We start from the raw sequence: 56,569 nt of genomic DNA, 5'->3' as shown, positions 1-56,569 counted from the left end.
CCTCCGGTGAGGCCGATCCGTAACATTCGACCAGTCTCGCATCCTCGATGTCGCGCCGAACGCAACCCCCTACGCGCACATTCCACCATCTGAAACACCATTTGCCCGATCCGTGACTGGGCCGAGACCATCTCGCAACATTTCCGGTCGATTCTCCGCGCCGGACCACAACTTTCCGACACGCCGAGGCAATTACTCGTGCAAAATACTGTGCCGAACACTTTCGTTCGACTAATCTTCGCCGTGGCGATCCAGGCCAATACCAGCAAGCAAAGGAACATCATTGGGCACCAAAATCAACCAGGTGGGTCGCCACCGCCTGGGCAGGGCGGGGGGCATGCACTGCATCAAGCATCCCGCCGTCGCGGCAGCGCTCGCCGAGCACCGCCGCTCGTGGTTCACCGCTTTGATCAGCCCCGCTCGGCACAGCTTCGCGGCCATGCGAAAACGCTCCGCCGCCGCGACCGCGTACTGGGTGCCTGCGGCCGCCAGCTGACTCTGCCGCCCATCTGGTCATAAACCTCCGGTGACCCAGCCCAATCGGGACTGGGTCACTTCGTGCTGCCGTCATCACCTACATTCCGGCATCGAGGTCATGGTCACCAGGTTCGCGCCCGCACAGACCGATCTCATCGAAATCGAGACCGCCGATATGCAACGTGCCGAGGCCATCGGCCTACCCATGGCGACTGCGGTGCTCGCCCTCGGCGCGGTGGTCGCGGCCACGCTGCCCATTACCGTCACGGCGGCGGGCATCGCAGTCGCCGTCGGCGCGCTCTTCGGCCTGACCACCTTTCTGCCCTTCGATCCGCTGGTGCTCTCGGTTGCCACCATGATCGCTACCGGCACCGCGATCGACTACGCGATGTTCATCGTGAGCCGATTCAACGGGGAGCTGCCCCGGCGCGGCGTGCGCGATCGGCAATCCGCCGAGGCCATTGCCGCGGCTATCGGCAGCGCGATAGATACGACCGGCCGCATCATTCTGGCCTCGGGATTCATCGTGATGATCTCGCTGTGCGCGCTGGCAGCGGTCGGGCTGCCGATGCTGAATGGTGTCGCGGTCGGGGTGGTGGTCGCGGTCATCGCCACATTGATCGCGGGCCTCACGCTATTGTCCGCACTGCTGGCGACGCTGGGTCCGGCGGTGAATCTCGGCGCACTGCCGCACCTGCTCAGGCCCGCGGCAGTCCGGTCCGCGACGGCATCGAGCGTATGGGCACGGTGGAGGCATACCGTTATGGGACGGCCCGCGCTGTTCGGCGCGATCGGGGTCGGCTTACTGGCCTCGGCGACCCCGATCACCGGCATACGCTACGGCGTCGATATGGGCCTCACCGCACCGACGGATCGACCGACCGGCCGGGCGACCGAACTCATCGAGGACAGTTTCGGTCCCGGGCTGCTCGCACCGATCGAGGTGGTGGCAGCAGGTCCGGACAGCGGGCCCGCTTGGTGACGAAACCCGTTCCGAAGCTACTCGATTCATCGCCGAACTGACCCGCGACCGCGCATTGCCACGGTGCTGCCGCAGCAGGCGGATGGCCGGGTACTGGCAATCGTGGTACACAAGGTCACCTTCGATTCGACGACCGCCACCGACTTGGTCTCCGATATCCGTTCTCGTGCAGCGGCTCTCGACAATGTAGAAGTTCGCATCGGCGGTCAGCGACGTTCGCTGATGTGCCGCACCGGATTACCGCCTGCTTTCCCTGGGTGATCACGCTTGTTTGACCGTATCGCTGACATTCCCGATTGTGGCATTCCGCCGTATTGTGCTCGCGCTCATGGCAATTCTGCTCAACCTGCTGACTACCGGGGCCGCACTGGGCCGGACGGTCGCGGTATTCCAACACGATGTAAGCGAATCCGCGCTCGGCTTCCGCAGCACCGGATTCCTGGAGATGTATCTACTGATACTGGTATTCGCCGTATTGTTCTGTCTATCAATGGATTACGAGGTATTCCTGATCCGGCGGATGAAGGAATGCTGGGACGAGACCGGTGACAATGCCGCCGCGGTTCGGATGGACTGCAACGCACCGCCCGGCCGATCACCGCGGCGGCCGCCAGCATGGTCGCGGTTTTCGCGAGCTTCCTGACCGCAGGCGGGTCGACGGTATCGCCGCCACCGGCCGTGCGCAGCACATCCAGCACCCTTGGATCGGCCTCGTCGTAGAGGACGAGCATCTCCTTGGTGCCGAACTAAGACCGAACTCGGCGATACCCCGGCCGCCACCGCGACCCGCTCCACCGTCACATTGCGATACCCGTGCCCGTAGAACACGATCCAGCGCGACGCGCTGGATGCGGCTCATCATCTCGATCTTCCTGCGTTCCCAGGCGGTCCCGGTGAACTCGACGGCCGACTCGGACATCAGGGCGAGAATACCCGCAGCCTAACCTCGCACGATTCCGCTCGGACGGCGACGCGAACCAGATTGCTGGGTCGGCATCTGGTTGGGCGGCACCGGATACGGGACACCCGAAGTCGTGCTCCCCAGTGCCATATTCGGACCGCACTGGGCGATCGCGGCATCCATCTTCGGCTTCGGATCGCTCAGCACCGGCTTCGCCGTATCCGGGGTCGAACCGAAATCGAAGGCCGAGGTCATATCGCCGGTGACGCTGCGCCGCCACCGCGTCAGATTCGGCACCTCGACGCCGAAGCGGGTCTCGAGCAGTCGGAGCTGGGAGGTGTGATCGAAGGTCTCCGATGCGACCAGCCCGCCGCGGCTGTACGGCGAAATCACCAGGCCGGGAACGCGATACCCCAAACCGATCGGACCCGCGATACCTTTCGAAGCCTTCACCCGATCCAACGGCACTGTGACGAATTCGCCCGGCGTGCCCGCGGGCGCGGTCGGCGGGGTGACGTGGTCGAAGAAGCCGCCGTTCTCGTCGTAGCTGATGATCAGCGCGGTTTTCTCCCACACCTTCGGATTGGAGGTGAGGATATCGAGCAGTTGCACGATGCCATACGCGCCGAAGGCCGCAGGCAGCGCGGGATGTTCACAGTTGATCAACGACGGAATCACCCAGGACACAGCGGGCAACGTGTCGTTGGCGACATCGGCTTGAAAGTCGTTGGGGTACACCGGCGCAAGGCCGCGCCGGGCCAATTCGGAATTCGGATCAGTAGATTGGGTGAAACAGCCGAGCATGCCGTCCAGGATCACCGAGGACAGCGGGCCCGCATCGCGGTTGTTGTAGATCTTCCAGCTGACGCCCGCTTCGGAGAGGTTCTCCGGGTAGGTGCGCCAGCTGTAGACGTGCTGCGGGATCAATGTGGGTGTCTCCAGCAGCGGTCCACCCGCCACGCCATCCGGGTCGATGGTGGCGCTGATCCAGTACAGCCGGTTCGGATCCGTCGGGCCCAGGACCGAACAGTGGTAGTTGTCGCAGATGGTGAACGCATCGGCGAGTTCATGGTGGATCGGAATGTCCTCGCGCAGGTAGTAACCCATGGCCGCGGGCGCGTTGGCCGGGCCGACACTGGCAATGGACATCGGCATCCACTGATCGTTGGCGCCACCGTTCCAGGCCCGATGCATACCGCCCCAGCTGTGATCCGGATCGTTGATGCATTCACCGTCGAGTGTCGCGCCACGGGTGGTGTCGAGACGGAACGGGTTCACGAAGCCGTCCGGGGTCGGACCGATACCGGGCGTCCAACCGTACTGCTGCCAGGACTTGGATGCCTCACCGAAACCACGCACGCCGGCCATGGTGCCGAAATAGTGGTCGAAGGAACGGTTCTCCTGCATGAGCAGCACGAAATGCTCGATATCGCCGAGGCCGCCGGTCCCGGCCGGATCGGCGGCGTAGGCGCGTTCGATGATCGGATCGGCCCAGGACGCGAGTGCGCCCACCGCTCCGGCCGCGGCGGCCTTCGCCAGGAACTGTCTACGGTTGAGACCGCTGAACGGACTCGCTGCGCACATGCGTGGTGTTCTCTCTCGTCCGGGCTGATTCGTCGGGCTCGATCTTGCCAACGCGCTACCGACTCGCCTGCACCCTATCGCTAAGGCGTGCAGACATTCCGGTGAAATTGGTCAAATGTCCGACTGATCGCTATCGGCGGTTCACCGGTGCCGCGCAGTCCTTCTCGTCGACCTCGGCCGTACGCTCGCCCACCGGCCGTGCCGCAGACCATGTTTCGAGCACACCGGTCAGCGAGCAATCTGGTCTTGCCCGGATTGCTCCCCATGTCCGGGCACACTACCGATTGCCGCAACACGAAGGCCCCGGTCCAATCGGACCGGGGCCTTCGCTACTGCTCTACGAATCAGGCGTTGCCGGAGAGCTTCTCACGCAGGGCCGCGAGCTGGGCGTCGCTGGCGAGCGAACCGCCGGAGGACTCGGCCTGGCCGGAGGACGCCTGCGAACCGCTCTCAGAGGAGTAGTTGCCCGACGCGCCGCCACCGTTCGCGGCCTCGGCCGCGGCGTCGGCCGCCATCTTCTCCATCTGCGCGGTGTGCATCTTGTGGCGACGCTCCGCCTCGGCGTAGCGGCCTTCCCACTCTTCGCGCTGCTTGTCGAAGCCCTCGAGCCACTCGTTGGTGTCGGGATCGAAGCCCTCGGGGAAGATGTAGTTGCCCTGGTCGTCGTAGCTGTCGGCCATGCCGTACTTCGACGGGTCGAACTCGGCGTGGTAGTCCTCGTTCGCCTGCTTCAGCGACAGCGAGATCCGGCGACGCTCCAGGTCGATGTCGATGACCTTGACCATCGCGTCGTCGCCGACCGCGACAACCTGGTCCGGGACCTCCACGTGGCGCTCGGCCAGCTCGGAGATGTGCACCAGGCCCTCGATGCCCTCTTCGACGCGCACAAACGCACCGAACGGAACCAGCTTGGTGACCTTGCCCGGCACGATCTGACCGATCGCGTGGGTGCGGGCGAACTGACGCCACGGGTCTTCCTGGGTCGCCTTGAGCGACAGCGAAACCCGCTCGCGGTCCAGATCGACGTCGAGGACCTCGACGGTGACCTCGTTGCCGACCTCGACAACCTCGGACGGGTGGTCGATGTGCTTCCAGGACAGCTCGGAGACGTGCACCAGACCATCGACGCCGCCGAGATCGACGAACGCGCCGAAGTTGACGATCGAGGAGACCACACCCTTGCGGACCTGGCCCTTCTGCAGCTGGTGCAGGAACTCGCTGCGGACCTCGGACTGGGTCTGCTCGAGCCAGGCGCGGCGGGACAGGACCACATTGTTGCGGTTCTTGTCCAGCTCGATGATCTTGGCCTCGATCTCCTTGCCGACGTACGGCTGCAGGTCGCGGACCCGGCGCATCTCGACCAGGGAGGCCGGGAGGAAGCCGCGCAGACCGATGTCGAGGATCAGACCGCCCTTGACGACCTCGATGACGGTGCCCTTGACGGCCTCGTCCTTCTCCTTGAGCTCCTCGATGGTGCCCCACGCCCGCTCGTACTGCGCCCGCTTCTTCGACAGGATCAGGCGGCCTTCCTTGTCCTCCTTGGTGAGAACAAGAGCCTCGACCTCATCACCCACGGAAACGACCTCGTTGGGGTCGACATCGTGCTTGATGGAGAGTTCGCGAGAGGGGATGACGCCTTCGGTCTTGTAACCGATGTCGAGCAGGACCTCGTCGCGATCGACCTTGACGATGGTTCCTTCGACGATATCGCCGTCGTTGAAGTACTTGATCGTGGCGTCGATGGCGGCGAGGAAGTCCTCGGCGGAGCCGATGTCGTTGACGGCTACCTGCGGCGAGGTGACGGTGGTGGGCATATGTCGGTTTGCTCCGGACGGATTGTGGTCGGTTGCGGACATTGGAACTTTCGGTACGCTGCGATCTCACCGCGATGACGCGACGTGACGGACATAATGAACGTACCGCACGCGAACGCTTGTGAAACTCAGCACGGGTGTTGGCGTTACTTCTGTACAGTTGCCCCCGCAGATTGTTACTGCAATGACACCGGTACGGCAGTACCCATAGACACTCGCGCGTTCAGCGTACGCGACCTTGGTCCGGCCGGGCAAACCGGTCCCGACGCCACGCCGAGATAGTCTGACGGCGTGTCGGAAGATCGCCATACGCAGGCAAACGCACTGCTCGGGACCACCGCGACCGCGCGGACCAGAATCGGTTCGGCCGCCAGCCAGCAGGCCAGTCGGCGCTGGTGGGACGCCGATGCCGACCAGTATCACGAAACCCACGCCGACTTTCTCGGCGTCGACTCCCCCGAGGGCGAGTTCATCTGGTGCCCAGAGGGCTTGCACGAGGGCGATATGCATTTCCTCGGCGAGCTCGCGGGTAAGCGGATCCTGGAGATCGGATGCGGATCCGCACCGTGTTCGCGCTGGTTGGCCGGACAGGGCGCGCAGCCGGTAGGACTCGATCTGTCCATGGGAATGCTCACGCGCGGACTCGCGGCAATGGCGGGCGGCGGGCCGAAGGTGCCGTTGGTGCAGGCGGGGGCGGAGGCACTGCCGTTCGCCGACGAATCCTTCGATCTGGCGTGTTCGTCCTTCGGCGCGGTCCCGTTCGTCGCAGACTCCGAACAGGTGATGCGCGAGGTTGCGCGGGTGTTGCGGCCGGGCGGTCGCTGGGTGTTCTCGGTGAACCATCCGATGCGCTGGATATTTCCGGACGACCCCGGACCCGCCGGCCTGACCGCCTCGATCCCCTACTTCGACCGCACGCCGTATGTAGAAGTCGACAGTGCGGGCACGCCGACCTACGTCGAACATCACCGCACCATCGGCGATCGGGTGCGTGAGATCGTCGCCGCCGGGCTGCTGCTCGACGACATCATCGAACCGGACTGGCCGGAGTGGCTGGAGCGGGAGTGGGGTCAGTGGAGCCCGCTGCGGGGTGAGTTGTTCCCCGGCACCGCCATCTTCGTCACCCACAAACCGGCCGACACCTAGTTCTCAGAACGCCGGCAGCGCCGCGAAGTTGGGATCGAGACGGGCGGCGGGGCAGGTATACGCCGCCCAGCGGCGGGCACGCGAGAGCGGATGGTCGGGGAAGCGCTCGTCCCAGCGCAGGTCATCGGCCGCGTTATAGGGCAGCGCGCCGTGCAGATCGGGTGCGTACGGATGGGGCGGGTACATATTGTCGAAGCCGATTTCCAGTGCGAGTACCGCCTCACGGATTCCGGTGGTGCCGGTCTCCGGGCAGAGGATCTGCAGCACCGCACTGCAAGTCGCCTTCGGCACGGTGAGCGAGGCGGCAATGACCACACCGGTCGGCTGATCCGGCAGCCGCATCTTCTGCAGCCGCAGCAGCGCGGGTTGCGAATCGATTCCGACGACGAAAGCCTCGATGAGACAACCGCTTTCGGCATGGATCTCGGCGAGCCTGCGCCGCAATGTTGTCAGGTCCGTCAGTGGCGCGGGCAGATCGGGCACCAGATCGAAGTAACTCAACTGCACGATGTCGCCAGTGGCAGGATCGCGCCACGCATTGCTGTCGAGCTGCTGTAATCCGCTGGTGTCGAACGAGATTGGCACCGGGTCACGCTACCTTGCCGCGCAGTCAGGACTGCTCGGCGAATCTCGCAGCCGCCGTTCGCCGCCGATGAACTCGCGGCGCTCTCGAGCCTGGCGGTGACCCCTGACCACCGGTTTGCGAACCGCATTCCGGCGCACGTTCGTAGCGCCCGGCGAACGTCTGCCGCGATCGGGCCCGCGGTGCTGATTCTGAGTTCGGACCCGCAGATGCAGTTGCAGACCGAGGCGGCCGCTGCGGCCGAATCCACACGATGAACCGATGCCGCCGACCGCTGGCACTGAATCAGGTACCGGCCGAACGGAATTCATCGAGTAGTGCGGCTCGTGCATCGCCGATGTGCGAGCCCAGGTCGCCGCCGATATGCAGCCAGATCTCGTAGCCCGCAAAGAAACAGGCCATGCTGACCTTGGCCCAGAGCAGCGGCCGCACATCGGTGCCCGCCGCTACACCCAAGCGGTGCGCAAGATGTTCGGCGACAAGGGATTCCACCGCATTGCGCTTGGCCAGCTCGCGGGCCTGCAAGGCCGGGTTGGCCGCGATCAGCGCATCGCGGGCGCGGGCGTCGGCGAGACGGTCGGCGAAGCGGTCGACCAGCGGGCCGATGACCGCGACCATGGTTTCCTCCGGGGATTCGTCGGACGGGCGCTCGGCCAGCAGACCGGCCAGTTCCGCCCGATGCTCGTCGTCCTCGGCAAACAGCAATTCATCCTTACTGGCGTAGTAGCGGTGCAGGGTGCGCGTCCCGACCTCGGCCTCGGCGGCGATATCCGCCACGGTCACGGCGTCGTATCCGCGCTCGACGAATAACCGCAGCGCGGCATCGGCGATCGCCCGCCTCGTCCGCTCCTTCTTTCGATCCCGCAACGACATCCGAGTATTGTCGCACAGCGCGCCATATGGCAGACTCTGCCATATGACAACAAGTGACAGAACTGTTGTGATCACCGGCGGCACCAGCGGCCTCGGCCGCGAATGCGCCAGGGCACTCGCCGCCGATCCCCGATGGACGGTCGTCGTGACCGGGCGTGACGCCGACCGGGCCCAGGCGCAGGCCGCCGCCATCGGCGCGCAGGCGGCAACGCTGGACCTCGCCGCACTGGCCTCCGTCGCCCATTTCGCCGACGAGTTCCGCAGGCGCGGACTACCTCCGCTGCGCGCACTGGTGTGCAACGCCGGACTGCAGTTCACCCGCCGCAGCTACACCGAGGACGGCGTAGAGGCCACCTTCGGCGTCAACCATCTCGGACACCTCGCACTGGTCCAAGCGCTGCTCGACGACCTGATCGCACCCGCGCGCATCGTCTTCGTCACCTCGGGCACACATAATCCGGATCAGTTCACCGGCATGCCCGATCCGCTGGATACCGATGTCCGCCAACTCGCCTACCCGCCCGAGTCGACAGAATCCGCACAGCGCGACGGCCGTCGCCGTTACAGCACATCGAAGTTGGCTAATCTGCAGACCACTTACGAATTGGCACGCCAGTTCCAGCCGCGCGGCATCACGGTGAATGCCTTCGATCCGGGACTGATGCCAGGCACCGGACTCGCCAGGGATGCCGGGGCGGCAGCCAAACTGTTGTGGCGCACAGTCGCTCGGGGTCTGGTGTTATTGCCCGGTGTGAATACACCGCGCCGATCGGGCGAGGATCTCGCGTGGCTTGTCACCGATCCATCGCTCGACAAGATGACCGGCCAGCACTTCGTTGGCCGTACCGCGAAACCTTCATCGAAGGCGTCCTACGACCGGGACGCGCAACACGCGCTGTACACCGACAGTCTCGAACTCCTCGGCGAACTCGCGCGCTGACACATCGTCGGAGACGAATGCCGGCGATGCCGAACACCCGTGGGCGTTCGGCATCGTTGCGGCAGAGCGTATTCCGGCTACTCCTCGGCCGGTTTCGCTTTCGGGCCGCGCCCTGCCTGTTTCAACGCAAGGCGCAGTGCGTACTCGATCTGGGCATTGATACTGCGCAGGTCGTCGGCGGCCCACTGGGCAATGGCCTCGTGTATCGCCGGGTCCAGGCGTAGCAGGATCTTCTTGCGCTCGGCCATGGGCGACTCAGGAGTAGAGCGAGCCGGTATTGACGACGGGTTGGGTGGCGCGGTCACCGCAGAGGACGACCAGCAGGTTGGAGACCATGGCGGCCTTGCGTTCCTCGTCGAGTTCGACGACGCCCTGTTCGGCGAGCCTGTCCAGCGCGAGCCGGACCATGCCGACCGCGCCCTCGACGATCCGGGTGCGCGCGGCGACCACCTGGGCCGCCTGCTGCCGCACGAGCATGGCCTGCGCGATCTCCGGCGCGTAGGCAAGGTGGGTGATCCTGGCCTCGATGACCTCGATGCCCGCCAGATCGGTGCGGTCACGCAGTTCGACGGTCAGTTCCTCGGCCACCTCGACCCCGTCGCGCAGGCTGGTGGCGTTCTGGTCGTGCGCGTCATAGGGGTGGGTCGTGGCCAGGTGCCGCACGGCCGCCTCGGACTGGGTCGCCACGTACTCTTCGTAGTCGTCGACCGAGAATGCGGCCTTGAAGCTGTCGACTACCCGGTAGACCACGACGGCGGCGATCTCCACCGGATTGCCGTCGGCATCGTTGACCTTGAGCTTCTGGGTCTCGAAGTTGCGCACCTTCAGCGAAATGCTGCGGCGGTCGGTGAGCGGCACCACGGAGTAGAAGCCGGGCTCGCTCAGTGAGCCGATGTAGCGGCCGAAGAACTGAACGACCTTGGCCTCATTGGGATTCACCACGGTAAGCCCGGTGGCCAACAGCAGGAGCGCGACCACCACCACGGTCGCGATGATCGCGCCGACCAGTGCGGGCACATTGTCGTTGTGCGCGGCCACGGCGTATCCGACGATGGCGCCGCCACCGATCAGGAGCGTAAGGACAAACCACGACACCAACACGAGAAAGCCGTTGACGTGGAACGCCGACCGAAGCTTCATGACATCCTCCGAGTATCAAAGTGATATCACTAAGATAGCACCAGACCCGCCCCGGGCAACAGATGCTCGGGGCGGTCGCGGCGGTCAGTTCGCGGGTGTGATGTTGCGGTTGAAGCGGAACATATTGTGCGGGTCGTACTTTGCCTTCAATGCGGCCAGCCGGGCGTAGGTTTCCGGTGCGTAGCCACCTCGGGTCTGCGCCTCGTCGGCGGCGGCACCCGCGCCGTAGAGGAAGTTCAAGCTGTGACCGACGGTCCACGGCGCGAGCGCCGCGCGGATCACCGCATGATCCTCGGGCGCGGCGTCACCCGCATCGGGTCCAGGCATGGTGATGATGCGAACGATGTAGTCGGCATCCCGGTTGTCCACGCTGATCCCCGCGGGGCCACGCCTACTCAGCGCACCGCCGAGGTGCCGGATATCGACTACCGCCTGGATCGGCGATTCGGGTCCGGTGGCCTCGAGCAAGACCGACAAGGTTTCTCCGGTGAGCTCATCGAGCAGTGCATTGGTAGCGGCGTAGGCATGCGGGTGGTCGGGATCGCTGTGGATGGTGTGCGATTCGGTGTACGGCATGACCCGCAGGTCATCCTTCAGACGATCCCCGACGGCCCGCAACGGCTCGACCAAACGCTCGCCCTCGTCTACGGATCCGTTGTAGGCGATCCGGATCGACGCGACATAGCGCCCGCGCAGCGGTTCCGGAACCTGCGGAATGGGCGGGAAGGTCATGACGGTGACCGTCGAGGTCAGCTCGTCGGGCAGCGTTGCGGTCCAGTCCTTCCAAGCTTCCAGGGCCTGCTCGACCAGCGGGGTGTCGAAGACCAACTGACCGCCGTAGACGGTGGCGACCGGAACCAGCTCCAGTTCCAGCGCGGTCACCACGCCGAAATTGCCGCCGCTGCCGAGCACCGCGCCGAAGAGTTCGTCGCCGGGGGTCAGCGTGCGGACCCGACCGTCCGCCGTGACGATTTCGACGACGCGCACATGTTCGGCGGCGTAGCCGAATTGCCGTGCCAGCAGGCCCAATCCGCCGCCGAGGCTGTAGCCGACGACCCCGACCGACGGCGAGGATCCGTTCAATGGTGCCAGCCCGTACGGTGCGGCGGCTTCGACCAGCGCGCCCGCCCGCACTCCGGCGCCGACGCGGGCCGTACGCGTCGGCGGGTCGATCCGGATATCGGTCATCCGACGGGTGCTGATCAGCACACCGCCGTCGGCCGCGGCCGAAAGTCCGTGCCCGGTGGCCTGGACCGCGACCGGAAGTCCGTGGCGCGCGGCGTATTCCACCGCACTGCGCACATCCTCGACGTGTACCGCGCCGACGACCAGTGCGGGGCGGTGGCGGTACGCGGCCTGGAAACCGGCGACTTCTTCGTCGTATCCGGTGTCGCCGGGGCGGAAGACCGGGCCGGTGAAGGTGTCGATGATCTCTGCGGTGTTTCCCATGCCTTAAACGATGCCGCGTGCTGAGTCAGAAGTACAACAGATAGTTCTGCTTGTCCTTATAATCAGTAGTTATGGAACTGCGCCAACTCCGCTACTTCGTGACCGTGGTCGAGGAGGCCAACTTCACCCGCGCTGCGGCTCGGTTGCATTTGGCCCAACCCGGACTCAGCGCGCAGATCCGCCAGCTCGAACGTGAACTGGGACAACAACTTCTCGATCGCGGCGGGCGCTCGGTGACCTTGACCGAAGTGGGCGCGGCGGTGCTACCGCATGTCAGGACCGCGCTGGCGGCAACCGAGCAGATCACCGCGACAGTGGACGAATTCACTGGACTGCTGCGCGGACACGTCCGGCTCGGATGCATATCCGGCGCGGGCGACGAGGAATTCGATATCTCCTCGGTGCTGGCGGATTTTCACGACGACCACCCGCAGGTCGGCATCAGCCTGACCGAGGACACCTCCGAACGGATGCTCGCGGCGGTGCGCAGCGGTGAGCTGGATATCGCCCTGGTCGGGTTGACCGGCGCCGAGATCGGTGCCGAGATCGGTATCGATATTGTGCTCGATACGCCGGTGGTTGCGGCGGTCGCGCCGGACGGTAAGAAGGGTGCCGCGATCACGCTCGACCAGTTGCGCGAGCAACCGCTGATCTGTCTGCCGCGCGGCACCGGTATCCGCGGCGTCTTCGATCGAGCCTGTGCCGCAGCGGGATTCGAACCCGATATCGCATTCGAGGCCGCCGCTCCCCCGCTGTTGCTCCGGCTCGCCGCCCGCGGCCTCGGCATCGCGGTGGTGCCCGCGCTGACGGCCGAGGAGGCCGCCGCATTCGGCGTGCGGGTGCTGTCGATCACCGAACCGGAGCTGCGCGGACAACTCGCGTTGGCGTGGCGGCGCGATCGTCCGGGCAGTCCGGCGGCGAAAGTCCTACTCGGACAACTCCGTATCGGCCTGGGCCGACGCTGAATTCACAGCAGTCGCGACAGGAATGCCTTGGTGCGTTCCTGTTTCGGGTCGGCCAGCATCTCGCGTGGATTACCCGCCTCCACGACCACGCCGCCGTCCATGAACACCAGTTGGTCGGCAACCTCACGGGCGAAACCCATTTCGTGGGTGACAACCACCATCGTCATTCCGTCGGCGGCGAGTTCGCGCATGACCCCGAGCACCTCGCCGACCAATTCCGGATCCAGTGCCGAGGTCGGCTCGTCGAAGAGCATCAGCTTGGGATCCATGGCCAGTGCGCGGGCAATGGCGACGCGCTGTTGCTGACCGCCGGAGAGCTGGGCCGGATAGGCATTCGCCTTGTCCCCCATGCCGACTCGGTCAAGCAACTCGTGTGCACGCGCCGTCGCGTCCGTCTTGCGCAGGCCCTTCACCTGGATGGGCGCCTCGACAATGTTCTCCATCGCCGTACGATGCGGGAACAGGTTGAAATGCTGGAACACCATGCCGATATCGCGGCGCTGCTTGGCCGCATCACGCGGGTGCAATTCGTAGAGTTTGCCGCCCTTTTCGCGATAGCCGATGAGGTCGCCGTCGACATAGAGCCGACCGGCATTCACCTGCTCGAGGTGGTTGATACAGCGCAGAAAGGTCGATTTACCCGAACCCGACGGCCCGATCAGGCACAGCACATCGCCACGCCCGACCTCGAGCGAAATGCCCTTGAGCACCTGCAGCGCACCGAAGTTCTTGCACACCCGATCCGCGAAAATCATCGGCTGTGTGTCAGTCGGCTCCACTTTGTCTGTCGTCCCGCTCATGCCTGCGAAAGCGGCCGTGTCCATTGTTCGCTCGCTACGCTCGCTCATTTCGCCTTCACAATCGTCTGAGCGTCGGCCAGTTGCTGCAGTTGCTTGGCGGTCAGCTGTCGCGAGGCACCCCTCGAGTAGTAGCGCTCCAGGTAATACTGCCCGATCATCAGCACGCTGGTGACCGCGAGATACCAAGTGGCGGTGACCAATAGCAGTGGAATCGGCTGGAAGTTCACACCGTAGATATCGCGGGCCCGCCCGTACAGGTCGGTGCTCAACGGGATCGCGGTGACCAACGCAGTGGTCTTCAGCATGCCGATGAGCTCATTACCGGTCGGCGGAATGATCACCCGCATCGCCTGCGGCAGCACGGTTCTGCGCATGGTCTGCGACCACGACATGCCCAGCGCCGTCGAGGCCTCGCGCTGCCCCTCGCCGACAGAATTGATTCCGGCACGGACGATTTCGGCCATATACGCGGCCTCGTTCAACGCGAGGCCGATCACTGCGAAGGCGAACGCGGCCTGCAATCCCTGGACGTCGATCCGAACGAACTCCGGCCCGAACGGCACACCGAGCTGGATCGACTTGTACAGCGACGGAAACAGACCCCAGAAGACCAACTGCACGAAAACCGGTGTGCCACGGAAAATCCAGAGATACACCCACGCCACGGCGCGCAACACCGGATTCGGCGACAGGCGCATCACCGCGAGCAACGCGCCCAGCACGATGGCGATCGCCATCGCGAGCACGGTCAGCTCGAGGGTGATCATCGCGCCGGAGGCGATCCGGCTATCGAACAAGTACTTTCGATAGGTTCCCCATCCGTACGCGGGGTTGGTGGCCGCGCCGTAGATGAAGAGCCCGAGCAGGGCCAGGATGATCGCCGCAGCGATCCAGCGGCCCGGCCTGCGTAGGGGAACGGCCTTGATCGGCTCCGGTTCTGCCGCGTCGATCGGCCCGCCGGGCCCGGTGTTGTCGCCGGGCGCCGACGTGATTTCGGATGACGACATCGATCAGCTCTCGGCGCCGTTGATGACCGACTTGGTGATCGCGCCTTCCTGCACACCCCAGTTCTTGGTGATCTCCAGGTACTTGCCGTTATCCATCAGGTGCTGGACGGCGGCCTGCAGCGCCTTGCCGAGCGCCGAACCCTTGGGAATGGCCCAACCGTAGGGCGCGGAATCGAAGACCTTGCCCGCCGCTTCGATCTTGCCGTCGCTCTTCTTGATCGCATACGCGGTAACCGGCGAATCCGCCGACATCGCGTCGACCTGGCCGAGCACCAGCGCGTTGGTCGCCGCGCTCTGCTCGTCGAACGGCTTCTTATCGATGGCGGGCTTGCCCTCCGCCTCGCACTTCTTGCTGCGCGCCGGAATTTCGTCGGTGTCCTGAACCGTGGTGGCCTGCACTGCGACCCGCTTACCGCAGGCGTTTTCCGGGTCGATCGGTTTACCCGTCTGTTGCGCCCACTGGCTGCCCGCGTTGAAGTAAGTGGTGAAGTCGACGCTCTGTTCGCGTTCCTTCGAGTCGGTGATGGAGGACATGCCGACGTCGTAGGTGCCCGCCTGGATCGCGGGAATGATCTTCTCGAATGAGGATTCGACGTACTCGGCCTTGAGGCCGAGGGTCGCGGCGACCGCGTCCATCAGGTCGACATCGAAACCGACGATCTTGCCGCTCGGATCCTTGTACTCATTGGGCTGATACGGGACATTGACTCCGACGACGAGCTTGCCCGACTGCTTGATCTTGTCCGGGAGTAGCGCGGCGGCCGTGTCGAACTTGTCGATCCCCTGTACCTTCACCACCGAGGGCGAGTTGTCCTCGGTGTTACTACAGCCCGACACCGCCAGCACACCACCGGCGAGTACGCACATCGCTTGCAGGGCGCGCCTGCCAAGAACCGATCGAACAGACACAGCAGCCCTCCACATTTCGGATCCGAGAAACCCGGGCGTCACCACCCGTTTGGCAATCTAAGCGATCGTGGCGTTTCGTGCTGGACAGTAACGGAAGATTATCCGTTCTGTGCGGAACACTCCGAGCACAGCAAACACTCAGGCACCGGCGGTGGACCCTACCGGACGGTCCGATGTTCGAATGAGTTGGGTTCCGGGTCGCCTCACCGATCCCAGTCAGCGCCGGTGCACCCTGGCGCAGACCTGCTCGGTGAATTCGCTGGTCGAGGCAAGACCACCCAGGTCGGCGGTGGCGATGCCCGCGGCGAAGGCGGCAGCGACGGCACCTTCGATGCGTTCACCCGCCTTCGACAGCGCGCGGTTGTTGTCGCGAATTCCCAGCCAGTGCAACAACATTGCCGCCGAGAGCTGTAGCGCCGCCGGATTTGCGCGATTGTGTCCGGCCAGGGTCGGTGCGGCGCCGTGTACCGCCTGTGCCATCGCCTTGGTCGCCGAGCAGTTGAGCGATGCGGCGATGCCGAGCGAGCCGCTGAGTTCGCCGGCGAGATCGGAGAGGATATCGCCGAAGAGGTTCTCGGTGACCAGCACGTCGTAGTCGCGGGCCGCACGGACCAGATGGGCGGCGGCCGCGTCGACGTGTTCGTCGTCGACCTCGACGCCCGGATAGGCGTGGGCGACGTCATAGCAGACGTCGCGGAACAGGCCCATGGTCATGGGCAGCACATTGGCCTTGTGCACGATGGTGACCCGCTTGCGACGCGCGGCCGCGAGCCGGAAGGCCTCATGCGCGATCCGCTCGCAGGCTTGGCGGGTGATCAGGCCGACCGCCATCGCCACATCCGGGGTGGGCCGGAACTCGCCCGACCCGGCGAACATATTGCGGTCGGCGTAGAAACCCTCGCTGTTCTCCCGGACGATCACCAGGTCGATGTCGGGAGCGTTCGCCTTGATTCCGGCGAAGGCACGCGCGGGGCGGATATTCGCGTAGAGACCGAAGCGTTTGCGGATGGCGCCGCCTGGTGCGATTCGAAGTTCGGGCGGGTAGGCGGCATTGTCGTGCGGACCCAGGATCCAGGCATCTAGTTCGTCTAGGGCCGCGAGGGTCTGCTCGGGCAGCGGATCGCCGAATTCTTCGATGGCGCGCTGCCCCATCGGCAATTGCACCCAGTCGACCGAGGCCGCGCCGGCCGCGGTCAGTGCTTCGTCGACCACCACGCGGGTGGCGCGGACCACCTCCGGGCCGATGCCGTCACCTTCGATGAGGCCGAGACGCATACGGTTCACCGGGCCATCCTCCCGCGACAACGTTCGTGCACCGACAACTGGGCCGCGTGTTCGCCGCCCATCGAGCCGCGCGGGCGGCTAACCTCTCGTGAACTATGGTGCAGTCGGTCGAATTGCTATTGGACGATGTGGCCGATGCGGAGATCCGGCGGCAGTGGCAGTTGCTCACCGATGCCGGCATCCCGAGTTCGGCCGGTAAGCATGCCGAAACCAATCGACCACATATCACCGTCGCGGTGGCCAGGCAGATCTGGCCGCGCATCGATCACGCACTGGATCAACTGAGTTTCCGGCCGATTCCGATAAGACTGGGCGGCCTGCTCGTCTTCGGTGCGCGCAATCCGATCCTGGTCCGGTCGGTGGTGCCGTCGGAACAGTTGCTCGCACTGCAACGTCGGATCTTCTCGGTCGTGTCGCCATGTCCCGGCATACCGTCGAATGCGCAACCCGACGAGTGGACGCCACATATCACGCTGGCCAGACGGGTGCCGCCACAGCATGTGGGCGAGGCGATCCATGCCGTAGCCAGGGACCGTGATTTTCCCGCGACCGTGGTGGGTATCCGGCGTTGGGACGGCGATCAACGGCGCGAATGGCCGGTCGCCCGAGGAAGATAGCGGCACCGCCGGAAGATATATAACGAGCCGGACGTTATAGCTGGCGACAATCGACACGAGAGGACGTCATGGCCACCCAGACGCTGAACCAACAGAATTTCGATGAGATCGTCACCGGAAACGACGTGGTACTCGTCGATTTCTGGGCCGACTGGTGCGGTCCGTGCAAGAGCTTCGCGCCAACCTTCGAGGCCTCCTCGGACAAGCATCCCGATGTCGTGCACGGCAAGGTCGACACCGAGGCCGAACAGGGCCTGGCCGCAGCCGCCAACATTCGCTCGATTCCGACCATTATGGCGTTCCGCGAGGGGGTGCTGGTCTTCGCGCAGCCCGGCGCACTGCCGCCCGCCGCGCTGGAGGATCTGGTCACCCAGGTGAAGGCGCTGGACATGGACGAGGTGCGCAAGCAGCTCGCCGAGCAGCAGGCAGATCAGTAAACTGCACCACCGGGCCGTTCACATTCCGCGGAATGTGAACGGCCCGTTGCGTTTTCGCCTCGCTCAGGCGCCCAGCTTGTTGACGCCCGCGATCATGGCGCGGACCGTCGATTCGGCCCCGTCGTCGGCCAGGGCCGCGCCCCAGCCGCGCCTGCCGTTGCATTCGCACTGCACGAACGTCGCGGTGCCGGCAGCGGTGCGGCGCTGGTGGAATTGCAGGATTTCGACCGGATAGCCCTCGTCGTAGAGGGCCGAGGTCATCGCGGCGACCGGGCTGCCGGTGGCGATCACCGTGCGCAGGTGGTCGGCGAATTCCAGGGTGGCCGTGAACTCCGCGCTCCGATTGCCAGCGGGCGACCAGTCACCGACCCGAATCGGGCCGATGTGCTCGCAATAGCGGTGGTGGAATTGCGCGGCTGTCAGATCGCCGCATTCGGCGCGCAGCGCCTTGGGGGCGGCGGCGATGAACATGTTGGGGTCAAGGGTCAGAATGGTCATTGTGCGGAGGTCTTCCCGAGGATTGTCTTCTCAATTGACAGAGGGGACCAGCAGTAAGTAATCAGTAGCCCGCAGCGAGGGGGCCGGTCCGAATCAGACCCCGCTACGGCGGGTTACTACGAGAAGTCGCCGGGTTGCCACCATCGCGGTAAGCGGAATTAGCACTGCGCTGTCGCGGTCTGCGACGTGGAGCGCGGCGCTGTGGCGGTCGGCGGGATTCGGCACGCGGACCAGAATAGGGCGATCCGGACGCAATGGCAACCACATTCCTCGCCCGTCGTGCCTACTCGCGAGTATCATCCTCGCAGCTCAGGGGGTGTAGTACCGAGGTGGATGGCAGGCCGCGGCACGCGGCGGTACTTTCGGTCACATGGGTGCCCTTGTCGCCATGACCATTCCCGGGTTGGCCATCCTGCTGATCGGACTCGCATTCGTCGAGGTGCTGTGGAATCGACTCACCGGTAGCCGGATACTGCCTTGGTTCAGACACCGCAAGCACACGCCGGTCGCGGCGACCGGATTCGAACAAGTGGCCGCGGCATTTCAAGGTTCGAAGCATCACGAATTCGAGCAGCGGCAGACGGCACTGATGCATAAGGAAGACAAGTCGGATGGGGCCCCGCCGCGCGATGAGATCGACCTGCGCACGGGGTCGGCGAAGCTGGTGCGGCGTCATTCGTACATGAACGATCCTGCGGTCTGACGTAGTACCCGCACAGTCGCCAAAGCTGTCCCCGGGGACGATTTCACTATCGATCTCGGCCCGAGCCGGATGTGCGCTGGTTGTCGGCACGACCCTGGCAATCGGTGTAACCAGTTGCGGCTCCGCTATTTTCGTCTCAGGTCCAGGATCTATCAGCAGGCTGCCATACAGTGCGAACCGCTGGCCAACGGACGCTGAAACGCATTGCGGCACACCGGAAATCCGGTGTGCCGCAATCACCGCTCAGTGCGCGGCGGAATCCCAGCTGCGGCCGGTGCCGACGGAGACGTCCAACGGGACCGACAGCGTGATCGCCGAGGACATCTGTTCGCGGGCGAGTGCGTCCAGGGCGTCGCGCTCCCCCTCGGCGACCTCGAAGACCAGTTCGTCGTGGATCTGCAGCAGCATGCGCGAGCGCAGGCCCGCCGCCTCGATCGCCTTGTGCACGTTGATCATCGCGACCTTGATGATGTCGGCGGCGGTGCCCTGGATGGGCGCGTTGAGGGCCATGCGTTCGGCGGCCTCGCGGCGCTGACGGTTGCTGGAGTCCAGATCGGGCAGGTAACGACGGCGGCCGAAGAGGGTTTCGGTGTAGCCGACCTTGCGTGCCTGTTCCACCACCTCGTAGAGGTAGTCGCGAATGCCGCCGAAGCGGTCGAAGTAGACCTCCATCTGCTCCTTGGCCTCCTGCGTGCTGATCTTCAGCTGCGTCGAAAGACCGTAGGAGCTCAGGCCGTACGCGAGACCGTAGGACATCGCCTTGATCCGACGCCGCATTTCGGGTGTCACCTCCGACAGCGGGATATCGAAGGCCTTGGACGCGACGAAGGTGTGCAGATCCTCGCCGGAGTTGAAGGCCTCGATCAGGCCCTCGTCACCGGAAAGGTGGGCCATGATGCGCATTTCGATCTGGCTGTAATCCGCGGTCATCAGCGATCGATAGCCGGGGCCGACGACGAAGGTATCGCGGATCTGGCGGCCGGTATCGGTGCGGATCGGGATGTTCTGCAGATTCGGCTCGGTCGATGACAGCCGGCCGGTGGCGGCGATGGTCTGGTTGAAGGTGGTGTGGATGCGACCATCGTCGGCGACGGATTTGAGCAGTCCGTCCACGGTGACCTTGAGCCGGGTTGCGTCGCGGTGTTCGAGCAGATGCCGCAGGAATGGATGCTCGGTCTTCTCGAACAGCGATTCCAACGCGTCGGCGTCGGTGGTGTAGCCGGTTTTGGTGCGCTTGGTCTTCGGCATATCGAGTTCGTCGAAGAGCACCACCTGCAGCTGCTTGGGTGAGCCGAGGTTGATCTGCTTGCCGATCACGCCATAGGCGGCATTGGCCGCATCGGTGACCTTATCGGCGAATTGGCGCTGCAGGGCCTCGAGCTGGTCGGTATCGACTCCAATGCCCGCATTCTCCAATTCGGCGAGCACGCCGAGCAGCGGCAGTTCCATATCGTCGAGCAGTGCGCTGGATTCGATCTGGCGCAGTTCGCCGTCGAGTGCCTCGGCCAGGTCCAGAACCGCTCTGGCGCGCAGCATTTCGCTATGCGCCAGCTCGGCGTCCACGGTGTCGGCATCGTCGAGCAGCGACAGCTGCGGGGTTTCGGCGGTTTCGGCACGCAGTTCGCGGTGCAGATAGCGCAGCGAGAGATCGTCGAGGTTGAAGCTGCGCTGGCCGGGGCGGACCAAGTAGGCGGCCAGGGCGGTATCGCTGGTCAGACCGGCGAGGGTCCAGCCGCGGCCGCGCAGCGCGTGCATTGCGGCCTTGGCCTCGTGCAGCGCCTTCGGCACGGCCGGATCAGCCAGCCAAGCGCCGAGTGCGACTTCGTCTTCCGGGGTCAGCACGGAGACATCGATGTAGCCGCTCTCGCCGTCCGCGGCGGCGATGGCGAGTGCGCGTGTATCGCCATTGCCCGGCGTGCCGGTGCCGACCACCGAAATACCATGGCGGACACCAACTTTCGCATGTTCGGCGAGCCACGCGGCGACCGCGCCGACCTCGAGCGCGCCGCCGCTGATCTCGAAGCCGGCTTCGGCCTCGGGCTCCGGCGGCGCGAGGGTTTCGAAGAGCCGGTCGCGCAGTACCCGGAACTCCAGGTCGTCGAAGAGCTGGTGGATCTTATTGCGATCCCATGGCTGCTGAGCCAACTGGTCGGGGGTGTAGGGCAGCGGGACGTCGCGAACCATCTCGGTGAGCTGGCGGTTGAGTACCACACTGCTGAGGTTGGCGCGCAGCGCGTCGCCGACCTTGCCCTTCACCTCGTCCACCTTGTCGACGAGGGTGCTCAGATCGCCGTATTCGCGAATCCACTTGGCGGCGGTCTTCTCCCCGACACCCGGAATGCCGGGCAGATTGTCGCTCGGGTCGCCGCGCAGGGCCGCATAGTCCGGGTACTGCGCCGGGGTGAGCTGGTATTTCGCCATCACCTCATCCGGGGTGAACCGGGTGAGATCCGAGACGCCTTTGCGCGGGTAGAGCAGCGTGACCTCATCGCTGACCAGCTGGATGGCATCACGGTCACCGGAGACGATCAGGACGCGAAAGCCCTCGGCGACGGCCTGGGTCGCGATGGTGGCGATCAGGTCGTCGGCCTCGAAACCCTCGATCGCCATCACCGGGATGCCCATGGCGCCGAGCACATCCTTGGTGAGTTCGACCTGGCCGCGGAACTCATCGGGCGTCGCATTGCGCCCCGCCTTGTACTCCGGGTATGCCTCGGTGCGGAAGGTCTTGCGATTGACGTCGAAGGCCGCGGCGATATGCGTCGGCTTCTCGTCGCGCAACAGGTTGATCAGCATCGCGGTGAATCCGTACACCGCATTCGTGGTCTGCCCGGTGACCGTCTTGAAGTTCTCCGCGGGCAGCGCGAAGAATGCGCGGTAGGCAACCGAATGTCCGTCCAACAGCAACAACGTCGGCCGCTCACCACCCATGTCACTGGCTGCTCCGGGCACGGCACTGGAACGCTGATCAGTAGTCGCTGGGGTCACGTGCAAGAGTCTAGGGAGCCCCACCGACAATCCACAGCCGCGGCACCCCCTTGTTATGCGAGTCCAGCGAGCCGTCCGATTTCCGCCGGAAGCGGTACGCCGCGGCGACCATGATTTCCCGGTGACCACAACCCGCGCAGCACTGCAGAACTTCTTCGCCGCCGAAGCCGCCTACATCACCGACGGCGCGAACTTCGATGCGATGGCCGCCTGCTTGGCCCCTGATGTCGTCATGTACCAGGCCGAGCACCTCCCTTACGGCGGCGAATGGCACGGCCCCGACGGCATCGAGAACTTCATGGCGGCGATGAGCCGGACCTGGGCCGCACTGGAGTTCCTCGAGCAGCGATTCGTAGTGGACGGCAACACAGTGGTCATCTACAACCGCGGCCGCATGCTGGCCCGTGCCACCGACCGCATGCTGGAGACCTCGGTGATGCAGCTGATGACCTTCCGCGACGGGCTGATCGTCGAGATCCGGCCGTTCTATCTGGACACCGCGGCCGTCGTCGAGGTGCTGACCGACGCGCACCGCTGATAGAAGCACGCACTCATTCCACGTGCGCCGGGGAGCTGTACCAGGTGTTGCACTCCCAGGTATCGCCCTTGTCGGAGCCCCATTTCCACCAGCCCCACACATTTTCCTCGGTGCCCTGCATCCGTGGATCGCGGGTGGCGTGGCCCTTCTGGACGGCGTGGGAGGCTTCGGTCCAGGTTTGTTCGTCGATATCGGCGCGGCCGAAGTTGGTGCCGAGGAACATGCCGGAGAAGCAGCGGGCCTGCAGTTCCATGCGGCGGCTTTGTTCGCGACCGGCGGTGGTGTCCTTGCCGACGGTCGAACGCTTTTCGTTGTAGGCCTGCATGACGCCGATCAGGTTCTGCACGTGGTGGCCGTATTCGGTACTGAGCACGGCCAGTTGGGCGCCGCGGCGCGATCCGCTGGACAGCGGTCGCATGGCGTCGTACGGCAGAACCAAGGTTTCGTCGAGCGCGCAATAGAACGTTGTCGGGCCGTTGCGCAGCCGCTGCACGCATTGGCTTGCCACCTCACGGGATTCGCTGGGGGCGAGTAGCAGCGGCGGATGGAACGGAAGTCCGGCGCCGCGCAGCGTCGGTTCCCAGGACGCGTCCAGGCAGGCGATCGCGGCCCGGTAGAAGGCCCGCGCCGACTCCGGATCATCGTGCCAGGTGGGCAGTTTGCAATCGACCCTGCCGAGTCCGACGTGCTGAGCGAAGAGCGGATGGTCGGCCAGTGCCTGCACCGCGCGGCTCGACGTCACCGGCATCCCGGCCGGCGATAGCCCGGCCAACGGCGCGAAGGCGACCGGGGGCGCCCCGTCGCCGATCGGATTCGCCGCGTCGGGCAGGGCACCGGTGAATCCCGGCGACATCGAATTACCGGAAGCCGCACGCGCAGTACGCATTTCACCCTGACCAGTGGAATATCCGGTCATCAGCAGACCCGTCGCGGTGAGCGCACCGACCACGCCGAGCACCAGCCAGATCAGCACGATGCGATTGCCGCGCAACGGACCGAGCCGAGAGCTGAACGTGCTGTTCATGACCTACCTAGAGAGCTCGATCACCGCACATTCATTGGACTCCCGCCCGGACTGGCCCGCAACTCGAGGAACCGCTCAGCGGGGTCACAGTGTGGACACGAGTTCGCGCAGCACGGGCAGGCTGACCGAGCCGGAGCCCAGCACCACATCATGGAATGCCTTGATGTCGAAATCGGCACCGAGTCGTTCGGCGGCCTGCCGACGCTGCCGACGAATCTCGAGCTGACCGACCTTATAGGCCACGGCCTGACCGGGAATCGCGATATAGCGATCGATCTCGACCTCGATCTCGGCCAGCCCGACCGGCGCGTTGGCCACCATGAAATCAATGGCCTGCTGGCGGCTCCAGCCCTTGGCGTGGATTCCGGTATCGACGACGAGTCGGCACGAGCGCCAGGAATCGGCGGCCAACATGCCTATGCGCGCCAGATCATCGTCGTATAAACCCATTTCGTCGGCGAGTCGTTCGGTATAGAGCGCCCAACCCTCGACGAAGGCGGTATTCGCGAACGACTGCCGTTGGAACCGCGGCAGCTGATCGAGCTCGTTGGCGATGGTGAGCTGCAGATGATGCCCTGGAATGGCCTCGTGATAGGCCACCGCCGCTGTCTCGTAGCGGCTGCGGCCGGTGGGTTCGTGCTGGTTGACGAAGTAAGTGCCCGGCCGGGAGCCGTCCGCGGCGGGCGGAAAGTAGTACGCCGCAGGCGCATCCGCGGCCAGGAAGTCCGGCACCGGGGAGATATCGCAGGATTCCTTGGGCAGGCGGCCGAACCAATTGCCCATCTCCGCGATCGCCGCGCCGAGCGCGCGTTGCGCATCGGCCATTATCTCCTCGCCACTGACATAACGCAGTTCGGGATCCTGGCGCAGACGGGTGAAGATTTCGGCCGTATCGGTGGTGCCGAACAGTCGGGTACCGATTGCGGTGTATTCCGCACGCAGCAGCACCAATTCGGAAAGGCCGAGTTCGTGGATCTCGTCCGCGCCGAGATCGGGCAGGGTGGTGTGCCGGCGCAACTGCCGCCGGTAAATGTCCTCGCCGTCGGCACCGAGCCAGCACAGGCCGCATTTATCGTCGGGACGGGCGGCGGGCAGCAGTTCGTCGGCCAGAACGTCTCGATAGCGTTGGAAGGCAGGGCGGATCACCTCACGCGCGACCTCGGTGAGTTCGGCACGCCAGGCGGCCGCACCATCCCAGTCCACCGGTCCGGCGAATGTGGTGAACGGATCGGTGGCGATATCGGAGGCCAGGTAGCCGTCGAGTTGGTTGAGCGAGCGTTCGATGGTGATGCGCGCGGGTGTGCGGCCCGCCGCCGAGCCGTTGCGGAACTGTTGGACCGCCTGGTCGAGCAGTGTGTCGAATTGGCGATGGCGCTGCACCAGGGCGCGCGCGTGTTCGGGCTCCGGCGCCTTGATCTGGGGCGCCATCATCAGCATTCCGGCGTGCACACCGTCCATCTGCTCCGACGCCAGTTCGGTCGGCCGCCACGCCAGATTGTCGATGGCCGAATCCAATTCGGTGCGCAGCAGACTGCGCGTGATCCGATCGGTTCCGTTCAGTTTTTCGGCATCGAGGCCGTCGACCTGATCGCGCAAATCACGCAAGGTCACCAGCAGCCGCTGCTCGGCTTCGGGCGAGAGATCCTCGACGCGGTCGTCGAAGCGGTGGTCGCCGAGCAGGGTGGCCGTGCTCGGCGCGGCCGCCAGCACGCTGTCCCAGTAGCGGTCGGCCAGATTCGTCAGTTCGTCATGCCCGTCCACAGCGCCATTCCTCCAGTGGTGGTCGTTGGGCGCGCCAGCGCCCAACACTGGCCAGCCTCTGATGGGCACGGCGAAGACCGAGCGCCAACTCAGCCTTCGCCGTGCACATCCCGCCATCATGCCTCGAGGCGGCCACGGACGGTCCGACTTCTAGCCCACGCCCAGGTAGGCCGACTTCACGGCGGGATCGGTGAGCAGATCCCCGCCGATACCGCTCTTGGTGACCTCACCGGTCTCCAGAATGTAGGCGCGGTCGCTGCGGGTCAGCGCCTGCTGGGCATTCTGCTCGACCAACAGCACGGTGGTGCCCTGCTGGTTGATCTCACTGATGATCCGGAAGATCTGCTGAATCACCATGGGCGCCAATCCCATCGACGGTTCGTCCAGCAGCAGCAGGCGCGGTCGAGCCATGAGCGAGCGGCCGATGGCCAGCATCTGCTGCTCACCGCCGGAGAGCGTGCCGCCGACCTGCTTGCGTCGCTCGGACAGCCGCGGGAACAACTCGAAGACCCACTCCAGCGTCTGGCCGTATTCCGCCTTCTGCTTGAAAGCCCTTCCGTAGCAACCCATATCGAGGTTTTCCTGGACCGTCATACCGGGGAAGACACCCCGACCCTCCGGCGCCTGGATCAACCCGTGCGTCACCCGCTCGTGCGCCTTCATCTGGGTGATGTCGCGGCCTTCGAACCTGATCTTGCCGCGGGTAAGCGGCAGCAGTCCGGACAGCGCACGCATGGTGGTGGTCTTACCCGCGCCATTGGCGCCGAGCAAGGTCACCAGCTCCCCCTCAGCGACCCGGAGCGAAACCCCGTGCAGCGCTTGGATTCTGCCGTAGTTGACGACCATATCGTCGACCTCGAGCAGCGGCGGCGCTTCGCTGAAGTCGCGCGGCCGCGGCTTGCGATGCTCGCCACCGGCCGGAGTCGGTTCCTCGACGAGCTGTTCCGGTTCGACCACTTCGGTTACGGCGGTGGTCTTCTCGGCCGCCGCGGCCTCGGCATCCGGCACTCCCAGATAGGCCGCGATCACATCCGGGTTGTCGCGGATATCCACGGGCAGCCCATCGGCGATCTTACGTCCGAACTCCAACACCACGATCCGGTCGGTGACACCCATGACCAGGCGCATATCGTGCTCGATGAGCAGCACGGTGAACCCGTCGTCGCGGATCTTGCGGATCAGATCCATCAGCGCCGATTTCTCGCTCGGATTGAACCCGGCGGCCGGTTCGTCCAGGCAGAGCAATTTCGGCTCGGTGGCCAGCGCGCGGGCGATCTCCAATCGGCGCTGATCACCATAGGAGAGATTGCGCGCCTTCTCCACCGCACGCGGTGCGATACCGACGAATTCGAGCAGGGCCATGCCGCGCTCGATCGCATCCCTCTCCTCGCTGCGGTGCCGCGGCGTGCGGAAAATGGCACCGGGCACCGAGGTCTTATGCCTGGCGTCGGTGCCGACCACCACATTTTCCAGCGCGGTCATCTCGCCGAAGAGCCGCACATTCTGGAAGGTGCGGGCGATACCGAGCCGGGTGATCTCATTGCGCTTGGTTTTCGTCAGCGGTTTGCCGTCGAAATACACCAGACCCGAGGCCGGTTTGTAGACACCGGTAATGGCGTTGAAGCAGGTTGTCTTGCCCGCGCCGTTGGGCCCGATCAGCCCGAGAATCTCGCCGCGACGGATCTCGAAGCTGACCTTGTCCAATGCGGTCAGACCGCCGAACTGCACGGTCAGTGCATCGGTGCGCAGCAGGGGCTCACCCACCGCGGTCTCGATATCACGATGCGGCGCAACCACATCCGCGACGACCTCGGCATCGGCGAGCACCGGGATCACGGCGGTGACATCGACCTCGCCCGCGCTCTCGACCTCGGGCTGCGCCGCATAACCGGCCGCCATATCCTCGTTGTCGAACAGCGCGTCACCCGCGCCCGGCCCGGTCATCGTCCCGCTCCGATCAATTCACGCTCACCCGGTTTGCGCACGGCCTGATACACCTGCCTACCGAAGGTCAGCAGCTTCTGCCGCACCGGGAACAGACCCTGTGGCCGCAGAATCATCATGACCACCAAGGTAATTCCGAAGTACATGTACTTGAGGTCACCAAGGGACTGCGCACCGCCGACGCGGAACAGCAGCACGCTGCCGAGCAGCAGTGCACCCATGACGCCGGTGACCACCATGCCGGTAATGCAGGCGCGCCGCGGCCACGCAGCCAGACTGTCGCCCCTGGATCTCCATACGAGGACCAGTCCGACGAAGACCAGCACGTCAATGGCCAACAGGAGGTATCCGGTCGACTCATTGCTCACCAATTTCACCGACTGCAGCCGCGCGGGCAGATAGGCGATGATGAACGCGCCGAAGATGACTCCGAGCTTATTGCCCTGACCGCCGATGACGACCGCGCACAGGAACAGCATCGAATTGATGATGTTGAAGCCGGTCGGATTGATGAACTGCACCTGGCCGGCATAGATCGCACCGGACATGCCGCCGACGGCAGCGCCGATCAGGAAGGCCCACAGCTTGAATTTGAACGTCGGCACGCCCATGATCTCGGCCGCGTCCTCGTCCTCGCGAATGGCCACCCAGGCGCGGCCCACCCGGCTGCGTTCCAGATTGCCGACGATCAGCAGCACGATGATCACCAGCACCATCGCGAACCAATACCACCAGGTGCCGTAACTGGCCCGGTCGAGCAGATTCGCACTATCGGCGTTGCCGCTGTTACCGCCGGAGAACACACCCTCCGGCTTACTGGCGGACTCACCGACGTGTGGGAAGGCGACACCGGAAAGACCGAGACTGCCATTGGTGATATCGGAGAGATTGTCGGCGAGCAGTCGCACGATCTCACCGAAGCCGAGGGTGACGATCGCCAGATAGTCACCGCGCAGCCGCAGAGTCGGGGTGCCGAGGATGAGGCCGGAAATGGCGGTCACCGCGACCGCGATCGGCAGACAGGCCATCCAGGCCCAGGTCGGATTCAGCCAGCCGCCGTCGGTCTGATTCCACGGACTGTTGGGGCTGGTGAGTAGGCCGACCGTATACGCGCCGATGGCGTAGAAGCCGACGTAGCCGAGATCGAGCAGACCGGCTTGTCCGACAACGACATTCAGGCCGATGGCGATCAGGGCGTACATCGCGACCTGCGCCATGACCAGACCGAAGTTGTAGCCGGGGGTATCCAGCAGCGGCGGCGGGAAAAGCGGAAGCAGTGCGAGCAGAATGAGGATCGGTACGCCGACGCCCCATTGCGCGGGGCGGCTCAGGCCGTCCCACCAGGTCCGAATCGTATCTCCGACACCGTGTCTCGGCGCGGCCGGTTTGGGTGTCTCGGGTACGGAGTCAGGGGTTTTGGTCGAGTCGGTCATGCGCGGGCCCTCCCGAGACTCTCACCGAGGATGCCGGTCGGGCGCACCATCAGCACCAACACCAGCACGACGAACGCGACGACATCGCGCCACTCCGAACCGAGCAGCGATTGGCCGTACTGTTCCACCACACCGAGCAGGATGCCGCCGAGCAATGCGCCGCGCAGATTGCCGATGCCGCCGAGCACCGCGGCGCTGAATGCCTTGATGCCGAGGATGAATCCACCGGAGTAGATGATGCCCTGCGGAATTTTGATCGCGTACAGCAGCGCGGCCGCACCGGCGAGCACACCACCGATGAAGAAGGTCAACATGATGACCCGCTCCCGCGAAACACCCATCAGCGTCGCGGTATCGGGATCCTGGGCGACGGCGCGGATGCCGCGCCCGAATTTGGTCCGATTGATCAGCACCTCGGTCACGATCGCCAGCGCGATCGCCGCGAGCACGATCAGCATTTTGATGTTGTCGACCTCGGCGCCGAAGAAGCTGAACTGCACGCTCGGCTCGACCAGTTTGATCGGCTGCTGCGCGTTGGTGCCGCCGAGTTTGGGATTGATCTTCGGCAGGATGAAATGCACGAATTCCTGGAGCACGAACGACATACCGATCGCCGTGATGAGGAAGCTCAGCGGTTTGGCCCCGCGTTTGCGCAATGGCCGATAGGCCACGCGCTCCAATCCGACCGCGGCGCCACCGGACACCAGCATGCCGATGATCATCGCCAATGCGAGATAGGTGACGGTCAGGATGATGCCCTGGGTGTACACATCGGGATTCGCCACGAATCCGAACAGCATGAGCCCGACCAATTGACCGAACATGCCGAGCATGAATATTTCCGAATGGGCGAAATTGATCAGCCGCAATACGCCGTAGACCAGGGTATAGCCCACGGCGACCAAGGCATAGATTGAGCCGTAGGTCACCCCGTCGACGGTCAGTCGCCAGAAGTTATCGATCACTCCGTGGTAATTGAAGTCGATCGAACCGCTGGCGAGTTGTACAGCGCCAGCCAGTGCCGTTGATTTCATTCGTCTTGTGCCCTCATTCATTCGCCCACCCGACACGGCGGCACTTACGGGGATTCCCACGAACCCCTGTAGGTGCCGCCGTTCGGATTGTCTAGGGCTACTTGACCTCGTAGATCCAGATCAGTGCGTTGGTCAGTTCACCGGTCGGGTTCCACTTGTACTGACGTGCAAGACCGTTGCCGTCGTAGGACCGCACGTATTCCAGCAGGTCCGGACGGGTGAGCTTGCCGCCATCGATGCCCTTGGCCAAGATCGTGGTCAGATCGTAGCCCTCGACCGAGTACACGCCCGGCTCGGCGCCGTTGAGCGCCTTGTAGTCCGCGGTGAACTTATCCGGTGCCGGACCACACGGGCAGGACAGTACCGCGCCCTTGGACGAGCTACCGGCCTGAGCGACGAACTGCGGATCGTTGGTGCCGTCGGCGGAGACGAAGACCGCCTTGACGCCACCGGACTTCAGCTGCTGGGCCAGCGGGGCGCCCTCGGAGTAGTAGCCGGAGTAGAAGACGGCGTCCGGCGCGGCGCTGGCGATCTTGGTGACGGTGGCGGAGAAGTCCTTGTCACCCTTCTTGATGCTGGCATTGCAGGACGCGTCGTTGGCCGAGCCGAGGCCCTCGATGATCGTCTTGGCCAGGCCGGTGCCGTAGTCGGTGTTGTCCTGGATGACGCAGACCTTCTTGTAGCCCGCGGTGTTGACCAGGTACTTGCCGACCGAGGGACCCTGCACGCCGTCATTGGCCAGGCCGCGGAAGAAGCTGGTCCAGCCGTTCTGGGTCAGCGTCTCATTGGTGGCCGAGGCGGTCGTCGAGACGAGGCCGGCGTCACTGAGGATCTTGCCGGTCGCCTTGGTCTCACCGGAGAACGCCGGACCGACCAGGCCGATGATCGACTTGTCGTTGACGATCTGTGGGATGACCTGGGTGGCCTTCTGCGGGTCGCCCTCGGTGTCGAACTGCTTGAGCTCGATCTTGCAGCCCGGGTTGGCCTTGTTGTGCTTGTCCAGCGCGAGCTTCACGCCGTCGACGATATTGATGCCAAGGGCGGCGTCCGGACCGGTGAGCGCGCCCGCCATGGCGATCGCGGTGCCCGCGGGGCAGGTGGCCTTGCCGTCGCCCGCAGGGTCGGCGGCCGAGGCGCTGTCCGACTTCGGTACCTGCTTGCCGTTGGCGTCGATCTGCATGACCGGCTGGATCTTCAGACCGCCCGCGCCGCTGGTGCCGGAGGTGCCCGAGCCACCGTCGGTCGATTTATCGCTACACCCCGTCAGCACGAGCGCGGCGGCGGCACCGATGGCCAATGCACCCCGCATCGAACGACTGCGCCATGTCGAACTAAGCACGTTTCACCTCTACGTCCTGTGCTCCCCCGGGCTCTCCTCCGAGGAGGCCGACCACGTCAGCCCGGTCAGAACATAGCGTTGGTACGTTAGCTGCGCATCACATTCAGATCATCCGACCGACATCGTTTCGAATTTTTCATCGCGATCGGGTTTCCGGAAAGTAAAATTTCCGGCCTTGAACGGCCGGGGCGCAGGATGGGCCTACTTCGGGGCCAGATTTTCCAGCACCACCTCGGCTACCGCCTTCATCGTAGTGCGGCGGTCCATCGCCGTACGTTGAATCCACTTGAATGCCTGCGGTTCCGACAACCCCTGGGTCTGCATGAGCACGCCCTTGGCCCGTTCGACCAGCTTGCGCGTCTCGAGCCGGTCGGCCAGGTTGGCGACCTCACTCTCCAGTGCGGTGATTTCGTGGAAGCGGCTGGCCGCCAATTCGATGGCGGGCACCAGATCCGACTTCGTGAACGGCTTGACCAGATAAGCCATCGCACCGGCATCACGCGCCCGCTCGACCAGATCTCGCTGACTGAATGCGGTCAAAATCACAACTGGCGCAACGCGTTTCGACGCGATCTCGGCCGCGGCATCGATACCGTCGCGGCGCGGCATCTTCACATCCATGATGACCAGATCCGGCCGATGCTCCACCGCCAGATCCACCGCCTGCTGGCCGTCGCCTGCCTCACCGACAACCTGATAGCCCTCTTCGGTCAGCATCTCCACCAGATCCATGCGGATGAGCGCTTCGTCTTCCGCGACGACGACCCGCTTCGCCCCGGCGTCCCGCTTCGTGCCGGCGCCCCCTGCTGTGTTGCTCATAGGTAGACCCCTCTGGTTCCGATGCCGTGTCCCGACACGCGTATGAGTGGCCGTGGTCCGGGCACCGGTCCATCGCCCCACACTGTCGCCGTCGAGTGATGTAAAGAGTACCTTTCAGTTCGGCATACAACCCATATACCCTGCGCAAACCGGGCGACAATCACTTCTCACCCAGCCCATTCGTGATTTTCGACAGTGACCCGCTATGCTTTCCCACCGGTGCGCCGATTTGGCGGAACTGGCAGACGCGACGGTCTCAAAAACCGTTGTCCGAAAGGACGTGTGGGTTCGAGTCCCACAATCGGCACCAGGTGCACTCGTGGTCGCTCATGCCGAGCATGAGCCGACCACGTTTCGCGATTACGCCGGGAGTGCAACCCCCGGACCCCGCCCGGCGGGGCTTCGCCCCCAGACCCCCCAGCGGTAGTTACGTTATCGACGAGCCTTCGTCTTGCCGGTGCGTCGAGCCTTGCGGCGATCGAACTAGGGCGCGGGCTGTCTCGTATTTGCGGAGTAGGGTTGCAAGTGGGCAGCCCGATACGGAGGTGCCTCGATGCGGGTTAACAGGACCACTGTCGATCTGTCCGGGTATCCGGATCTGGTCGTCATTTATCTCGGGATGCGGGTGCGCAAGCCTCGCGGGATCCTGCGATTGCTCGGTCTGGGCCCGAAACTGTATCGGTCGCACGAGGATCGGCCGGATGGGCTGTTGTCGCACGAGGACGTGATCTGGTCGCTGTTTCCGCCGCATTGGGGAGCACGGCAGTATTGGCGGGATCTGGATTCGCTGGAACGGTGGACACGTTCTGCGCCGCACCGGGATTGGTGGCAGAAGTTCCTGCGCGACTCCGGCGGGACCGGGTTCTGGCATGAGGCGTATTTCATGCGCGGCGGCATCGATGCCATGTACGACGATATGGGAGCGGCCTCCGGACTGCCGCGATTCGCGCCCGTCGTGGCCTCGCGCGGTCGGATGTTCACGACCCGGGGGCGGGTGCACGGCGAGGCCGCCAGGGAGGCACCCGTGGTCGCCGAATCCACTTACTACGGTGGAGAGTCCGAGTAAATCCGATCTCCAACCGTGGCAATACTGTGATGGTTGAAACCGCTCGCGCCGGGTACGTTCAGCAGGACGCCCAGACCTCGAATACCGACCGCCTAACTGTCACACGTATCGAGCGTCTCTCTGAATACCGGGGCGTACTTTGTGTACGGCACTTGACCAGCAGATGAATATGTGTTTCGCGGGCTGTGATTCGATGTCGAGGGCCTTCTGGTCGGTCCGTGCGCGGCCTACCGTATCCGCATGCACGTCCTGTTCGTCTGCAACGGCAATGTCTGCCGTTCGGTAATCGCCGAGCGGCTCACCCACGCCGTAGCGGTCGAATACAACCTGCCCCGGCTCACCGCGGAGAGCGCGGGAACCCGTGCGCTGATCGGCTTTCCGATCGAGCCGCTCGCCGCGCGGACCATCGAGGGCCTCGGCGCCGACGCCGACCATTTCCGGGCCCGCAAACTCGAGCCCGAGCTGATCGACCGCGCGGATCTGGTGCTGGCCATGACCGAGCAGATCCGGGATCAGGCGGCGCAGATGGCGTTCGGGGCCGGATCGCGCACCTTCACCCTGTTGGAAGCACATCGCATCGCCAAGGTCACCGGCGCCGCGACGATCGCCGACCTGCACCAGGCCCGCGACGATCTCGCCCTCGTCGGCCGGGAGAATATCGCCGACCCGGTCGGACTGTCGGAAGCCGCGTTCTGCGAAGTGGGCGACCGCATCGCCGAGGCATTGGTGCCCCTACTGCTGACCTTGGCGCCGCACGAGCAGCGACGGCCCGTCGACGACGAACGCCCCGGCCTCGTAATGGCCCCTGGGGCGCGTCCCGCGCCGCTGGCCGCCTTCCTTGCCGCCCAGCGGATCCGGTGACACGCAGGGCCCGGTGTCCAATTAGCGGGTAAAGGGATTACACTCGCGCGCGGAATAACTTCCGCCGTTGATGGTTCGACACACGACAGGAATCAGACATGCCGAAACGAATTTCGGATGTTTCGCTCCATGTTTATGTGACACCGGAAACCCTCGATCGCGTCGTAGATTCGGTACGCGAGGTGGTGGACGACCACCTCCAGGACCGCGACGTCTTCGCGTGGCGCTTCACATTGCCGGTCGAGTCCGACGCACCAGAGCACCTACTACTCGAAACCCAGTGGCGCGTAGAGCATCCCGGCCAGGAGCAGCAGGCAAGACGCACCTATGAGATCGCACTCAGCCTGGTCGGTGCGCCGCGCGATCTGACCGCACCGAGCCTGAGCGCGCTGGAGAAGCGCCTGATGTTGGAAACCGCAAGCTGCCCAATGGATCTGGAGATCCCGCGGACAATCCGGGTGCAGCGCCGCGACAGCTTCGACTTCGAAACCGAGCGCGAACGGTTCCGCCTCCCCGGATATTGAGGCCATACCAGCCCGGCGGCACGGACATCGCGTACAGGTCCTACGTCGTGTGCCGCAAGACTTTTGGACGTTCCGGACGAGTTACCAGTCACTATCCCAATCTGCCTGACGTGAGAGCAAACACGCGTTCCGCAATCCCCCGCTGGTCGGCGTGTCGAATCTGTTCTACTCGGATACTGTCGTCGGCGACATCGCCTTCATCGAAGCAGTCGCCTTGAAAGACGCAGCAGATGAACGGCTTTCGCCCGGCACGGTCATCGTGGCGCTCTCACACGGGAACGTCTGGAAAGCTGGTGGGAGAGCGCGCTGCAGTTCCTGGAGGAACATAGCCGCGACAAACCCTCCGGCTATTGCCGGTCGGCTACTGAGCCCCATCTGGTGTCCGGATGGGGACTCAGTTGTTTCGCCGACGCCGCACTCTGGCCGACTCGGTCTGCGCGGTGTGCTTCATGTCCGGATACTTTGCGGCAATCTGTCAGGCCGGTGTAGGCGACCTCGCTCGCCCGTACGGGCGAAGCCTAGAAGAGATTCGGCGTCGTCGGCAGCACATCGTCGAGAAACGCAGTCACCATCGGCGCCAATACCGCTGACTCGCCGAAGATACCGATATGCGACGTCGCCGGCAGAATCACCAAGCGCGCGGCCGGAACCCTCAGCAGCGCCCCTGACGCCGCCGCTTCCTCATCGCCGCCACCGCGTAGTACGAACATCGCCAGCGCATGCTCGGGCCTCAGTGCATCCGCATCACCGGCGACGACCATCGTCTTCGCGGAAATCGAACGCATCTGCGCGTCGCTGATGTTCTGGTCATTGATCCCCAAGAGCTTCATCTTTTCGACATAGGCGTCGAACGCCGCGCCGTCCGGGGTGTGCTCCCTGAACGCCTTCTCGACGGATGTTCCGGCAAAGGCTGCGGCGCTGAGGCCCCTGATGCCCTCCAGCACCGACGGGTACCAGCCGTCCTTGCGGTAGGTGGCCGACACCGAGACCAGCTTGTCGACGAGCCTCGGGTGACGGAGCGCGAGCTGCAGCGCGACCCCGCCGCCTTGCGAGTAGCCCAGCGTATCCGCGCGCTCGACCTGCAACGCGCGCAGCAGCGCGGCGGCGTCGTCGGCGAACTGCTCGTAGGACATCTCGCGCGGAGTGTCCGGGGTGCGGCCGTGCCCTTGCTGATCGAAGACGATGACGGTGCGCGTGCTCGCGAAGGCGGACACCCACGACTTCATCGAGTCGGTGGACATGAACCCGCCGGGAATGAGCAGCAGCGGAGACGTCTTCGAGGTGCCGAGCGCGCCATACACTTCGTAATAGATGCTCAGACCGTTGAGTGGCAGGTGACCGCTGCTCGAAGGCTGCGTTGCTATCACTTCGACTGGGTCCTGCGTGTCTTCGGTGCCGAATTCCGGTGGTGCTTGCAGGTCGTGGGCGCGGAACAAGACGGCGTGCTCGACGCCCATGGCCTTACCGCTCATCGCGGTGAACTGCGGGATGAAGTCCTTGGGGGCGGGGTGGTCCGGGAGCGCGGCCAGGTACGCGGCGTGCGCCTCGAGGGAGGCGACGCCGCGGCGCAGCGGCTCACCCGTGACCTCGACGCCGTGGGTCGCGGAGCCGGCGAGTCCGGGGACGATGTACCAGCGCACGGAGTGCGGTTCGAGGTCGTCGTCGATCTGCTCCGGGAAGACCCACCGGTTACCTGCGTCGCGCACTGCGTCGAGCGTCGCGAGCCCGGCCGCGCGGTGGTCCGCCTGGTCGAAGCCATAGGGCGTCTCGATTTCGTAACCGGCGCCGAGCACGACGTCGGGCTTGAACCGGCGGATCTCCCGGCAGATATCCCGGCGCAGGTCGAGGCCGTAGACGAGCACGCCGTCCGGATGTTCGAGGACAGTCAGGTGCTCGACGCCGACCGCGGCGCAGGCGGCCCGCTGCTCGGCGACGCGCAAGCGAGCCGTCTCCTCGGGATGGTTCGGCATGCCGGCCTCGCCGCGGGTGAGCAGCAGATAACCGACCTCGATGCCACGCGCGGTCCAGCGAGCGACAGCCGCGGACGCGCCGTACTCCATGTCGTCTGGATGCGCGACGACACAGAGCACACGCTGGAAGGACTCCTCGGGGAGGGCAGGCAATGTCATGTCGGCCATCGTCGCGCGTCGCGGGCCCGCCGTGCTGCGTTTCAGACGCGCGCGACGATGCTCGGTCGGCGGACGGCGAGCCAGGCGGCGTGCCCTGTGGTGCGGCTGCCCTCGTATATGCCTGCGCGCCAACGGCACTCGCCCGAACGCGTCACGAAATCAACGAACTCCACACCATAACCACGGACGTCGTCGAAACCGCCCCGCAGCACCCTCAACACCCAACGCTGCCAACTCTTGACAACGAGACCCCATCGCACGCTAGTTCGATGTGAGTACATGGAGTTACCAATGTGCTTACGAAATCAGTTGTCACTGTCCGCAAACACATGAGCACCCGAGCTCAGCGCCGCGCTGGAAAGTGGCGGATGATGCCTTCCTGGACGGTGGTGGCAAGCAATTCGCCACTGCGGGAGAAGAACCGGCCCGTGGCAAGGCCACGCGACCCGGCGGCCACCGGGGACTCGGTCGCGTAGAGCGCCCAATCGTCGAAGCGGAACGGGCGGTGGAACCAGATCGAATGGTTGATCGTCGCGGCCACGATGCGATCCAGGCCCCAGGACAGGCCGTGCGTGGTGATGATCGAATCGAGCACTGTGGTATCGGACGAATAGCCAAGCGTCGCAACGTGAATCAGCGGATCATCGGGCAGTCGGCCATCCGCGCGCATCCACACGCGGTTGTGGTTCAGCCGCTCCCCCGTGCCCTTCAGGATCCAGGCGGGGTCGTTGGTGTAGCGCATATCGATCGGATGCGGCGCCTTGACGAACATCTCCAGCTTGTCTTCCAAGCCCGCGAAGCTCTCCTCGACACGCGGCAGCGTCTCCGGATCCGGCACCACCGGCTGGGCGTGCGCGTGCTCGAGACCCTTGCCCCAATCCTGGAACGCGGCGAGCATGACGAACAGCTCCTGACCGTCCTGGGTCGCGGTGACCGTGCGGTTGGCCAGCGAGCGCCCGTCGCGGTGGCGGTCGACCTGATACTCGATCGGCTTCTTCACATCGCCACCACGCACGAAATGCGCGTTGACGGCGTGCAGCGGACGGTCACCGTCGACCGTTCGCCCCGCCGCCATGATCGCCTGCGAAACCAGCTGACCGCCGAACGTGCGGCTCCAAACCTTCTCCGGATGCTGGCCGACGAAGACATCCTCCTCGACCTGTTCCAGATCGAGCAATCCGAGCAGCACATCGAGGTCGGTACCTTCCGCTGCCGCGCTGAGGCCGACAGCGCCACCCAGCGAAGCGCTCACAACTGCGCCTCGCTGACGCTCGGCCCTGTTGCGACCGATGGCGTTGCTGTGTTCTCGGTTCGTTCGCTGCGCTCACTCACGGCTAATGGTCCTCCTCACCGATACGGTGCACATGGATCAGATTGGTGGAGCCGACAGTACCGGGCGGGGAGCCTGCCACGATTACCACCAGATCACCTTTTTGGTATCGCTTCATAGACAGCAGTGCTACATCCACCTGGTGAATCATCGCATCGGTGCTGTTCACTGTCGGGACGATGAAGGTTTCGGTGCCCCAGGTGAGCGACAGCTGGCTGCGCACTTCGGGAAGGGGGGTGAACGCCAGCAACGGCAGCGGGGTGTGCAGACGAGCCAGGCGGCGAACCGTATCGCCGGACTGGGTGAAGGCGACCAGCGCCTTGGCATTGAGCCGCTCGCCGATATCGCGGGCAGCGTAGGAGATGACACCGCGCTTGGTGCGCGGCACGTGGGTCAGCGGTGGCACCCGGGTGGATTCGGTCTCCACCGCGTGCACGATCCGCGCCATGGTGCGAACCGTCTCGATCGGGTACGCACCCACCGAGGTCTCACCCGACAGCATTACCGCGTCGGCGCCGTCGAGCACCGCATTGGCCACATCGGAGGCCTCGGCGCGGGTCGGGCGGGAGTTCTCGATCATCGACTCCAGCATCTGGGTCGCGACGATGACCGGCTTGGCATTCTCGCGCGCCATCTGGATGGCCCGCTTCTGCACGATCGGCACCTGCTCGAGCGGCAGTTCGACGCCGAGGTCACCGCGGGCGACCATGACCGCGTCGAAGGCCAGCACGATGGCCTCGAGATTGTCGATGGCCTCGGGCTTCTCCAACTTGCCGATCACCGGAACACGGCGGCCGACCCGGTCCATCACGTCGTGCACCAACTCGACATCCGAGGGAGAACGCACGAAGGACAGCGCGATGAAGTCGACGCCGAGCTTGAGCGCGAATTCGAGGTCATCGATGTCCTTCTCCGACAGCGCGGGCACGGAGACGTCCATACCTGGCAGCGAGACGCCCTTGTTATTGCTGACCGGTCCGCCCTCGGTCACTCGGCAGACGACGTCGTTGCCCTCGACCCGAATGACCGTGACGCCGACCTTGCCGTCGTCGATGAGCAGGCGGTCGCCCGATTTGGCGTCCTTGGCCAGCTCCTTGTAGGTAGTGGAGACGCGATCGTGGGTGCCTTCGATCTCGTCGACAGTTATGCGGACCTCTTCACCGTTGGCCCATACGGTCTTGCCCTCTGTGAAGCGGCCCAGCCGAATCTTCGGTCCCTGTAGGTCGGCGAGAATGCCGACCGCCCGGCCGAGATGGTCCGAGGCCTGCCGCACCTTCTTGTAGTTCTCGGCATGGTCGGAGTGTTCGCCATGGCTGAAATTCAGCCGCGCCACATCCATGCCGCTCTCGACGAGTTCCCGAATACGTTCCTCGGTAGCGGTCGCTGGGCCGAGAGTGCACACAATCTTCGTCCGTCGCATCACGAGTAGAGCCTAGTCCCGTGTAGTACCCCTGGCCTGCTGTGGCCTCGGTGAAAGCTAGGTGAAAAATATGTACGAAGGCTTAGCGGAAAGTACAAATGGGCCTCGTCAGCGTGCGACATGGCGGGACAGCCGAGTTTCCAGGCGGGTCTGGCCGAAGCCGAGGACCAGACAGATCACCCAGTAATACAACGCGGCGACGCCGTACAGGGCGAAAAAGTCGAAGGTCGGGGCGGCGGCCAGCTGCGCGGTGCGCAGTAGTTCGGTCACCAGGATGGTCGAGGCCAGCGAGGTGTCCTTGACCAGGGAGATGAGCGTGTTCGACAACGGCGGCACGGCAATGCGCGCGGCCTGCGGCAGGATGATCAGCCGCAACTCCTGGGCATACGACATGCCCAGCGCTTTCGCCGCCTCCCATTGCCCTTCCGCGACGCTCAGGATCGCGGCGCGCACGACCTCGGCGGCGTAACCGCCGACATTGAGGCTGAAGGCGATCACCGCCGCCGGGAACGGATCGATGACGATATCGAACTGCGGTAGCGCATAGAACACGATGAACAGCTGCACCAACAGCGGTGTGCCGCGAATGATCGAGATGTAGAACCGTGCGGGCGCCGAAAGCAACCACACCGGCGACATTCGCGCCAGCGCTACGAACAACGCGATGACCAGACCGATGACGAAACTGATGGCGGTGAGCGGGATGGTCTTGTCGATCGTGGCCTGCAGCATCGGCCACAGGTTGTGCCAGATCAGTTCCCTGGTCGCGGGATCCACGGGCGGCTATTTGCTGACGTCGGTGCCGAAGTACTTTTCCGAGATTTTGGCCAGCGTGCCATCGGCGCGCAGCTGATCGAGCGCGGTATTCACCTGGCCGATCAGCGCGTCGTCCTTGCGGGCGGCGAAGGCCTGATTGCTGACCTCACCGGCCTTGGCGGCGATCTTGACGCCGGTGTCGCCGTTCTTCTTGATGTAGTCGAGCGCGACCAGGCTGTCGTTGACGGTCGCGTCGACGCGGCCGGTCTTCAGCAACTGGACCGCCTGCACGAAGCCCTCCACCGCCTCGACCTTGGCACCCGCGCCCTGGGCGACCTTGGCCCAGTTACTGGTCGCCGACTGCGCGCTGGTCTTGCCGTTCAGGTTCGCGAGCGAAGTGATGTTGTTGCTGTCCGCGCGGGTGAGGATCACGCCCTCGGAGGTCGTGTAGGACTGCGAAAGCGCGTACTTGGCCTTGCGCTCGTCGGTGATCGACACCTGATTGGCGACCAGATCGAAGCGCTTGGACTCGAGACCGGCGAAGATCGCGTCCCACGGCGTCTGCACGAACTCGATCTTCTTGCCGATCTTGTCCCCGACCGCCTGGATGACCTCGACGTCGTAGCCGGTGAGCTTGCCGTCCGAGCCCTGATAGCTGAACGGCGAGTAGGTGCCTTCGGTGCCGACCTTCAGCACGTTCGGATCGCTGCTGCTGCCGCAGGCGGTGAGCCCGGTAGCGGTGACGATGGCGAGCATGGCGGCGGCGAACAGCTTGCGACGCACTGAAGTCCCTCTCTTCGGTGTCTGGACTATGAGCAACATCCACACACGACACAAAAACCCGGCTCAGGCTACGCCAGGAAAATGCCGACCGACAGTATTGCGATCATGGTGCGCCGAATCCTCGCACAGCGTGCCGGAAATGGCGACGGGCCCGGCCGCATCTTCATCCGATGCGACGGGGCCCGTCGGTCAACTGTTCGCGGCGGTCAGTCGCGCAATGGCCGCCCGAGGCTGTCGGGCACCTTGCCGGTCAGCATCATAATGCCGTCGATCAGCGGCCAGATACCGCCGAAACCACAGGTCAGCCAGGTGACTGCGATCTGCGCCACGGCGATGCCGGTGTGCCCGGTGTAGAAACGGCCGATACCGAATCCGCCGAGGAAGATCTGCAACAGACCGGCGGTCAGCTTCTGCTTATCCGAGAACGGCACGCCGAACGGGTCGCGACCGTAGGGCGCTTCCGGATCGTTCGGGTTGTAGCCGCCGCCCTGATACGGCGCAGGCGGGTAGCCGCCCGGCTGCTGACCGTAGGGATCGGGCTGACCGTACTGCGGCTGGCCGTACTGCGGCTGGCCATACTGGGGCTGACCGTACTGCGGCTGCTGCTGGTTGTACGGATCCGACGGATACTGCTGTCCCGGTGCATCGGGCTGCTTGTTCAGGTCCGGCCCCGTCCCGGGCGGACCGTACTGGGGGCCGCCGAAGCCTGGCTGGTTCTGGTAGGGGTCGGTCACTAAATGTCCTCCATCATTCGTGCATTTCGACGGGTACTCACCCGTCTCCCCGCGTATTTGCCGGGCGATTGGGCGCCCGAGGGTATCGTCGCGGACACGCGTTCGCGTGTCTACTCGGTGCACCGACGAGTTGCCCAAGTCGTTGTGGGATCAGCCGTCCTTTTTCGAAGTATCAACCTTGCCCCGCTCGACGTCCGAGTTTTCGGACTCCGTTGAGTTATCGTCGGCGGTATCCGGTCCGTTGCCGGAGTTCTCGGATTTTGTCAGATCCGGATTCTCGGCAGCATCGTCCTCGATCTTCCCCGACCGATTCTGGTCCGACACGTCGTCTTTGTCGGTTTCCGCGGGCGCAGCTGCCTGCTTCCCGGCACTGTGCTTCGGCGGCGCTGCTTGCGCGACCGCGGCCGCCTTCGACGCGGCCTCGGATTCGGCGCCCGCCGCACGCAGCGCCCCGATCTGCCACGGCCATGGCCGCGCGACCGTCGACGGCTGCAGTTGATCGGCGATCTCCCTGCCCTTGGTCGCGAACACGAAATAGGCGACGGCGGCGAGGAATACGAGTGCCGAGGTGAACGAGTTGATGCGGATGCCCACGATCTTGGTCGCCTCGTCGTCGCGCAGCAGTTCGACGAAGAAGCGGCCCAGGCAGTATCCGGCGACGTAGAGCGCGAACAGGCGGCCGTGCCCGATGCGATAGCGCTTATCGATCTGCACCAGCAGCACCACGATCAGCAGGTTCCAGATCATCTCGTACAGGAAGGTCGGCTGCACGACCTTGTCGACGACGCCGGTGGACACGCCGTTCATCATGTCGAGCTTGCCCTGATCGTCGAAGCGCAGGTAGATCTCGAGACCCCAGGGCAGCTCGGTTTTGCGGCCGTAGAGCTCCTGATTGAAGTAATTGCCGAGCCGTCCGATAGCCTGAGCCAGCAGAATCGGCGGTGCGATCGCATCGCCCAACGCGGGCAATGGGATTCGGTAGACCCGACAGCCGATCCAGGCGCCGACACCGCCGAGGAAGACCGCGCCCCAGATACCGAGGCCGCCCTGGTAGATCTTCAGCGCATCGATCGGATGGCCGTCGGCGCCGAAGTACTTCTGCCAGTCGGTGGCAACGTGATAGAGCCGCCCGCCGACCAGACCGAAGGGCACTGCGAACATCGCGACATCGAGAATCGCGCCCTTCTGCCCGCCGCGCTCCTGCCAGCGCCGCTCACCCCACCAGATGGCGACGACGATGCCGAGGATGATGCACAGGGCGTAGGCCCGTAGCGGGAATGGACCGATATGCCAAACGCCCTGGGACGGGCTGGGAATGTAGGCCAGCACATCAGCGGTGACGGCACCGTTGCTCAGGACGCTGTCTGCGAGGACTCGTAAGGTCACGGCCCCAACCGTAGCGGAGCACGGCCACATCGCGAGATTCGCGGTCGGCGTGCCCCGCTCGCGGGCGGTTAGGAGGCGACGGTCGCGGACCGAACACCCTCGGCCAGTTCGGCCGTGAGGGTGCGCACCGCGTCGAGTCCCTGCGCCGCGGCGGTCACCAGTGCCGAGCCGACGATGACTCCGTCTGCGTAGGAGGCGATTTCGGCCGCCTGCGCACCGTTGCGCACACCGAGGCCGACCCCGATCGGGATATCGGAGTGGGCGCGGATGCGCGCGCACAGCGCCGGAGCCGCGGAGGAAACCACGTCACGGGCGCCGGTGACACCCATGGTCGAGGCAGCGTAGACGAAGCCGCGACTGGCCTCCAGCGTCTTGACCAGACGCTCCTCGGTGGACGACGGTGCGACCAGGAAGATGCGGTCCAGATCGTGTGCGGCCGAGGCGACGAACCAGCTGTCGGCCTCTTCCGGGATGAGGTTGGGGGTGATGATGCCGGACCCGCCCGCGGCGGCCAGATCGCGCGAGAAACGGTCGACGCCATATTGCAGCACCGGATTCCAGTAACTCATCACGACGGCCTTACCGCCCGCCGCGGTGATCGCCTCGACCACCGAGAACACATCGCGCACCCGGACGCCGCCGCGCAGCGCCTGATCAGCGGCGGCCTGGATGGTCGGTCCGTCCATCACCGGATCGGAGTAGGCGACGCCGACTTCGACTATGTCGCAACCGGATTCAACCATGGTGCGGCACACCTCGATCGAACCGGCCAAATCCGGATAACCGGCGGGCAGATAGCCGATCAGCGCGGCCCGACCCTCCGCGCGACAGGCGGCGAACGTGTTCGCGAGACGGGACTGCTGACTCACGACAGCGCCTCGTTGGCGCTCGGCTCCATCATGACCGAGCGATACTCGACTGTGTCTTCGGTTCGCTCGCTGCGCTCACTCACTGGTGGTTCTCCTTGTCGGCGGCGTGGTCATCGAACAGCCCGAACCAGCGTGCCGCCGTGTCCATATCCTTATCGCCGCGCCCGGACAGGTTCACCAGGATGATCGCGCCCTTGCCCAGTTCCTTGCCGAGGTTCAGCGCACCAGCCACCGCGTGCGCGGATTCGATCGCCGGAATGATGCCCTCGGCGCGGCTGAGCAGCAGCAGCGCGTCCATCGCTTCGGTATCGGTGATCGGGTGGTATTCGGCGCGACCGATGTCCTTGAGGTAGGCGTGTTCGGGACCGACACCCGGATAGTCCAAACCGGCAGAGATCGAATGCGATTCGATGGTCTGGCCGTCCTCGTCCTGCAGCAGATACGAGTACGCGCCCTGGAACGCGCCGGGGGTGCCGCCGGTGAAAGTCGCGGCGTGCCTTCCGGTTTCGACGCCGTCACCGGCCGCCTCGTAGCCGATCAGCCGCACGCCCGGATCGTCGATGAAGGGATGGAAGATCCCGATGGCGTTGGAGCCGCCGCCCACGCAGGCGGTGACCGCATCGGGCAGTCGACCGGTGAGTGCCTGTACCTGGGCGCGAGCCTCCAGGCCGACGATGCGCTGGAGATCGCGCACCATCATCGGGAACGGGTGCGGGCCCGCGGCGGTGCCGAAGCAGTAGTAGGTGGCCTCGGCATTGGTGACCCAGTCGCGCAGCGCCTCGTTGATCGCATCCTTCAGGGTCTGCGAACCGGTGCGCACCGAGATCACCTCGGCGCCGAGCAGCCGCATGCGAGCCACATTCAGCGCTTGGCGGGCGGTGTCGACCGCACCCATATAGACGACGCATTCGAGGCCGAGCAGTGCGCACGCGGTCGCGGTGGCGACCCCATGCTGACCTGCGCCGGTCTCGGCGATCACCCGGGTCTTGCCCATGCGCTTGGCGAGCAACGCCTGGCCGAGCACGTTATTGATCTTGTGCGAACCGGTGTGGTTCAGATCCTCGCGCTTGAGGATGATGCGCGCACCACCGGCATGCTCGGCGAGGCGCTGGCATTCGAAGATCGGCGACGGGCGGCCGGTGTAGTCGCGCTGCAGCCGGTCCAGTTCGTCGAGAAAGGCGGGATCGAGGCGACACTTCTCGTATTCGGCGGTGACCTCCTCGATCACCGCCATCAGCGCCTCCGGCACATGCCTGCCGCCGTAAACGCCGAAGTGGCCGCCCAGATCCGGCTCGTGGTCGCTGCGGTCGTGCACACCGTCGGAGGCCTTGGGCAGTGCCGTCACGACGCCGCCTCGCCGGCGCTCGGCTCCATCGCGCCCGCACGGGCCGCTGTGTTCATGATTCGCTCGCTCACTGCGTCGTCACCGACCCCGCCGCGCGGGCTTCGGGCACGACGGGTGGGTGCCCGCGGTCACCAGTTCGGAGACGGCCGCGCGCGGGTCGCCACTGGTGACCAGCCCCTCGCCGACGAGCACGGCATCGGCACCCGCACCGGCGTAGGCCAGCAGGTCGGCGGTGCCGCGAATACCGGATTCGGCGATGCGGATGACCTCGGTGGGCAGGCCGGGCGCAATGCGTGCGAAGACATCGCGGTCGACGTCCAGGGTCTTGAGGTTGCGGGCGTTGACGCCGATCACGGAGGCGCCGGCCTCCAAAGCGCGGTCGGCCTCTTCCTCGGTGTGCACCTCGACCAGGGCTGTCATGCCCAGCGATTCGGTGCGGTCGATCAGCGAGCTCAGTACGTCCTGTTCGAGGGCGGCCACGATGAGCAGGATGACGTCGGCGCCGTGCGCGCGGGCCTCGTGGATCTGGTAGGGCCCGACGACGAAATCCTTGCGCAGGATCGGGATATTCACGGTGGCGCGGACCGCGTCCAGGTCATCGAGCGACCCGTGGAAGCGGCGGCTCTCGGTGAGCACGCTGATGACGCGCGCTCCGCCGTCCTCGTAGGCCTTGGCCAGACTCGCCGGGTCCGGGATATCCGCGAGCTCCCCCTTGGACGGGCTGGCCCGCTTGACCTCGGCAATGACGCCGATGCCGTCTTCGAGGAGCGCGGCGCGGGCGTCCAGCGGCGCGGGTGCCGCGGCTGCGGCCGCCTTGATCGCCTGGAAGTCCAAAAGGGCTTCCCGTGCGGCCACATCCGCGCGGACCCCGTCGAGAATCGAGTCGAGTACCGTCATCTGGCTCGAATCCTTTCTGGGGAGACGGACTTGCTGCCTGAGAATCCCCCCAGGCGCTGTCTCACCGATGCTGTCAAAGAATAAATGGCTGCTTGTGGCGCAACTGCGCCGGGGCTTGTAGTCACCTGCTCAGACACCTCGATGCCCTTGTTTCCCCTGATCATGATCGGCGGAATCGTCGGTGGCCGAAGTGGACCCACCCGCCTGTTCGGTCGGGTCCGTGCCCGCGTCCAACGCATCCCAGAGCACGCGCTCGGAAAGTTGTCCGGTATCGGCCGCCGCGTCGTCGGTGCGCTGACGCGTCACCTCTTCGGTGGCGGCAGCCCTGCGGAAGACCGGATTGTCGTACTTGGCCGACAGGCGGGCGGCGTCCTCGGGCATGCGAGCCAGCAGGACACCGGCCACGAAGGCCGCCAGCGCCCCCAGCAGCGAAAGTACGGCCGGGAACTGGGAAGTGACCACCTCGGTGACGGTCGCGCGGCCGGGCAGCTCCGCCAGGGTGGCGGCACGGGCGGCGGTCGCGCTGGATCTGGTCAGTAGGGCGAAGGCGGGAACGGCCGACACCGCGGCGACCAGACCGATCAGGACGCCGAACATGCGCCGCAGCCAACCGCGTGTCGCCAGTACTGCGGCGACGGCGGCCAGCAGTACCAGTGCCAGCGGCGTGAGCGCACCGAACCAGACACCGCCGTTGAGTTTGTCGGTGCGCGGTTCGGTCAGGCCGTCGGTGGACGAGACAGTTACCCATGTCATCCGGGAGGAGCCCCACAGCGCCGCGGCGGCGATGGCGAGCAGGACGATCGCGCCGACCGGATATTTGCGCTTCGAGGTCTGCGGGACGGCCGGATCGGTATCGGGAGGTTCCGAATCGGTCATTCCGCACTGCCGTCCGCAGGTGCGCTGTACGCCCGAACGGTTTTCGCGGCTGCCACCGCTCGCAGCACCGCCATGGCCTTGTTGCGGGATTCGACGTCCTCATAGTCCGGATCCGAATCCGCGACGATGCCCGCACCAGCCTGCACATAGGCGGTGCCGTCCTTCAGCAGTGCGGTGCGGATGGCGATCGCGGTATCGGCATCGCCCGCGAAGTCGAGATAGCCGACGACACCGCCGTAGACGCCACGACGGGTGGGCTCGAGTTCCTCGATGAGCTCCATCGCACGCACCTTCGGCGCGCCGGACAACGTGCCCGCTGGGAAACAGGCATTGACCGCGTCCAGTGCGATCTTGCCCGGCGCGAGGCGGCCCGAGACCGTCGAGACCAGATGCATGACGTGGCTGTAGCGCTCGATATGCCGGTACTCGGTGACCCGCACCGTGCCCGGCTGGCAGACCCGGCCCAGATCGTTGCGGCCGAGGTCGACGAGCATCAGATGCTCGGCGTTCTCCTTCTCGTCGGCCAGCAGGCCCTTCTCCAGCAGCAGATCGTCCTCCTCGGTGGCGCCGCGCCACCGGGTACCCGCGATCGGATGGGTCGTCGCCACACCCTCTTTCACGGTAACCAGCGATTCCGGACTGGAACCGACGATGGAGAACGCCGTGGCGCCGTCGCCGTCCGGGATGTGGATCAGGTACATGTACGGGCTCGGATTGGCGGCACGCAGCATCCGGTACAGGTCCAGAGGCGCACCGTCGTAATCCATTTCGAAGCGCTGCGAGAGCACCACCTGGAACGCCTCGCCCGCCTCGATCTCCTTGACCAGGCGACGCACGCCCGCGCCGAATTCTTCGGTGGTGCGGCGGCGGATGTACTCCGGCTCGGGCTGATCGAAGACCGAAACCGTGGACTCCGAGGGCGCGGCCAGCGCCGCGGTCATCCGGTCCAGCCGGGCCACCGCATCGTCATAGGCCTCGTCGACCCGTTCGGCGGTGCCGTTCCAGTTGACCGCATTGGCGATCAGGGTGATCGCGCCCTCGTGGTGGTCGAAGGCCGCGAGATCGGTGGCGAGCATCAGCACCATCTCGGGCAGCCGCAGATCGTCGACGGCGAGGGTGGGCAGTCGCTCGATGCGGCGAACCGCGTCGTAGCCGAGGTAGCCGACCATGCCGCCGGTCAGCGGGGGCAGACCGGGCAGCCGCTCGGTCTGCAGCAGTTGCAGGGTTTCACGCAGCGCCACCAGCGGATCGCCGCCGCAGGGCGCGTCCGCGGGGGTGTGCCCGAGCCAGGCCGCTTCGCCGTCCACGACCGTCAGCGCGGATGGGCTGCCGGCCCCGATGAACGACCAGCGCGACCAGGACCGCCCGTTCTCCGCGGACTCGAACAGGAAGGTACCGGCCCGATCCGCGGCCAACTTGCGGTAGGCCGACAGCGGAGTTTCGGAGTCCGCCAGCACCTTTCGGGTCACGGGGACCACCCGATGCTCCGCGGCCAGCTCGTGGAACTGTTCGCGGGTCGTGGTGGTGGGAGTGGACGCGCCAGGCATGTGTCCATCATCCCAGGTGGCACCGACAGCCTTGTCGGCGCGTCCCAACCTGCTGAACCGACTGTCCGGTTCTGAAGTGCCGCGAGGGAAATTGAAAAATCCACAAATCGCCGCACTCATCGGCGCTCAGCCGCGATGAGAACCCGTCATTCCGGTATCTGGCCTGACAGGGACCAAGCGCGGGGGCGGCAAACCGACCTCGCGCCCGGTACTGTCCCACTATGCAGACAGGTCAGCTCGCTCCCGAGTTCGAGCTTCCCGATCAATCCGGCACCCCGCGTTCGCTCGACGCGCTGCTCGCGAACGGTCCGCTGGTGCTGTTCTTCTACCCCGCCGCGAATACCCCGATCTGCACGGCGGAGGCGTGCCACTTCCGTGATCTGTCCGCCGAATTCGCGGCGCTGGGCGCATCGTGCGTCGGCATCAGCACCGATAGCGTCGACACCCAGGCCGGATTCGCATCCAAGCAGAACCTCGGTTACCCGCTGCTGTCGGATGTCGACGGCAAGGTCGCCTCGACCTTCGAGGTGAAGCGCGGACTGCTCGGCAAGCTCGCCCCGGTCAAGCGGCAGACCTTCGTGATCGACCGGGATCGCAAGGTCGCCAAGGTGATCACCGGCGAGTTCCGGGCCGATGCGCACGCGGACGAGGCGCTGAAGTTCCTGCGCGAGCGTGCTCTGCAGTAGCCCTGCTCTCGAACACGCGGTAACGGCCGCGAAAAACACCAGGTCCATCGCCGTCGATCTCCCGGTTGCCCGGCATACGCTGGGTTCATGACTTCGAGCGAGGTTCGGCCGGACGGGCAGAAATCCACGCTGGCCACGTGGCGCACCCGGATCATCGGCGCAGTGGCGGTCATCGTCGTACTGATCATCGCCTACTTCATTCTGGCGGCGTTCATTCCGCGCTGGTGGGCGCAGCGCATCGCAGAGCTGGTGAGCGGCAGTTTCAGCAAGGGCATCGGCTGGGGCCTGATTTACGGCCTACTCGGCACCGCCATCCCGGTGTTCTTGCTGCTGTTCGCCGCGCTGATCTGGAAGCGACGAGCCGGAAAGTTCATCGCGGGTGCCGCCGCGTTGCTCGCGCTGATCATCGCGATTCCGAATCTCATGACGCTGTCGATCGTGCTCGGCGAGAGTAGTGCCGCCCATGCCGGTCAACGGATTCTCGACGTCGACGCGCCCGCATTCCGTGGCGCTTCACTCGTCGGCGCCATCGTGGCGGTCGTGGTTTTCCTCGCCGTGGCGGGCCTGCTGGCCTGGCGGCGGTGGCAGCGCAGACATCCAGGCAAGCAGGCGGCGCCCGCTGCCACTCGGCAAACGCCGACAGTTGGCTAGGACACGGCACCGACACGCCCTGCGGCTCTGTGAGTGACCTCACGTCGCGGACCAAGTCCATGACGGTCGAGCGAAGTCGTGGCAAACTCAATCACGCGAGTGACCGTGAACATGCTTTTCATTAATCGCTAGGTTCGCTAACAATAAGACGTCACTTGGCTCGAAAGAAGGCACCCCAGTGACGAAGTGGCTCGACCCGGACGAACAACGAGCTTGGCGCGCGATCGTTGCGCTGATGACACGTCTACCAGGCGCTTTGGATACCCAACTGCAGCGCGAATCCGGGGTTACCCATTTCGAATACTGGGTGCTCACCCTGTTATCCGAGGAACCCGGCCATCGGCTGCAGATGAGTGAGCTTGCCCACAAAGCAAATGCATCGCTATCGCGCCTGTCCCATGTGGTGTCAAAGCTGGAACGAATGGGCTGGGCGCAACGGTCAGCAACCACGGGCCGCCGCGGCGTGCAGGCGGTGCTCACCGACGACGGCTACTCGAAGGTCGTCGAGGCGGCGCCCGGCTATCTGGATGCGGTGCGGCAGTTGGTTTTCGATGGTCTCGATGCCGCACAGACGGCGCAACTCGCCGACCTCAGCGAACTGCTCGTCAGGCAGCTCGGCGACTCGCTGAGCCAGTCCAACGGCAAATCGACGCAGGTCGAGGAGCGCGGCGAGCAGCCGAATCCATAGCGGTCGCGCGAGGTTGGGCTCAGCTCTCGGCGAGCAGCAGGTCCGAGTCGAAGCAGGTGTGCGTGCCGGTGTGGCAGGCCGCGCCCTCCTGGTCGACGACGAGCAAGATCGTGTCGCCGTCACAATCGAGGCGAACCTCGTGCACGTACTGGGTGTGGCCGGAGGTTTCGCCCTTGACCCAGTACTGCTGGCGCGAACGCGAATAGTAGGTCGCCTTGCGGGTTTCCAGCGTGCGGGCCAGCGCCTCGTCGTCCATCCAGGCAACCATCAGCACATCGCCGGTGCCGCGCTCCTGGGCGACCGCGGCGACGAGTCCGGCGTCATTGCGCTTGAGCCGGGCGGCGATGGCGGGGTCGAGAGTCATATCACCGTTATACAGGCAGCTCCGCACCGGAACACATCGTGTAGTGCCGAAACGTACCCGACGCGATTGTTCCTACTCCTCCGGCAGCGGAATCAGTTCGAGATGTTCGGCCACAGGCTTTTTGGTGCACGCGGCCCTGCCGGTGACCAAGTTCACCCCGCCCCGGTGGGCAACCAGCCATTTGCCACAGACGCAACGCAGATAGCGAACCGAACCATGTGTCGACACCAGTATCGGCGATGGCCAGGAGCATGCGGGACACGTGGCGGACATGGTCGCTAAGCCTGGGTAACTCTCCGGCAGATAGCAATCACCGCCACGGCGTGGCGGCAGACGAATTCGAAGAATGTCAAGCTGCGCGAGTGCGATTCAGCTCACCGAGGAGCTCCCAGGTCCGGCGCCGGTCGGCCTCGGAGGCCAGATCTGTTTGGGCCACAACAACATCGGTGGCGCCCGCTTCGAAGTAAGCGTTGATCTGATCGGCGAGGGTCTGCTCGTCACCGATCACGGCGAGTTCGGCGGCGTGCGATACACCGGACAGTTCGATCATTCGCCGATAGGACGGAATTTCGTTGTAGAAGGCCATCTGTTCGGCCGCCGTCGCACGAGTGCTGTCGACATCGGCGGTGACCACGCCCGCAACCATGGCGACAATGCGGGGTCGCGGACGTCCAGCTTGTTCGGCCGCCGCTGTGATGGGCGCGACGATGTGCTCGCCCAGTGCTTTCGGACCGACCAGAAATGGCATTGTGCCGTCGGCCAATTCGGCGGTGACACGCAGCGCCTGCGGCCCCATCGCCGCGACGAGGACCGGCACCGTCGGCTCGGCACCCGCGACGGCGGCGGGCATCCGCGTTACGGCACTGAGGGTTTCGCCACGGAATTCCACCGAACCGTTGTCCAGGACAGCGCGCAATGCGGTCAGGAATTCGCGAAGCCGCGTAATCGGCCGGTCGAAGTTCTCGCCGAACGCCGCCTCGGTAATCGAGCGGGCACCGAGCCCGAGGCCGAGGGTGAAGCGACCGTGGGTTGCGGCCTGAGCAGTCTGCGCCTGACTCGCGATCAGTAGTGGATGTCGCGCGGAAATCGGAACGACCGATGTGCCGACCGCCAACTCCGGCACATCGCGTCCGACAGTGCCCGCAACGCCGATGGTGTCATGAGAGAACAATTGACCGAACCACAGCGAACTCAACCCGGCCTCGGCTGCCCTCCCGCCCCAGCGCAACCGCACCGTCCACCGCATTGTCGGCGGCATCGAGGGCAAACGGAGACAACGCAATTCCGATACTCATCCCGATGCAACCGCAACGTCCCCCACCCCATTCCGTCGGGCTGTCGCATATCTGCCGAGAACCCTCGCAGGGTCTATTGCCGAATTGGCGCAGGTTCGGCCGGCGTGCAGTCACGATTCGCGCAGGTTCGGCCGCGGGCCTATGTGGCGGCTGAGACCCAATCATGCCTGCCGCTAGGTGATTTGGTCCGTCGCTGTGACTGCGGTCCGACGACACGACCGCACGTTCGGCGTACTCGGCAACAGCCTCTATACCTTGTGCGAGGCAATCACTGGTTATGCGTCAGGTGCGCGAGCTAGTCCCGCGTCCAGCCTCGGTGGGTCCGTCGAACGCAGCCGAATGGTGGTCGCCCACACCGTATCGACCGCCACATCACTACGCTCGGCGAGCAGCCGGAGCGGATGGCGCAGTGAGCTATCTGGACGAGGTACTAGCGAACGATGATTTGTTCGGCGCGCATGGCGGCTTTTACCTCGGCGATGGTGAGGTCGCCGAAGTGGAAGACGCTGGCGGCCAGGACCGCGTCCGCACCGGCCTGAACGGCGGGTGCGAAGTGTTCGATGGCACCGGCACCGCCGCTGGCGATCACCGGCACCGAAACCGCCTCGCGGACCGCCTCGATCATGGGCAGATCGAAGCCTGCCTTGGTGCCGTCGGCATCCATCGAGTTGAGCAGGATCTCGCCGACGCCGAGTTCGGCTCCGCGCACGGCCCATTCGATGGCGTCGATACCGGTGCCGCGCTTACCGCCGTGCGTGGTGACCTCCCAGCCGGACGGAGTGTCGGGCTGGCCGTCGGGAACGGTGCGGGCATCCACCGACAGCACGATGCACTGGGAACCGAAGCGCTCCGACATTTCCCGCAAGACCTCGGGGCGCGCGATGGCAGCGGTATTCACCGACACCTTGTCCGCACCCGCACGCAGCAGCCGGTCGACATCCTCGACCGTGCGCACGCCGCCGCCGACGGTCAGCGGGATGAAGATCTGTTCGGCCGTGCGGGTCACCACATCGATCATGGTGCCGCGGTCGCCGGTTGAGGCGGTGACGTCGAGGAAGGTCAGCTCATCGGCTCCCTGCAGGTCGTAGGCGGCGGCGAGTTCGACGGGATCGCCCGCATCACGCAGGTTTTCGAAGTTGACGCCCTTCACCACCCGGCCCGCGTCGACATCCAGACACGGAATAACGCGTACCGCCAACGTCATCGGCTCACCCTTCTACGAATCATGCTGTATTCACCCACCCCGCCAGCTCTGCCAGCTGCCATCCCGCCGTATTCGCCCACTCCGCCAGCTCTGCCGGCTGCCATCCCCTGGGTCCTTCGTACGCAGCCTCACGCATCGTCGGCGACCGTGCAAATCATTTCGAGCAGCTCCTCGTGTACCCCCGGCGCGGCGGCCAGCACCGAACCCGAGGTGATGGTCCACGGCTCCCCCGCCAGATCGGTGACAATCCCGCCCGCCGCGCGCACCAACGCGACGCCCGCGGCGTTGTCCCACGGATGGTGCCCGAAGACGATCGCGCCGCCGAGCACACCCGATGCGGTGAACGCGAGATCGATGCCGGTGGAGCCATGCATGCGCACCCGCGAGGACAGCCTGCTCAGCGGACCGAGCAGATCGAAACGGAACCGGCCGGGAATGCGTCCGGCGGAATCCACATTGAACGCGCCGAAGCCGATCATCGCCTCGCCGAGTTTCCCGTGCGGCAGGCGCGGCAGCGGCTGGCCGTTCAGCAACACCGGACCGTCAGCGACCGCCGCATAGCGCTGGCCGAGCAATGGCAGCCAGGTCAGCCCGAGCAGCGGCTCACCTTCGTGCACCAGCGCGAGCAGCATGCCCGAAAGGGGATGTCCCGATGAATAATTGAAGGTGCCGTCGATCGGATCGAGCACCCACGCGGTCCCCGACGTGAGCTGCGGACCCCCGAATTCCTCACCGTGCACCTCGATTCCGGTGCGCTGCTCGAGCTGTGCGGAAATCGTGCGCTCCAACTCGAGATCGAGTTCGGTCGCGAAGTCGTTGCGGCCCTTGGCCACCGCGCTCGGCGCGCCGACCCCCTCGACGAAACGCGGGCTTGCGGCATCGAGGATCGCACCGGCGACGTCGAGCAGGGCCGGTAGTTCGGTGTCGAGGCGGTTGGCGGTCATCGAATCGTCAGCGAACCGCGGCCAGCGCTTCGGGCAGCGTGAAGCGGCCCGCGTACAGCGCCTTGCCGACGATCGAACCCTCGACACCGTCGGGCACCAGCTCGGCGATGGCGATCAGATCCTCGATGGTGGAGACACCGCCGGAGGCGATGACCGGCGCGTCGGTGGCGGCGCAGACCTCGCGCAGCAGATCCAGGTTGGGGCCGGTGAGGGTGCCGTCCTTGGTCACGTCGGTGACCACGTAGCGGGAGCAACCGTCGCGCTCCAGGCGTTCGAGCACCTCCCACAGATCGCCGCCGTCGCTGACCCAGCCGCGACCGCGCAGCCGGTGTTCGCCATCGACGATCCGCACATCCAGGCCGACGGCGATGCGCTCACCGTGCTTGGCGATGGCGCGGGCGCACCACTGCGGGTCCTCCAATGCGGCGGTGCCGAGGTTCACCCGGGCACAGCCGGTACCCAGCGCGGCCTCGAGGGATTCGTCGTCGCGGATGCCGCCGGACAGCTCCACCTTGACATCGAGTTCGCCGACGACCTTGGCCAGCAGCTCACGATTCGAGCCACGGCCGAACGCCGCGTCCAGATCGACCAGATGCACCCACTCCGCACCGGCTTCCTGCCAGGCCAGCGCCGCATCGCGCGGGGAGCCGTAATTGGTTTCGCTGCCCGCCTCCCCCTGAACCAGGCGCACGGCCTCTCCATTGGCGACGTCGACAGCAGGTAGCAGCACAAGACTCACGGATGCAGTTTAGTTGCTCGCTCCGCGCGCCCTATCCCCGGCCTGCGGAAATAGCGGCGCGATCACCCTTGCACATGATCATCGAGGACCCGTGTGAGCAGCCGTACCAGTTCGCGGCGCTCGGCGGCGGAGAGGGCAGCGAGTAGTTCGTCCTGTGCGCCTTCGATTCGCTGGTCCAGTTCGTCCAGGTGACGGCTGCCCGCCTTGGTGATGGTGACGATATTGCGGCGGCGGTCGCTCGGATCCGGGGCGCGTTCGATCAAACCGCGTTCGGCGAGATCATTCAGCGCGGCGACGATATCGCTGCGATCGATGCGGGTGCGGCGGCCTAGATCGGCCTGGCTTGCGGGGCCGAATTCGCCCAGCGTGGTCAGCAGGGCGTAGTGGTAGCGGCGCGATCCAGTTGCTTCGAAGGCGCGCTCCGTCGCTCGGTTGGCGAGGATCGCCACCTGGTTGACCAGTCGGGTGGGCAGGGCGCGCAGCCTGCCCGGCGTGTCCTCGTGCGCGATCTCCATGAAAGCAATGTAGCAAGACTTGTTGGTTCCACCCACGATCAGATACTGTTGGACTTGCCAACGTTGGATCAACCAACGTTTAGTTCGAAAGGATTCAACCCATGGGCAAGACCCGCCGCTTCCTCCCCCTCACCGCACTGCCGCTGGCGCTGCTCGCCGCCTGCACCACCACCAAGGACGACACGCACCAGTTCCGCGTACTAGTGGACCGCAGCGAGATCACCGGGCTGGTCAACCAATTGGGCCGCGCCCTGGACGAAGGACGCTTCGACGACTTCCGCACGATCTACACCGCCGACGCCACCGCGAAGACACCCGGCGGTCGGGCCGAGGGTCGTGCCGCGCTAATCGCGCAGGCAAGCCGGAATCATTCCGATGACAAGCACATTCAGCACTTCATCACCAATATGATGATCGATCTGCACGGCGATACAGCCGAGGTGCGGGCGAATCTCATTGCCACTTTCGCTCCTGCTACGACGGCCGTGTCGGAGCCGCAGTACACCCTCGGCGAGGTCTATCGCTTCGATGCGGTCCGCACGGCGGAGGGCTGGCGGCTATCACGGGTGGAGACAACTCCGCTGTGGTCCACGGGTACCCGGCCCTGAGCCGGTAGCACGAACCGTACGTCAACCGTGGCAAGAACCCTTGTGCGAGAACAACTCAGCGTGGCGGCGGCCGTGTATATCCGCGGTCCGCCAGCGCCGACGCAATCCAAATCCATTCGCCTACTTGGAATTCGGTTGCCGCACTCATATTGAGCGAAATCATCAATGCGCCGATCCTTCTGGGCGCCGATCCTTCTGGGCGCCAATCCACCTGGCGGGGGGATCCTGATACGCAAAAAGGCCCCCAACGGTGTTGGGGGCCTTTCGCAAGGATGTTCCGGCGGTGTCCTACTCTCCCACACCCTGTCGAGTGCAGTACCATCGGCGCTGGTGGCCTTAGCTTCCGGGTTCGGAATGGGACCG

General features: G+C 65.1%; 55 protein-coding genes, 1 tRNA gene, 1 rRNA gene and 2 pseudogenes (1 of these 59 cut by a window edge). 18 read left to right on the top strand and 41 right to left on the bottom strand.

Annotated elements, in window-relative coordinates; all coding sequences use genetic code 11:
* On the bottom strand, positions 1–26 hold the start of the coding sequence (coaE, locus tag ACIBJI_RS26405) for a dephospho-CoA kinase (protein ID WP_364352475.1). It extends 1,186 nt beyond the left edge of the window; only the first 26 of its 1,212 coding nucleotides appear in the window; the start codon lies at positions 24–26; its stop codon lies off the left edge, out of view.
* A 257-nt stretch (positions 27–283) separates the two neighbouring features.
* On the opposite strand from coaE, the gene ACIBJI_RS26400 reads away from it, so the two are divergent.
* From ACIBJI_RS26400 to ACIBJI_RS26390, 3 genes are all read left to right on the top strand, one after another.
* Complete coding sequence (locus tag ACIBJI_RS26400; RefSeq protein WP_364352530.1) at positions 284–496, top strand: hypothetical protein; 213 nt, start codon at positions 284–286, stop codon at positions 494–496.
* 30 nt (positions 497–526) lie between these two features.
* Positions 527–1,459 (top strand): MMPL family transporter, encoded by a 933-nt coding sequence (locus tag ACIBJI_RS26395; protein WP_397086303.1) that lies wholly within the window; start codon positions 527–529, stop codon positions 1,457–1,459.
* Between the two features lie 298 nt (positions 1,460–1,757).
* Entirely contained in the window at positions 1,758–2,102 is a 345-nt protein-coding gene (locus tag ACIBJI_RS26390) for an MMPL family transporter (protein WP_397086301.1), read from the top strand.
* A gap of 297 nt (positions 2,103–2,399) precedes the next feature.
* On the opposite strand, the gene ACIBJI_RS26385 is transcribed toward ACIBJI_RS26390, so the two are convergent.
* Both ACIBJI_RS26385 and rpsA read right to left on the bottom strand, forming a co-directional pair.
* Positions 2,400–3,944, bottom strand: a complete 1,545-nt coding sequence (locus tag ACIBJI_RS26385; protein WP_396959778.1) for a phospholipase C — start codon at positions 3,942–3,944, stop codon at positions 2,400–2,402.
* 344 nt (positions 3,945–4,288) lie between these two features.
* The gene (rpsA, locus tag ACIBJI_RS26380; protein ID WP_327097191.1) at positions 4,289–5,758 is read right to left on the bottom strand and encodes a 30S ribosomal protein S1; all 1,470 of its coding nucleotides are present in this window, start codon (positions 5,756–5,758) and stop codon (positions 4,289–4,291) included.
* 291 nt (positions 5,759–6,049) lie between these two features.
* Here rpsA and ACIBJI_RS26375 point away from each other — a divergent pair, with 291 nt between their 5' ends.
* A complete protein-coding gene (locus tag ACIBJI_RS26375; protein ID WP_396959780.1) occupies positions 6,050–6,904 on the top strand; it encodes a methyltransferase domain-containing protein in 855 nt (284 codons plus the stop codon).
* 3 nt (positions 6,905–6,907) lie between these two features.
* Here ACIBJI_RS26375 and ACIBJI_RS26370 read toward each other — a convergent pair whose 3' ends face one another.
* A complete protein-coding gene (locus ACIBJI_RS26370) occupies positions 6,908–7,489 on the bottom strand; it encodes a hypothetical protein (RefSeq protein WP_364359714.1) in 582 nt (193 codons plus the stop codon).
* Between the two features lie 283 nt (positions 7,490–7,772).
* Positions 7,773–8,360: a TetR family transcriptional regulator gene (locus ACIBJI_RS26365; protein ID WP_364359720.1), complete on the bottom strand. Its 588-nt coding sequence runs from the start codon at positions 8,358–8,360 to the stop codon at positions 7,773–7,775.
* Between the two features lie 43 nt (positions 8,361–8,403).
* Between ACIBJI_RS26365 and ACIBJI_RS26360 the strand changes: the two genes are divergently transcribed.
* Positions 8,404–9,300, top strand: a complete 897-nt coding sequence (locus tag ACIBJI_RS26360; RefSeq protein WP_364359723.1) for an SDR family NAD(P)-dependent oxidoreductase — start codon at positions 8,404–8,406, stop codon at positions 9,298–9,300.
* 77 nt (positions 9,301–9,377) lie between these two features.
* Here the strand turns inward: ACIBJI_RS26360 and ACIBJI_RS26355 are convergent, their stop codons facing one another.
* From ACIBJI_RS26355 to ACIBJI_RS26345, 3 genes are all read right to left on the bottom strand, one after another.
* Positions 9,378–9,548: a toxin-antitoxin system HicB family antitoxin gene (locus ACIBJI_RS26355; protein WP_157187107.1), complete on the bottom strand. Its 171-nt coding sequence runs from the start codon at positions 9,546–9,548 to the stop codon at positions 9,378–9,380.
* A gap of 7 nt (positions 9,549–9,555) precedes the next feature.
* On the bottom strand, positions 9,556–10,440 hold the full coding sequence (locus tag ACIBJI_RS26350) for an SPFH domain-containing protein (RefSeq protein WP_397086299.1): 885 nt from the start codon (positions 10,438–10,440) through the stop codon (positions 9,556–9,558).
* 84 nt (positions 10,441–10,524) lie between these two features.
* Positions 10,525–11,889, bottom strand: coding sequence for an FAD-binding oxidoreductase (locus tag ACIBJI_RS26345; protein ID WP_397086297.1), 1,365 nt, complete (start codon positions 11,887–11,889; stop codon positions 10,525–10,527).
* A gap of 71 nt (positions 11,890–11,960) precedes the next feature.
* Here ACIBJI_RS26345 and ACIBJI_RS26340 point away from each other — a divergent pair, with 71 nt between their 5' ends.
* A complete protein-coding gene (locus ACIBJI_RS26340) occupies positions 11,961–12,854 on the top strand; it encodes a LysR family transcriptional regulator (protein WP_396959788.1) in 894 nt (297 codons plus the stop codon).
* 2 nt (positions 12,855–12,856) lie between these two features.
* Here the strand turns inward: ACIBJI_RS26340 and ACIBJI_RS26335 are convergent, their stop codons facing one another.
* From ACIBJI_RS26335 to ACIBJI_RS26320, 4 genes are all read right to left on the bottom strand, one after another.
* A complete protein-coding gene (locus ACIBJI_RS26335; protein ID WP_364359736.1) occupies positions 12,857–13,609 on the bottom strand; it encodes an amino acid ABC transporter ATP-binding protein in 753 nt (250 codons plus the stop codon).
* A gap of 89 nt (positions 13,610–13,698) precedes the next feature.
* Entirely contained in the window at positions 13,699–14,661 is a 963-nt protein-coding gene (locus ACIBJI_RS26330) for an amino acid ABC transporter permease (RefSeq protein ID WP_364359739.1), read from the bottom strand.
* A gap of 3 nt (positions 14,662–14,664) precedes the next feature.
* Entirely contained in the window at positions 14,665–15,528 is an 864-nt protein-coding gene (locus ACIBJI_RS26325) for an ABC transporter substrate-binding protein (protein ID WP_364359766.1), read from the bottom strand.
* A 258-nt stretch (positions 15,529–15,786) separates the two neighbouring features.
* Complete coding sequence (locus ACIBJI_RS26320) at positions 15,787–16,845, bottom strand: isocitrate/isopropylmalate family dehydrogenase (RefSeq protein WP_364359769.1); 1,059 nt, start codon at positions 16,843–16,845, stop codon at positions 15,787–15,789.
* Positions 16,846–16,949: 104 nt separating this feature from the next.
* Between ACIBJI_RS26320 and ACIBJI_RS26315 the strand changes: the two genes are divergently transcribed.
* Together ACIBJI_RS26315 and trxA are read left to right on the top strand one after the other, a co-directional pair.
* Positions 16,950–17,471, top strand: coding sequence for a 2'-5' RNA ligase family protein (locus ACIBJI_RS26315; protein ID WP_364359742.1), 522 nt, complete (start codon positions 16,950–16,952; stop codon positions 17,469–17,471).
* A 68-nt stretch (positions 17,472–17,539) separates the two neighbouring features.
* Positions 17,540–17,908, top strand: a complete 369-nt coding sequence (gene trxA / locus ACIBJI_RS26310) for a thioredoxin (RefSeq protein ID WP_062987048.1) — start codon at positions 17,540–17,542, stop codon at positions 17,906–17,908.
* Positions 17,909–17,971: 63 nt separating this feature from the next.
* Here trxA and ACIBJI_RS26305 read toward each other — a convergent pair whose 3' ends face one another.
* Positions 17,972–18,406 carry a 2-keto-3-deoxygluconate kinase gene (locus ACIBJI_RS26305; protein WP_397086295.1) on the bottom strand — a complete coding sequence of 145 codons (435 nt, stop codon included), beginning with the start codon at positions 18,404–18,406 and terminating at the stop codon, positions 17,972–17,974.
* A gap of 370 nt (positions 18,407–18,776) precedes the next feature.
* Here ACIBJI_RS26305 and ACIBJI_RS26300 point away from each other — a divergent pair, with 370 nt between their 5' ends.
* Positions 18,777–19,109, top strand: a complete 333-nt coding sequence (locus tag ACIBJI_RS26300) for a DUF6191 domain-containing protein (RefSeq protein ID WP_364359749.1) — start codon at positions 18,777–18,779, stop codon at positions 19,107–19,109.
* A 243-nt stretch (positions 19,110–19,352) separates the two neighbouring features.
* Here ACIBJI_RS26300 and polA read toward each other — a convergent pair whose 3' ends face one another.
* Positions 19,353–22,097, bottom strand: a complete 2,745-nt coding sequence (gene polA / locus ACIBJI_RS26295; RefSeq protein ID WP_397086293.1) for a DNA polymerase I — start codon at positions 22,095–22,097, stop codon at positions 19,353–19,355.
* 121 nt (positions 22,098–22,218) lie between these two features.
* On the opposite strand from polA, the gene ACIBJI_RS26290 reads away from it, so the two are divergent.
* A complete protein-coding gene (locus ACIBJI_RS26290; protein ID WP_364359756.1) occupies positions 22,219–22,635 on the top strand; it encodes a nuclear transport factor 2 family protein in 417 nt (138 codons plus the stop codon).
* Positions 22,636–22,648: 13 nt separating this feature from the next.
* Here the strand turns inward: ACIBJI_RS26290 and ACIBJI_RS26285 are convergent, their stop codons facing one another.
* The 8 genes and pseudogenes from ACIBJI_RS26285 to ACIBJI_RS26250 all read right to left on the bottom strand — a co-directional run bounded on the left by ACIBJI_RS26285 (position 22,649) and on the right by ACIBJI_RS26250 (position 31,989).
* Positions 22,649–23,659: a neutral zinc metallopeptidase gene (locus ACIBJI_RS26285; protein WP_364359759.1), complete on the bottom strand. Its 1,011-nt coding sequence runs from the start codon at positions 23,657–23,659 to the stop codon at positions 22,649–22,651.
* 84 nt (positions 23,660–23,743) lie between these two features.
* Positions 23,744–25,420, bottom strand: a complete 1,677-nt coding sequence (locus tag ACIBJI_RS26280; RefSeq protein WP_364359762.1) for a DUF885 domain-containing protein — start codon at positions 25,418–25,420, stop codon at positions 23,744–23,746.
* 150 nt (positions 25,421–25,570) lie between these two features.
* Positions 25,571–26,266 carry an ABC transporter ATP-binding protein gene (locus tag ACIBJI_RS26275; protein ID WP_245567112.1) on the bottom strand — a complete coding sequence of 232 codons (696 nt, stop codon included), beginning with the start codon at positions 26,264–26,266 and terminating at the stop codon, positions 25,571–25,573.
* Between the two features lie 141 nt (positions 26,267–26,407).
* Positions 26,408–27,364, bottom strand: a pseudogene (locus ACIBJI_RS26270) (ABC transporter ATP-binding protein); the annotation flags it as partial.
* Complete coding sequence (locus tag ACIBJI_RS26265) at positions 27,361–28,797, bottom strand: branched-chain amino acid ABC transporter permease (RefSeq protein WP_364359060.1); 1,437 nt, start codon at positions 28,795–28,797, stop codon at positions 27,361–27,363. The gene ACIBJI_RS26265 and the pseudogene ACIBJI_RS26270, both read right to left, overlap by 4 nt.
* Positions 28,794–29,831 (bottom strand): branched-chain amino acid ABC transporter permease, encoded by a 1,038-nt coding sequence (locus ACIBJI_RS26260; protein WP_364359057.1) that lies wholly within the window; start codon positions 29,829–29,831, stop codon positions 28,794–28,796. The genes ACIBJI_RS26265 and ACIBJI_RS26260 overlap by 4 nt, the downstream gene beginning before the upstream one ends.
* A gap of 97 nt (positions 29,832–29,928) precedes the next feature.
* Positions 29,929–31,140, bottom strand: coding sequence for a branched-chain amino acid ABC transporter substrate-binding protein (locus ACIBJI_RS26255; protein WP_364359054.1), 1,212 nt, complete (start codon positions 31,138–31,140; stop codon positions 29,929–29,931).
* A 231-nt stretch (positions 31,141–31,371) separates the two neighbouring features.
* Positions 31,372–31,989, bottom strand: a complete 618-nt coding sequence (locus ACIBJI_RS26250; protein ID WP_040688928.1) for an ANTAR domain-containing response regulator — start codon at positions 31,987–31,989, stop codon at positions 31,372–31,374.
* A 223-nt stretch (positions 31,990–32,212) separates the two neighbouring features.
* On the opposite strand from ACIBJI_RS26250, the gene ACIBJI_RS26245 reads away from it, so the two are divergent.
* The 4 genes from ACIBJI_RS26245 (at position 32,213) to ACIBJI_RS26230 (ending at position 34,440) form a co-directional block, all read left to right on the top strand.
* Positions 32,213–32,299 (top strand) — tRNA-Leu (locus ACIBJI_RS26245).
* 243 nt (positions 32,300–32,542) lie between these two features.
* Complete coding sequence (locus ACIBJI_RS26240; protein WP_364359050.1) at positions 32,543–33,055, top strand: monooxygenase family protein; 513 nt, start codon at positions 32,543–32,545, stop codon at positions 33,053–33,055.
* A gap of 240 nt (positions 33,056–33,295) precedes the next feature.
* Positions 33,296–33,916 (top strand): low molecular weight phosphatase family protein, encoded by a 621-nt coding sequence (locus ACIBJI_RS26235; RefSeq protein ID WP_397086290.1) that lies wholly within the window; start codon positions 33,296–33,298, stop codon positions 33,914–33,916.
* A gap of 98 nt (positions 33,917–34,014) precedes the next feature.
* The gene (locus ACIBJI_RS26230; RefSeq protein WP_364359044.1) at positions 34,015–34,440 is read left to right on the top strand and encodes a hypothetical protein; all 426 of its coding nucleotides are present in this window, start codon (positions 34,015–34,017) and stop codon (positions 34,438–34,440) included.
* A gap of 518 nt (positions 34,441–34,958) precedes the next feature.
* Here the strand turns inward: ACIBJI_RS26230 and ACIBJI_RS26225 are convergent.
* The 12 genes from ACIBJI_RS26225 to ACIBJI_RS26170 form a co-directional block, all read right to left on the bottom strand.
* Positions 34,959–36,707, bottom strand: coding sequence for an alpha/beta fold hydrolase (locus ACIBJI_RS26225; RefSeq protein WP_364359041.1), 1,749 nt, complete (start codon positions 36,705–36,707; stop codon positions 34,959–34,961).
* Between the two features lie 205 nt (positions 36,708–36,912).
* Positions 36,913–37,821 (bottom strand): acyl-CoA thioesterase II, encoded by a 909-nt coding sequence (locus ACIBJI_RS26220; RefSeq protein ID WP_364359038.1) that lies wholly within the window; start codon positions 37,819–37,821, stop codon positions 36,913–36,915.
* Between the two features lie 82 nt (positions 37,822–37,903).
* Positions 37,904–39,322 carry a pyruvate kinase gene (gene pyk, locus ACIBJI_RS26215; protein WP_364359035.1) on the bottom strand — a complete coding sequence of 473 codons (1,419 nt, stop codon included), beginning with the start codon at positions 39,320–39,322 and terminating at the stop codon, positions 37,904–37,906.
* A 105-nt stretch (positions 39,323–39,427) separates the two neighbouring features.
* Positions 39,428–40,096, bottom strand: a complete 669-nt coding sequence (locus ACIBJI_RS26210; RefSeq protein WP_364359032.1) for an amino acid ABC transporter permease — start codon at positions 40,094–40,096, stop codon at positions 39,428–39,430.
* 6 nt (positions 40,097–40,102) lie between these two features.
* Positions 40,103–40,858 (bottom strand): amino acid ABC transporter substrate-binding protein, encoded by a 756-nt coding sequence (locus tag ACIBJI_RS26205; protein ID WP_364359029.1) that lies wholly within the window; start codon positions 40,856–40,858, stop codon positions 40,103–40,105.
* Positions 40,859–41,064: 206 nt separating this feature from the next.
* On the bottom strand, positions 41,065–41,592 hold the full coding sequence (locus ACIBJI_RS26200; protein ID WP_364359026.1) for a TM2 domain-containing protein: 528 nt from the start codon (positions 41,590–41,592) through the stop codon (positions 41,065–41,067).
* Positions 41,593–41,742: 150 nt separating this feature from the next.
* The gene (gene lgt, locus ACIBJI_RS26195; RefSeq protein ID WP_397086288.1) at positions 41,743–42,978 is read right to left on the bottom strand and encodes a prolipoprotein diacylglyceryl transferase; all 1,236 of its coding nucleotides are present in this window, start codon (positions 42,976–42,978) and stop codon (positions 41,743–41,745) included.
* Positions 42,979–43,046: 68 nt separating this feature from the next.
* Positions 43,047–43,847: a tryptophan synthase subunit alpha gene (trpA, locus tag ACIBJI_RS26190; protein ID WP_364359023.1), complete on the bottom strand. Its 801-nt coding sequence runs from the start codon at positions 43,845–43,847 to the stop codon at positions 43,047–43,049.
* A 79-nt stretch (positions 43,848–43,926) separates the two neighbouring features.
* Positions 43,927–45,192, bottom strand: a complete 1,266-nt coding sequence (gene trpB, locus ACIBJI_RS26185) for a tryptophan synthase subunit beta (protein WP_364359020.1) — start codon at positions 45,190–45,192, stop codon at positions 43,927–43,929.
* A gap of 78 nt (positions 45,193–45,270) precedes the next feature.
* Entirely contained in the window at positions 45,271–46,089 is an 819-nt protein-coding gene (trpC, locus tag ACIBJI_RS26180; protein ID WP_364359017.1) for an indole-3-glycerol phosphate synthase TrpC, read from the bottom strand.
* Positions 46,090–46,218: 129 nt separating this feature from the next.
* Complete coding sequence (locus ACIBJI_RS26175) at positions 46,219–46,965, bottom strand: TIGR02234 family membrane protein (RefSeq protein WP_397086286.1); 747 nt, start codon at positions 46,963–46,965, stop codon at positions 46,219–46,221.
* A complete protein-coding gene (locus ACIBJI_RS26170; RefSeq protein ID WP_364359011.1) occupies positions 46,962–48,512 on the bottom strand; it encodes an anthranilate synthase component I in 1,551 nt (516 codons plus the stop codon). The genes ACIBJI_RS26175 and ACIBJI_RS26170 overlap by 4 nt, the downstream gene beginning before the upstream one ends.
* Before the next feature lie 221 nt (positions 48,513–48,733).
* On the opposite strand from ACIBJI_RS26170, the gene ACIBJI_RS26165 reads away from it, so the two are divergent.
* From ACIBJI_RS26165 to ACIBJI_RS26155, 3 genes are all read left to right on the top strand, one after another.
* Complete coding sequence (locus ACIBJI_RS26165) at positions 48,734–49,198, top strand: peroxiredoxin (RefSeq protein WP_364359008.1); 465 nt, start codon at positions 48,734–48,736, stop codon at positions 49,196–49,198.
* 87 nt (positions 49,199–49,285) lie between these two features.
* Positions 49,286–49,849 carry a permease gene (locus tag ACIBJI_RS26160; protein WP_364359005.1) on the top strand — a complete coding sequence of 188 codons (564 nt, stop codon included), beginning with the start codon at positions 49,286–49,288 and terminating at the stop codon, positions 49,847–49,849.
* A 235-nt stretch (positions 49,850–50,084) separates the two neighbouring features.
* Positions 50,085–50,537: a MarR family transcriptional regulator gene (locus tag ACIBJI_RS26155; RefSeq protein WP_364359002.1), complete on the top strand. Its 453-nt coding sequence runs from the start codon at positions 50,085–50,087 to the stop codon at positions 50,535–50,537.
* A gap of 19 nt (positions 50,538–50,556) precedes the next feature.
* Here the strand turns inward: ACIBJI_RS26155 and hisI are convergent, their stop codons facing one another.
* The 6 genes and pseudogenes from hisI to ACIBJI_RS26125 form a co-directional block, all read right to left on the bottom strand.
* Positions 50,557–50,901 (bottom strand): phosphoribosyl-AMP cyclohydrolase, encoded by a 345-nt coding sequence (gene hisI, locus ACIBJI_RS26150; RefSeq protein WP_364358999.1) that lies wholly within the window; start codon positions 50,899–50,901, stop codon positions 50,557–50,559.
* A 349-nt stretch (positions 50,902–51,250) separates the two neighbouring features.
* Positions 51,251–52,196: pseudogene (locus ACIBJI_RS26145) on the bottom strand (TIGR03564 family F420-dependent LLM class oxidoreductase).
* Positions 52,197–52,626: 430 nt separating this feature from the next.
* Complete coding sequence (hisF, locus tag ACIBJI_RS26140; protein ID WP_364358992.1) at positions 52,627–53,400, bottom strand: imidazole glycerol phosphate synthase subunit HisF; 774 nt, start codon at positions 53,398–53,400, stop codon at positions 52,627–52,629.
* Between the two features lie 128 nt (positions 53,401–53,528).
* Entirely contained in the window at positions 53,529–54,344 is an 816-nt protein-coding gene (locus ACIBJI_RS26135; RefSeq protein WP_364358989.1) for an inositol monophosphatase, read from the bottom strand.
* A gap of 7 nt (positions 54,345–54,351) precedes the next feature.
* Complete coding sequence (priA, locus tag ACIBJI_RS26130; RefSeq protein WP_364358986.1) at positions 54,352–55,083, bottom strand: bifunctional 1-(5-phosphoribosyl)-5-((5-phosphoribosylamino)methylideneamino)imidazole-4-carboxamide isomerase/phosphoribosylanthranilate isomerase PriA; 732 nt, start codon at positions 55,081–55,083, stop codon at positions 54,352–54,354.
* Between the two features lie 62 nt (positions 55,084–55,145).
* The gene (locus tag ACIBJI_RS26125) at positions 55,146–55,598 is read right to left on the bottom strand and encodes a MarR family transcriptional regulator (RefSeq protein ID WP_364358982.1); all 453 of its coding nucleotides are present in this window, start codon (positions 55,596–55,598) and stop codon (positions 55,146–55,148) included.
* A 101-nt stretch (positions 55,599–55,699) separates the two neighbouring features.
* On the opposite strand from ACIBJI_RS26125, the gene ACIBJI_RS26120 reads away from it, so the two are divergent.
* On the top strand, positions 55,700–56,206 hold the full coding sequence (locus ACIBJI_RS26120) for a nuclear transport factor 2 family protein (RefSeq protein ID WP_364358979.1): 507 nt from the start codon (positions 55,700–55,702) through the stop codon (positions 56,204–56,206).
* A 275-nt stretch (positions 56,207–56,481) separates the two neighbouring features.
* On the opposite strand, the gene rrf is transcribed toward ACIBJI_RS26120, so the two are convergent.
* Positions 56,482–56,569 (bottom strand): 5S ribosomal RNA (rrf, locus tag ACIBJI_RS26115); the annotation flags it as partial.

The organism is Nocardia sp. NPDC050408, from assembly GCF_044458905.1.
Taxonomy (GTDB): Bacteria; Actinomycetota; Actinomycetes; order Mycobacteriales; family Mycobacteriaceae; genus Nocardia.
Note: the sequence above shows the minus strand (reverse complement) of the source record. Positions and strands in the feature narration are given on the sequence as shown.

Coding starts and splice junctions, on each gene's coding strand:
- ACIBJI_RS26230 (WP_364359044.1), top strand. CDS start 34,015: ATGCCGAAACGAATTTCGGATGTTTCGCTCCATGTTTATGTGACACCG.
- ACIBJI_RS26315 (WP_364359742.1), top strand. CDS start 16,950: ATGGTGCAGTCGGTCGAATTGCTATTGGACGATGTGGCCGATGCGGAG.
- ACIBJI_RS26265 (WP_364359060.1), bottom strand. CDS start 28,797: ATGACCGACTCGACCAAAACCCCTGACTCCGTACCCGAGACACCCAAA.
- ACIBJI_RS26330 (WP_364359739.1), bottom strand. CDS start 14,661: ATGTCGTCATCCGAAATCACGTCGGCGCCCGGCGACAACACCGGGCCC.
- rpsA (WP_327097191.1), bottom strand. CDS start 5,758: ATGCCCACCACCGTCACCTCGCCGCAGGTAGCCGTCAACGACATCGGC.
- ACIBJI_RS26345 (WP_397086297.1), bottom strand. CDS start 11,889: ATGGGAAACACCGCAGAGATCATCGACACCTTCACCGGCCCGGTCTTC.
- ACIBJI_RS26160 (WP_364359005.1), top strand. CDS start 49,286: ATGACTTCGAGCGAGGTTCGGCCGGACGGGCAGAAATCCACGCTGGCC.
- hisF (WP_364358992.1), bottom strand. CDS start 53,400: ATGACGTTGGCGGTACGCGTTATTCCGTGTCTGGATGTCGACGCGGGC.
- ACIBJI_RS26250 (WP_040688928.1), bottom strand. CDS start 31,989: ATGAGCAACACAGCAGGGGGCGCCGGCACGAAGCGGGACGCCGGGGCG.
- trpC (WP_364359017.1), bottom strand. CDS start 46,089: ATGACGGTACTCGACTCGATTCTCGACGGGGTCCGCGCGGATGTGGCC.
- ACIBJI_RS26125 (WP_364358982.1), bottom strand. CDS start 55,598: ATGGAGATCGCGCACGAGGACACGCCGGGCAGGCTGCGCGCCCTGCCC.
- trxA (WP_062987048.1), top strand. CDS start 17,540: ATGGCCACCCAGACGCTGAACCAACAGAATTTCGATGAGATCGTCACC.
- ACIBJI_RS26255 (WP_364359054.1), bottom strand. CDS start 31,140: ATGCGGGGTGCATTGGCCATCGGTGCCGCCGCCGCGCTCGTGCTGACG.
- ACIBJI_RS26235 (WP_397086290.1), top strand. CDS start 33,296: ATGCACGTCCTGTTCGTCTGCAACGGCAATGTCTGCCGTTCGGTAATC.
- ACIBJI_RS26360 (WP_364359723.1), top strand. CDS start 8,404: ATGACAACAAGTGACAGAACTGTTGTGATCACCGGCGGCACCAGCGGC.
- ACIBJI_RS26120 (WP_364358979.1), top strand. CDS start 55,700: ATGGGCAAGACCCGCCGCTTCCTCCCCCTCACCGCACTGCCGCTGGCG.
- ACIBJI_RS26340 (WP_396959788.1), top strand. CDS start 11,961: ATGGAACTGCGCCAACTCCGCTACTTCGTGACCGTGGTCGAGGAGGCC.
- ACIBJI_RS26135 (WP_364358989.1), bottom strand. CDS start 54,344: ATGACCGCCAACCGCCTCGACACCGAACTACCGGCCCTGCTCGACGTC.
- ACIBJI_RS26285 (WP_364359759.1), bottom strand. CDS start 23,659: ATGAACAGCACGTTCAGCTCTCGGCTCGGTCCGTTGCGCGGCAATCGC.
- ACIBJI_RS26355 (WP_157187107.1), bottom strand. CDS start 9,548: ATGGCCGAGCGCAAGAAGATCCTGCTACGCCTGGACCCGGCGATACAC.
- ACIBJI_RS26300 (WP_364359749.1), top strand. CDS start 18,777: ATGGGTGCCCTTGTCGCCATGACCATTCCCGGGTTGGCCATCCTGCTG.
- ACIBJI_RS26275 (WP_245567112.1), bottom strand. CDS start 26,266: ATGGTCGTCAACTACGGCAGAATCCAAGCGCTGCACGGGGTTTCGCTC.
- ACIBJI_RS26320 (WP_364359769.1), bottom strand. CDS start 16,845: ATGCGTCTCGGCCTCATCGAAGGTGACGGCATCGGCCCGGAGGTGGTC.
- ACIBJI_RS26155 (WP_364359002.1), top strand. CDS start 50,085: ATGACACGTCTACCAGGCGCTTTGGATACCCAACTGCAGCGCGAATCC.
- ACIBJI_RS26365 (WP_364359720.1), bottom strand. CDS start 8,360: ATGTCGTTGCGGGATCGAAAGAAGGAGCGGACGAGGCGGGCGATCGCC.
- ACIBJI_RS26305 (WP_397086295.1), bottom strand. CDS start 18,406: ATGACCATTCTGACCCTTGACCCCAACATGTTCATCGCCGCCGCCCCC.
- ACIBJI_RS26175 (WP_397086286.1), bottom strand. CDS start 46,965: ATGACCGATTCGGAACCTCCCGATACCGATCCGGCCGTCCCGCAGACC.
- ACIBJI_RS26335 (WP_364359736.1), bottom strand. CDS start 13,609: ATGATTTTCGCGGATCGGGTGTGCAAGAACTTCGGTGCGCTGCAGGTG.
- ACIBJI_RS26170 (WP_364359011.1), bottom strand. CDS start 48,512: ATGCCTGGCGCGTCCACTCCCACCACCACGACCCGCGAACAGTTCCAC.
- ACIBJI_RS26240 (WP_364359050.1), top strand. CDS start 32,543: ATGCGGGTTAACAGGACCACTGTCGATCTGTCCGGGTATCCGGATCTG.
- hisI (WP_364358999.1), bottom strand. CDS start 50,901: ATGACTCTCGACCCCGCCATCGCCGCCCGGCTCAAGCGCAATGACGCC.
- ACIBJI_RS26385 (WP_396959778.1), bottom strand. CDS start 3,944: ATGTGCGCAGCGAGTCCGTTCAGCGGTCTCAACCGTAGACAGTTCCTG.
- ACIBJI_RS26325 (WP_364359766.1), bottom strand. CDS start 15,528: ATGTGCGTACTCGCCGGTGGTGTGCTGGCGGTGTCGGGCTGTAGTAAC.
- ACIBJI_RS26165 (WP_364359008.1), top strand. CDS start 48,734: ATGCAGACAGGTCAGCTCGCTCCCGAGTTCGAGCTTCCCGATCAATCC.
- ACIBJI_RS26260 (WP_364359057.1), bottom strand. CDS start 29,831: ATGAAATCAACGGCACTGGCTGGCGCTGTACAACTCGCCAGCGGTTCG.
- ACIBJI_RS26350 (WP_397086299.1), bottom strand. CDS start 10,440: ATGAAGCTTCGGTCGGCGTTCCACGTCAACGGCTTTCTCGTGTTGGTG.